The sequence below is a fragment of the Treponema sp. TIM-1 genome (assembly GCF_046533115.1).
GTDB lineage: Bacteria > Spirochaetota > Spirochaetia > Treponematales > Breznakiellaceae > JAIRMO01.
This window is the reverse complement of record NZ_JAJQRC010000022.1, coordinates 1-42,417: the sequence shown is the minus strand read 5'-3', so window position 1 is coordinate 42,417 and position 42,417 is coordinate 1. Positions and strand designations below refer to the sequence as shown.

The window sequence follows — 42,417 nt, the reverse complement described above, 5'->3', positions numbered from 1 at the left end:
GGGAAGGAGTAAAAAAAAAAAAAAGGGGGGGGGGGGGGGGGGGGGGGGGGGGGGGCGGGTAAGCAGACGTTTTTTGCCGGAGCCAATAGAGCAACCGTATTAGAGAACGCCATAGCCTCCCTCCTTAATTATACAATATAGTAAAAATACCACAATTTATAGAATAACACAAGGGTAATTCTCCGGCAGATCGCCCGGGGGAAATTATCGGTACGGTGGGGAAAAGTCAGGGCGGGGTGGCGGTGTAAACCCATAGGGGGGACCCTCTGGGGGGCCCCTATGGGTTTACACCGCCAGGACCCCCGAAAAATTTCTCCGTACCGGTGAGGATGATTTGGTGTATCCCGGATAAGAGGTAAATGCTTTTGCCCTGTTTGGGGCGTTGATCTCATGGCGAAAATCTGTAATAACTACAGATAGCGCCGGTTTTAAAACCGGTTTTGGAAAAAAAGGCTGCCCTAAAAATGAGCCGGCCCGTTTTTTCTTTTAACTTAGGAGGAAAATGTATGAAAAAAGCAGCTGTCTGTATTATGGGGGTCTTGCTCCTGGTTTTAGGCTTCAGCGCCTGTGGTAACCGGACCGCCGAGACCGGTTCCGCCGCCCAACCCCAGGAAAAAGCCCAGAAGATCGTCTTTGCCCTGCAAAATGTGCCGGACGGGCTTGATCCGGGGATCACCAACAATTCCTTTGCCGCCCCGTTCCTTTTTAACCTCTTTGAAGGGCTTATTACCTATGATAAAGAGAATAATATCATCCCCGCCCTGGCTGAGCGCTGGACCATCAGCGATGACGGTACGGTATACACCTTCCATCTGCGTCAGGGCCTCAAGTGGTCCGACGGCAGTCCCCTTACCGCCCAGGATTTTGTGTATTCCTATTTTAGGGTATTGGATCCCCAAATTGCCGCCCAATATTCGGTGATGTTTACCGACTTTATCAAAGGGGCGGAGGAATATTACCGCGGCGCCGGTTCCCGGGACCAGGTGGGGATCAGCGCCCCCGATGACAATACCCTGATCCTTACGTTAAAAGGGCCTACGCCCTTCTTTCTGGGAATCCTGGGGATGTGGACCTTCTCCCCGGTAAAACAGGCGGTGGTAGACCAGGAGCCTGAACGGTGGACCCTGTCCGCGGATACCTTTGTTTCCAACGGCCCCTTTAAGGTTTCGGATATCAAACTGGGGGAAAGCGTGACGGCGGTTAAAAACGAGCACTACTGGGATGCCGCCAATGTACGGCTTGAGGAGATTGTGTTCCGGTATATCCTGGAACCCGCCACCGCCCTGATCGCCCTGGAATCCGGGGAAATTGACGGCCTGCGGTTCCCCCCCGCATCGGAGACGGCCCGCTTGAAATCCCAAAGCGACGCCTTCCAGTCGGTGCCCTCCTTTGCCACCACCTATTACCTCATAAACCGGAATGTGAGACCCTTTAACGATGTCCGGGTCCGCAAGGCCCTGTCCATGGCCATTGACCGGGAAGATATTATCAGTAATGTCCTGCAAAGCTCCGACACCCCGGCTTTTGGCCTGGTATCCCCCGGGTATGTGCTTAACGGAACGGATTTCCGGGACGGCCGCTCCAATTACGGGTTATCCGCCACCGCGGATGTGGAAGGCGCCCGGAAGCTCCTGGCGGAGGCGGGGTATCTTGACGGCCAGGGCTTCCCCACCATACAGTTGAGTTATTACACCGACCGTACCGTGCGGAGCATCGTGGAGGCCCTGCAGCAGATGTGGAAAAAGAACCTCAACATCAATACCGAAATTTCCACCCAGGAATGGGCGGTGTATTACGATGCGGTTCAGCGCATGGACTATCAAATCGGAGCCATGGGCTGGGGCGGGGATTACCTTCACCCCATGACCTTCTTAACCACCATGACCTCCAACAATCCTACCAACGTGACGAGTTATAACAACGCCCAGTATGACGCCCTGGTGGCGGCGGCCCAAATGGAGGTTGATCCGGTCAAGGCAGTGGCGATCATGCAGGAGGCGGAGGATATGGCCATGGAAGATGCGGCGATCCTTCCCTTATATCACCGGTCCATCGTATTTATGATGGCCCCCCATGTAAAAGATTTCTACATGACGCCCCTGGCCAATCTGTATTTCAGAAGCGCCTATGTAGAGTAGGGCTCATTCGTATGAACCCGGTGGCGGAGATCATCATGGAGTCGGGGGGCCGTATGTCTTTTGAGCTTTTTATACGGCAGGCTCCCCTGACGGTTAACCATTTTATCGATCTTGCGGCATCGGGTTTTTACGACGGCCTTACCTTTCACCGGGTGGTACAAGGTTATGTGATCCAGGGGGGCTCCGCGGATAATACCTGCGGCTGCCCCACGGAGCTTACCATAACGGGCGAATTCACTCAGAATGGCTTTGACACGGGGCTGACCCATGAACGGGGAGCCATTTCCATGGCCCGGGATGAGGACTTTGACAGCGCGGGAACCCAGTTTTTTATTGTCCACCAAGATGCCCATAAACTGGACGGTAGATACGCCGCCTTTGGAAAGATGCGGGAGGGTTTTGAAACCCTGGACGCCATTGCCGCGGTTCCCACCGCCGGGGCGGACCGGGAAAACAGGCCCCTGGAACCGGTGGTGATCAAAAAAATCCGGATATACGGCGAAAAAAAATAAATTTCCCCCTTTTAATTCAATAAAAATTTCACTATAATGGATAAGTTATGCCAATAGATCCCGCGAATCCATTGATCGTACAAAGCGACCGGACCTTGCTTTTGGATGTCCATGCCCCCAGGGCCGAGGATGCCCGGATCGCGATTTTACCCTTTGCGGAACTGGAGAAATCCCCGGAACATATCCACACCTATCGCATAACCCCCCTGTCCCTCTGGAATGCCGCCAGCGCGGGGTTTTCCCCGGGGGACATTGTTTCCGCCCTGGAAACCTACAGCCGCTACCCGGTGCCGCCGGGGATCTCCCAGGGTTTTGCCGACACCATGGCCCGGTACGGCAAGATACGGCTCATCTCGGCGGAACAGCTTGCCCCGTCCAAAAACACACCGGCGCCTTCCGCACTGCCGGAGGAGCTTCTTTTGGTCGCCGGGGAAGAGGCCATCCTGGCGGAAATTGGGGCGGCCCGGTCCCTGCAAAAGTACCTGGAGAAAACCGCCCTGGGGTTCCGGCTGCGCCTGACCGATCGGGGGAGCGTCAAACGGGAACTCATCAAGCTGGGCTGGCCCGTCCAGGACGAAGCCCCCCTGGTAAGCGGGGAAAATCTCACGATCGCCCTCAGGGAACAAAGCGCCGCGGGCCGGCCCTTTGCCCCCCGGGATTATCAGGTGGAGGCGGCCAAGTCGGTATTGGGGGGCGGCGGAAAAGGTACGGGGTATGGGGTGGTGGTACTCCCCTGCGGTTCCGGAAAAACCGTGGTGGGGATGACCTTTATGTCGTACCTCAAAACCAATACCCTGGTGCTCACCACCAATGTGGCGGCGGTCCACCAGTGGATCGCGGAACTGCTGGATAAAACCACCCTTGCCCCGGAGGACATCGCCGAATATACCGGTGATGCCAAGGCGGTAGCGCCGGTGACCATTGCCACCTATCAGATCATCACCTGGCGGCCCCGCAAGAACGGGGATTTTCCCCATTTTAAACTCTTCCGGGAGCGACCCTGGGGGCTCATTATCTACGACGAGGTCCACCTCCTCCCGGCGCCGGTGTTCCGGGTTACCGCGGAATTGCAGGCGGTACGGCGGCTGGGGCTGACCGCGACCCTGGTCCGGGAGGACGGGGCCGAGGACGCGGTCTTTAGCCTGGTGGGACCCAAACGATACGACGTTCCCTGGAAGGATCTGGAGAACAAGGGCTGGATAGCGGAAGCCCTCTGCACGGAGATCCGGCTGGATATGCCCGAAAACCTCAAGATCCCCTATGCGGTGGCCTCCCAGCGGGAGAAGTACCGTATCGCCAGCGAAAACCCCTTTAAGGAACTCATCGTCCAACAGCTGGTGGAAAACCATGGGGATGATCACATCCTGGTGATTGGCCAGTATATTACCCAGCTTGAATCCCTGGCAAGACTCCTCAAGACCCCCCTGATCACGGGAAAGACCCCCAACGCCGAACGGGAACAGATCTATGACTCCTTTAAAAAGGGAGAGGTCCGGGTGATCGTCGTATCCAAGGTCGCCAATTTTGCCATCGATCTGCCGGACGCGTCCATGGCGGTCCAGGTTTCGGGGTCCTTTGGATCCCGGCAGGAGGAGGCCCAGCGCCTGGGCAGGATCCTCCGTCCCAAGGGACGGAATTCCTACTTTTACACCCTGGTGTCCCGGTATACCCTGGAGGAGGATTTTGCCTCGAACCGTCAAAAATTCCTGGCTGAGCAGGGGTACAAGTATTCCATCCAGCATTGGACAGGAGAGGATCTGCTTGCCGTCGGAGAAGGCGGCGGTAAGGATGCCGGCCCATGATGGAAACCACCTTTCGTTCCCCCGAAGATTGGAAATCCGCCCTCATGACCCTTCCGGATAGCTCCTATTTTGAACTTTTTAGAAGCATCTTTGGCAATGTCAAAACCCCCTTTAATAAACAGCGGCTCCTGGAGGATCTGGCGGTTTTCCTTTCCCGGGGAGAGATTCAGGAGGTCATAGCCGCCTATATTGATGAAACGGATCACCGGATCATCACCGCCATTGCGGTTCTGGAAAATCCCGTGCCGGGAGAACTGGAGTCGTTTTTTGCCGGGGAGCTTACCTATGCCGAACTGCACTCCAAACTCCTCAACCTGGAGGAGCGCCTTATTGTATACCGCTTCCGGGAAGAGGGGGCCTATCGTCTCGCCCTGAACCCCATACTGAAATCGGTCCTCGCCCCCCTGGTGGCGGATACCGGCGTCTTATTCCCCTCCCTGCCCCCGGACCGTCCCGGGAACAAAAAACCTGCCGGACCCACGGCGCCCGTCCTCGCCGCCTTTTTAGCCTTTGTCCTGGAACGGCCGGAATTTTTTAAAGCCGGGGGGGGCATACGGAAAAAGGTCTTTGAGGAGGGACAGCTGATCTTTCCCGGAATAAACCTGGAAGCCCTGGCAGGGGCCTGGCTGCATATCGGCCTCCTCCGGGACGAGGGGGACCGCCTCACGGCGGATGTATCCAGGTTCCGGGCTTTTTCGGAATTGTCCCCCCGGGACCGCCGGGAATACCATGCCGCGGGGCTGCTCTTATACCTCCGGGGGGATAACTCAGGGTATTTTCACCGGGGCCGGCTGCAATTCACGGTACGGTTTATCCATGGTTTTCTTGAAGCCCTGGAAGCGGGACGGCGGTACCCCGAAGCTACTTTGAAGCGGATCACCGAAGTTCTGTTCCGGCAGGAAACAAAATCCCCGAACAGGTCGGTGATTGACACCGATTTGATTCTCGATGCCCTGGAAAAAACCGGTCTTATGGAACGGGGGGAAGGGGATTGGTGGATCCCCTGTTCCGCCGTGCCCGCAGAGCCTGATCTAACCCGGCCGGTAATCGTGCCGGATACGGCTTCTTCCTTCCTCCTCTACCCCGAGATCGGTTTTGCCGATGCCCTTAAACTGGCCTTTTTCTGTTCTGTCCGGGAAACCGGGACGGCCGTGCGCTTTGAACTGACCCGGGAATCGGCGGTCCGGGGATTTGACCGGAATATCAGTTCCCCGGAGATGCTGGATCTGCTGGAACGGCTTTCCGGAAAAAAACCGGATTCCAGCCTGGCCTGGAATCTTAAGGAATGGGAATCCCGGTATTCCGGGGTCACCCTCCACCGGGGGGTGGTGCTTACCCTTTCCGAAGACCGGCGTTACCTGGCGGAAGCCAAACCAGTGGCGGCCTTGATCAGCCGGACCCTGGCGCCGGGGGTGTACCTTCTTGCGGCGGAGGAAAAGGCCGAAGCTGCCGAGGCTTTGCAAAAGGCCGGGGTCGATATCATAGCCCAGCAGGAGGGGAATGCCCCGCCGGAGGAGGCAAAGCCCCCGGGCTTCCGGCATTTCCCCTATCCTGCCCTGGAAGGGGCGAATCAGTCCCTATGCTCCTATAACCGGCCCGGGATGCATAAAAAGGAAAACGCCGTTCCGCTTCAAGAAAAAACCGGCGGGGGGGAGCAGCCCCTGCTGCCGGATCCGGAAAAGGCGGAAACCTACAAGAAGCGTTTCCGGTCGGTACTGGTCAAAATGCAGATCCCCAAACCCGAATGGGATGAACTATCCGCCCGGATAGACCGGCGGCTTATTTTAAGCGAATCCCAGCTGGTGGGGGTTTCCGTCCGCTTTGAAAAATTGGAAGCCCGGGGGCTCGACTATGTGGGAAAAAGCACCGTGGCCAGAGAGGCCTTAGCATCCAAGTCTCTTTTAGAGATCCTCGTGCCCGGTCCCGGGGAAGAACCAAACCGGGTCATGGGGATACCCCTGGCCCTGGACAAGCGGGAGGGAGAAACCCTCCTCGTTCTCAAATCCATGCCCCAGGGAGAAGAGATTCGTCTGCCCCTGGGAAAGATCAGTCTTCTGAGGAGGATTAAACATTCAATTTTTGGAGATTGAGCCAGTTTCAAATTTAACATGAGGAGTGTTTATGCCATTATTACCATTTTCCAATCCCCAAGTTGAAACCTATCAGGCTAAACTTGCTGTCCTTATCGACGCGGACAATACCCAGCCCGCTATTATTGAAGGTCTTTTGGACGAGGTCGCCAAATACGGGGTGGCCAGCGTCAAACGGATCTACGGCGATTGGACCAGTACCAATCTCCGTTCCTGGAAAGACCGGCTTTTGGAATTCGCTATCCAGCCCATCCAGCAGTTTTCCTACACCAGCGGTAAAAACGCTACCGACTCGGCAATGATCATAGACGCCATGGACCTGCTCTATAGCGAAAAGCTCAACGGTTTTTGCATTGTTTCCAGTGATTCTGATTTTACCCGCCTTGCGGCGCGGCTTAGGGAAAGCGGCCTTACCGTTTACGGTTTTGGAGAAAAGAAAACCCCCCGGGCCTTTGTTACGGTTTGTGATAAATTCATCTTTACAGAAATACTCCGGGATATCCAGGAGGAAAACGATGAAGATGAAAGCAAACCGGCCTCCCGAACCCGCCGGGACTTTAAGGTGGACCGCCGCCTGCTGAAACTGCTTCGGGACGCGGTGGACGATCTGGCCGACGAATCGGGCTGGGCCTACCTGGGCAGCGTAGGACAAAAGATCACCAACCGATCCAGTGAATTTGATCCCCGGAACTACGGGTTTAAAAAATTGGCGGACCTTTTCCGGGCTATTTCCCAGTTTGAAACTGAGGAGCGGCCCCAGGAAAACGGTACCGGCCGGCAGGTGTATATCCGCTGGAAAAAAAGAAAATAAACGGAACCGCTTAAACCACGGTTTCCAAATGCCGCGCCTTGCCCGGTGCAACACGGACAAGATCGACGCAGGCCTTACTGTGCCGGATTATCACGATGCAGGTACTTGCGGGGGAACAACTGGTATCGCCGGTGACCATTCCGCCTAAGGAAATATTTGTACGGTTTCACCACGGTGCCTGTCACCGATTCCTACATTATCGTAGGAATCGGTTGGATAACTACATTTTTGTATCTTTTGGGGGATCGGCTTTGCCGCCGGTGTTTTTCGATATAGCTAATTCTTTGTATTATATATAATTATTTTTTTCCAAAAACAGGGACGCTTGGCATGGATATTGCTACTAATATAGAAACCAATATCATTATTTTATTTACGGAGGATGTATGAGCATTGTTGATTTTTCCAAGACCCCGGTAGCCGAATTGTACGGTACCAATAGTTTTTCCAACGCCCTGATGCGGGAGCGGCTGCCAAAAAATATTTATAAAGAGATCACCGCAGTCCAGGCCGGCGAAAAGGAGCTGACCCTGGAGGTGGCGGAAGTGGTGGCCGCGGTGATGCGGGACTGGGCCATTTCCAAAGGGGCCAGCCATTATACCCACTGGTTCCAGCCCCTCACGGGACTTACCGCGGAAAAACACGATTCCTTTATTGCCCCCACCGGGGATGGAAAGGTGATCATGGAATTTTCCGGGAAGGAGCTGGTTAAAGGCGAGCCTGACGCGTCGAGTTTCCCCAGTGGGGGGCTGCGGGCGACCTTTGAGGCCCGGGGCTACACCGCCTGGGACGTAACGAGCCCGGCCTTCCTCAAACAGGACCCCACCGGTACCACCCTCTGCATCCCCACCGCCTTTATCAGCTATTACGGTCAGGCCCTGGACAAAAAGGTTCCCCTCCTCAAATCCATCGACGCCCTGAGCAAACAGGCCATCCGGGTCCTGCGGGCCCTGGGGAACGAGGTTTCCAAACGGGTCTTTACCACGGTGGGCCCCGAACAGGAGTATTTCCTGGTGGACAAGACCTTTTACGATCAGCGGCCGGACCTGATCCTCACGGGCCGGACCGTATTCGGCGCCCTGCCCGCCAAGGGCCAGGAGATGGAGGACCACTACTTCGGCGCCATCAAGGAACGGGTGGCCGGGTTTATGCGGGAACTCAACACCGAGCTGTGGAAGGTGGGGATCCCCGCCAAAACCCAGCATAACGAGGTGGCCCCCAATCAGTTCGAGATTGCCCCGGTCTTTGCCAACAGTTCCGCGGCGGTGGACGCCAACCAGATGGTGATGGAGACCATCCGGACCGTGGCCCGCCGCTACGGCCTGGAGGGCCTGCTCCACGAAAAACCCTTTGCCGGGGTGAACGGTTCCGGGAAACACAACAACTGGTCCATGGCCACCGACGACGGGCTGAACCTCTTTGACCCCGGGGAAAACCCCGAATCCAATGCCCGGTTCCTCCTCTTTGCCGCGGCAGTGGTGGAAGCGGTGGACCGTTACTCCCTGCTGATCCGTTCTTCCGTGGCGACCTCCGCCAACGACCACCGTCTGGGGGCCAACGAGGCGCCCCCAGCCATTGTCTCCGTGTTTTTCGGCGGACCCTTAACCGAAATCTTCGATAACATTGCCGAAGGGAAAAGCAGCGGCAAGAGCAATCCCGGCCAGCAGATCAAGATCGGCGTCAGCAGTCTCCCCAGCCTTCCCAAGGACGTTTCCGACCGGAACCGGACCAGCCCCTTTGCCTTTACGGGGAACAAGTTTGAGTTCCGCATGGTGGGCTCCTCCCAGTCCATCGCCACCCCCAATACCTTCCTCAACGTGGCGGTGGCCCAGGTGCTTTCCGAATTCGCCGATAAGCTGGAAAAGGCCGCCAATAAAAATGAAGCCATCCAGGCCATCATCAAAGAATCCTATTCCAAACACCGGCGGGTGGTCTTTAACGGGAATAACTATGCCGATGAGTGGGTCCGGGAAGCGGAACGCCGGGGGCTTCCCAATGTTAAAAACGCCGTGGATGCCCTGTCGGTTTTGATCCAGAGTGAGACCGTCACCCTCTTTGAGAACCACAAGGTATTTACCAAGGAGGAACTGGAGAGCCGTTATCATATTTATCTTGAAAAATACTCAAAACAGATAAATATCGAAGCGGGGGTTACCATAGACATGGCCCGCCGCTACCTGTTCCCCGCGGCGTCCGGTTATGCGGCGTCCCTGGCCCGGGATGCCGCGGCCCTGGCCGCCATCGGTGCCGTAAGCGTACCCCAGGAAAAACGGGCCAAACGGATCTCCGAACTCGCGGGGGAACTCTACGACGAAACCTCCAAGCTGGAAAGCGCCCTGACCGAAGCCCAGGAAACCGGGGAAGCCTTCGCCCAGGCCAAGGCCTATTACGAAAAAGTCCGGCCCGGCATGGACGCGGTCCGTTCCAAGGCAGACACCCTGGAAAAACTCGTCTCCAAAGAGGCCTGGCCCTTCCCCGGCTATGAGGATCTGCTGTTTAAACTGTAAGAAAACTCAGGAACCCCTGAGATTCTGAAACCGGGGAAGGAGCTTGCCTCCTTCCCCGGTTTTTTCTTTATAACCCCTTATTACCAATTACCCGTGGTATTCCCCAAGCCGCCGGGAGAAGGATCGGGGTCGGTGTAGGTCCAGGAGTCGGAGAGGTCCGACCGGCTGGCGTAGAGGGTGAGCCCCGGACCCGCATCGGCGTTACGCGTCTTGCCTGTGCCTGAACTTGAAGGTAGATAAACCGCATGGCCGGATAATGTTGTGGCGGTGTTTTCGGTACTGCCCGGAGTGTGGGTAGCATTACTATCGCCATAAATGATCCCCCCTGTTTTTCTGAAGGTCCCATCGGGTTGATACACACCACCGCCTCTGGCGGCAGTGTTGCCGGATATTTTCCCGCCCTTCATCGTGAAGTTGCCCCCCATATGGTTATACACGCCGCCACCAACATAGCTGGTGATATTACCGGATATTTCCCCAGCCTCCATTATGACGGTCCCGCTATTATACACGCCGCCGCCACTGGTACCGCCGTCTGCACGGTTGTTTTTAATTGCCGCGTTTGCGCCCACAATATACAGGGATCCGCCGTTGATTACCTGTATTCCCCCGGCACTGTATTCGACGGTATTGGTATTGGTATTTCCCTCGACCACCGCCCCATGCTCAAGAACCAGGGTTCCCCCGTTTACCGTGATAAGGGCCGCGGTGTTGTTCCCTATGCCCACCAGGGTGATGTCCCGCAGGTAAAGGGTTACCCCCTTCTTAACGGTGATCACCGCCTTCCCTCCGTTCCCGGTAAGCCGTATTTTCCGGCCGCGGCCGTCGATTCGGACGAAGTCGGGACTATTCGATGAATCCAATACCGCCCCCTCCGTCCCAAGACTATTGGCGGTGAAACTTACCGCTTCTTCCCCCGGCGATAGGTCTATGTAGAGGGGCGCGGCCGCAATCGTAAACTCATTCTTTGCCGCCTGTATCCGCTCCAGGGCGTTACTTTCCCGTGGGTTTGCCGGTGGTTTCTGCGCAAAATACCCGATAAGCTCCTCGTACACCACCGTAATGCTCCGGATCTCCGTCCCACTCCGGTCCTCAACGGATGTCCCATCACTATAGGCGAAGGGCGTTGAGTTAAACTTATACCCGTTCTTTGCCTGGAGGCTTATCGTTGCCCGGTACACCCCATTATGGAAGACCTCCAGGGGGCTCACCGCCCGGTACCCCTGAGGGGTGTAATAATCCCAACTGATAGTCCCGGTTACACCAGTCTTGTCAACCGTCCAGGTAGGCATTTCTCCCACCACCGGCAGGGGTATGTAGTCCTCTAATTTGTAATTGCTCACTATGGTCCAGTTGTCGGCCGGCCCGAAGCTTACCCTTACGCCCACTCCCCCCCCATCGGGAATATAAGAAACAGGACTCAGGCCATCGTACCGGAAATCCGTGTCCGTCAGACCTGCGGGAAACACAAACCCAGGCGCCGCAGTCAGAACCGCCTTCGCTTGGTAGATCACCCCATATTGGAAAACTTCCCCGCTCGTCATAGGCGTACCGCTGCCGTCGGTCCAGCTTACCTTTCCGCTATACTCCAGCCCGGGGCTGACAAAGGTCCTTATGGGCGTCCCCCCCGTATAGGGCGCGGGGATGAGGCCCGTTAAGTCTATTGGGGGGGTTATGCTGGTCCCCGTCAGGGTTGGGGGGAACTCGATACTGAGGCTTCCCCCGGAATTACCGGGATGTATCGTACATGCCAGGGCCGCCGGGTCCGGGCTCAGGGTGTCCCCAGTATGGTAAAACCCGGGGTCGGCCCCAAAAACATAGCCCGGCCTTGCCGCCAGACTTACCGTCGCCATGTATCTCACTCCACCCTGGAACAGGTCAATGGGGTTCGGCCCGGAATCCCCGGCCCACTCCACCGTCCCCGTATACTGGACCCCTGCAAAGGATATAACCGGCGTCCCCCCCAGGGCCGGCACAGGGATATACGCCGATAGGTCTATCTGGTCTATGGTTTTCGCCGCCTCTGCCGCCCGGTAGCTTATGGTGGTCAATGTACGGCGGGAAGGGTCCGAATTCGGTCCCGGCTGGGTGGTTACCGAACCTGCCGGATACTGAAAATTGAGCCCCGGGTCAAAGCTCCAGCCGTTTTTCGCGCTGATGGTGATATCCGCCTGGTACACCTCCCCGGCGGTAAAAGTAGTCAGACTCCCGCTTATATCGTTACCCCCCGCGTCCTTCCAGACCGCCTGAAGGTCCAGGTCTCCCCGGCTCAACGCCGTGACAGGTACCGCCCCTGCCACGGGCACGGGAACATACACCTGGAGGTCGTAATTCCCTATCACCAGACCGGTATCGTTGTCGCTCCGCTCTATCGTGTAATCTTCCCCCAATGGCAGGGCGCAGCCGCCCATAAGGACCACGGCAACCCATAGGATCACCAAGAAAGCGGGAAAAAGACAAACCCTTGGGTTATGGTTCCGCATAGTATACACTCCTTATTACCAATTACTTGTAGTGTTTCCCAAGCCGCCGGAGGAAGTGTCGTTGTAGATCCAGGAGCCCGACCATTTGGCGTAGAGTCTGACCCCCGGACCCGCATCGGCGTCACGTATCTTGCCTTTATCCAGATAAACCGCATGGCCGTTGAGGGCGGTGTTGTTTTCGGTTCTGCCCGGGGTGGTATTGCCGTAAATGATCCCCCCCGTTTTGATGAAGGTCCCATAGAGTTGAAACACGCCGCCGCCTCTACTGGTAGTAGTTTTGTTGCCGGATATTTCCCCGCCCTCCATCTTGAAAGTCCCGCTGTAGATATGCACGCCGCCGCCTGGTAGAGTAACGGCTTCGTTGCCGGATATTTCCCCGCCCTTCATCGTGAAGGTCCCCTGGTCTTGATACACGCCGCCGCCCCAGTCGTTGGCGGTGTTGCCGGTTATTTTCCCCGCCTCCAGGATGAAGATCGCTTCCGTGGTATACACACCGCTGCCGTTGCCGGCTTTGTTGCCGGATATTTCCCCGCCCTTCATTATAAAGGTCCCTTTGTTATATATGCCGCCGCCTTTGCCGTTGGTATTGGTATTTCCCTCGATCACTGCCCCATGCTCAAGCACCAGGATTCCCCCCCGCTCTACATTGATAAGGGGCGCATCGTTGCTCCCTATGCCCGCCAGGGTGATGTTCCGCAGGTAAAGGGTTACCCCGCTCCCAACGGTGATCACCCCCTGCCCCGTCGGGGCCCCGGTAAGCCACACCCTCCGGCCGCGGCCGTCGATTCGGACGTAGGCGGGACTGTTCGATGCGGTCAATACCGCCCCCGCCGGCTCAAGACGATCGGCATCGGAAGTGAAAGTTACATATTCTTCCCCCGGCGATAGGTCTATATAGAGGGGCGCGGCCGCGCTCGTAAACTCATTCTTCGTCTTTGCCGCCTGTATCCGATCCAGGGCGTTGCTTTCCCAGGTGTTTATCGTTTTCTGCGCGAAGGACCCGGTGAGTTCCTTGTACACCACCGTAATGCTCCGGCTCTCCTCCCCGCTCTGGTCCCCACCGGGACCCCAGTTTACCAGGCCGGGGCCGTAATCGAAGTCCTCCGCCGGGTTAAACTTATACCCGTTCTTCGCCTGGAGGCTTATCGTCGCCCGGTATATCCCACAATGGAAGACCTCCAGGGGGCTCACCGCCTGGTACCCCCCCGCAGGGGTATAGTAATCCCAGCTTATGGTCCCGATTACCCCCCCACGGTCAAATGCCCATACCGGCTTCCCATCTACCACCGGCAGGGGGATGTAGTTCTGCAAAACGTAATCGCTCACCATGTTCCAGTTTTTAGCCGGCCCGAAGCTTATCGTTATGGTCCCCGTTCCCCCCCCGCCGGGAATATAAACCGGGGGAATCCCATCGTCATCGTATAGGTGCGTAAAATCCGTACCCACTAGACCGGCGGGGAACACAAACCCGGATGCCGCGGTCAGAACCGCCTCCGCTATATAGGTCACCCCATATTGGAAAACTGCCCCGCTCACCATAGGCGCGCCGTTGCTGTCCTTCCAGCGCACCGTCCCGCTATACTCCAGCCCGGGGCTGACAAACGTAGTTGTTGGCGCCCCTCCCGCATACGGCGCAGGGATAAGGTCCGTCAAGTCTATCGGAGTGTCTATGCCGATCCCTGTCCGGGTTTGGGGGAACACGATACTGAGGGTTCCCCCTGAGTTGCCGGGATGTATCGTAAATGTCAGGGCCGCCGGGTCCGGGCTCAGGGTGTCCCCGGTATGGTAAAAACCAGGGTTGGACACAAAGACATAGCCCGGCCCTGCCGCCAGACTTACCGTCGCCGTGTATATCACTCCCCCCTTAAACAGATCAACGGAGTTCGGCCCGGAACCACCATTCCACTCTACGGTGCCCGTATACTGGATCCCTGCAAAGGATATAACCGGCGTCCCTCCCAGGACCGGCGCAGGGATATATGCCGATAGATCTACCAGATCTATGGTTTTCGCCGCCGCTGCCGCATGGTAGCTTATGGTGGTCAAAGTGCGGCGGGATGGGTCCGAATTCGGTCCCGGCTGCGTGGTTACCGAACCCGCCGGATACTGAAAATTGATCCCCGGATCAAAACTCCAGCCGTTTTTCGCGCTGATGGTGATATCCGCCTGGTACACTTCCCCGCCGGTAAAAGCACTCAGACTCCCGCTTATATCGTTACCCGCCGCGTCCTTCCAGACCACCTGAAGGTCCAGATCTCCCCGGCTCAATGCCGTGACAGGTACCGCCCCTGCCACGGGCACAGGAACATACACTTGCAGGTCGTAATTCCCTATCACCAGACTGGCGCTGTTGTCGCGCCGTTCGATCGTATAATCTTCCCCCAATGGCAGGGCGCAGCCTCCCATAAGGACCACGGTAACGCATGAGATCAAAAAGAAAACGGGAAAAAAATAGACCAGGGGGGCACGATTCCGCATAACATCTCCTTAGTATACTAAAATAGTATACTAAAAATATAAGAAAATCCGGGATAAAAATCAATAGATAATACCAATTTTCAGTTTAAAATACCAATTAACCACGAACTTTCACTTCGCTATTCCGGAATTTATACCTGAATTCTCTCCATTGTTCGTGCGGTTCGTGCGGTTTGTGAGGTTCGTGCGGTTCGTGGTTAAATTCTCCGCTTAAATTAACCATAGATAAAGGAACCGCCTCACCTGCTACTTAACTATTTCCTCAAATAGCATATAATAGGGATGGTTTCATTTGAAATAACCAACCAGGTCCACCGCCATCGGGCGGTGAGATATTAGAATCAAACGAAAAAGGAGCGGAATATGCAGAATTTTGTTTATGGAAATCGGACTAAAATTATCTTTGGTAAAGGCACGGAAAAGACCGTGGGGGTGGAAACCGCGGCGTATGCCAAGCGGATCCTGCTGCACCATTCCGGGGGGCACGCGGTTAAATCGGGGCTCCTGGACACGATCAAGGGGAGCCTGAAACAGGCCTCCGTGGAATGGGTGGAATTATCCGGGGTAAAACCCAATCCCCGGCTTTCCCTGGTGTATCAGGGGGTGGAAATCTGCAAGAAGGAAAAACTCGCCTTTATCCTGGCCGTGGGGGGCGGGTCGGTTATTGACTCCGCCAAGGCCATTGCCCTGGGGGCCCTCTACGACGGGGATGTCTGGGATTTTTATATCCGAAAAGCGACCGCCGCCCAGGCCCTGCCGGTGGCCGCGGTGGTTACCATCCCCGCAGCGGGGAGCGAGTCCAGTATCAGCTCGGTGATCACCGATGAACGGGGCCCCTGGAAACAGGGGGTTAACGAGGAGTGTATACGCCCGGTTTTTTCGATCCTGAACCCGGAACTAACCTACAGCCTGCCCCCCTATCAAACCGCCTGCGGCGTCGCGGATATGCTGGCCCATATCATGGAGCGGTATTTTACCAGGGAACCCCACGTGGAGCTTACCGACGAGCTTTGCGAGGGGGCCATGCGGGCCATCATCAGAAACGCCCGGAAGATCTTTAACGGTAACGGCGAAAACTACGACGCCCGGGCAGAAATAATGTGGGCCGGGAGCCTGGCCCATAACAACCTCCTCAGCACCGGCCGGATAGGGGATTGGGCGAGCCACGCCATTGAGCATGAGTTATCGGCCCTATACGACATAGCCCACGGCGCGGGGCTTTCCGTAATCTTTCCCGCATGGATCAAATACAACATCAAGGAGGACACCCCCCGGTTGGCCCGCTTTGCCGCCAAGGTATGGGGCGTGGACGGGGCCTATTACGATTACGAGCAGGCGGCCCTGGAAGGGATATTCAGGATGAAAAATTTCTTCCGTTCCATTGGGCTACCGGTCTCCTTTGCCGACTTGAAACTGCCCACCGACCGGATCCCCGAAATGGCGCAGCGGACCGTCAAATTCGGCCCGGTGGGGACGTACAAAATCCTTGACGCCAAGGACGTGGAGGCTATTTACCGTATCGCGGCAGAAGAAGCATAGCAGCCTAAAGATACTGATAACCACGAACGACACGAACATCACGAACTTTTGCTTCGATGTTCCGGAATTTATACCTGAATTCTCTTCTTTGTTCGGGGGAAAGCAGGAAAGAACTATCGGTGAAAACGCCAATTTTTCTTTGTTTCTGTTCGTGTGGTTCGTGTGGTTCGTGGTTAAACTCCATTATTTGTCAGTTTTTCAGTCCAAAGAGGGCAAAGGTGTTTTGGGCGGTCAGGGCCTTGAGTTTTTCCAGGCTTATTCCCCGCAGTTCCGCGGCTAAACGGTAGCCTGCTCCCACCATAGCCGGGTCGGCGGGACTTCCCCGGTAGGGGACCGGGGCCAGGAAGGGGGAATCGGTTTCCAAGAGCAGGCGGTCTTCGGGAACAAATTGCAGGGCTTCCCGAAGGGGCCCGGTATGCTTATAGGTGAGGTTTCCGGCAAAGGAAAGGTAATACCCCCGGTCCAAAAAAAGCCTGGCCTGGGGGGTGCCATAGGAAAAGCAGTGGATCACCCCCCGGACCTCCGGATACCGGGCAAGGATTGCCGCGGTTTCCTCGGCGGCGTCCCGGGAATGAATGATAATGGGGAGGCGGTATTGTTTTGCCAAGTCCAACTGGGCCTCCAGGAGTTCCCCCTCGCCGGCTATATCCGCCCCGGCTTCCGCCTGGTTCCAATGGCGGTCCAGGCCGCATTCCCCCACCGCCGCGAGGAGCCCGGCGGGCGCTTTTTGGATCTGCTGTTCCAGTACCGCCGTCAGTTCCCGCCGTCCGGCGATTGCCTCCGGATACGGCCAGATCCCCGCGGCAAACCGGATCCGGTCAAAGCGGGAAAAGGCAGCCACCCGGTCCGCCAGGTCATGGGCCGCGGTCCCGATATCAATAATCCCCCCAAATCCCCCGCTAAAAAGCTCCTCCAGCCTCTTTTCCGGGGAAATCCCCCGATCTGAAAGCAGGGACAGGTGGGCATGGGTATCAATAAGTCCGGCGATATCGCCCATGGTGTCTTGCGGCATACTTCTTGACCTTACCGGATCCCCCTGTTATTATGCAAGTATGGTGAGGTAGCGCGTTGGCCGGGGTGGTGGAATGGTAGACACCGGAGACTTAAAATCTCCTCTCCGCAAGGGGGTACGGGTTCAACTCCCGTTCCCGGCAGTTGAAAATAGTTGCAGCCATGAGTCGGTAGAACAGGGCGGCTCAAGTAAAAAGCGGTCTAAGTAGAGCCCATGCATGATAATTACTGATAAATATAGCGTATCCGCCCTTTTTTTACGATCCCTGGCGCTTTTTCCCATTTTGTATCAGGTCCGGCTCCTGGCCCAGGACCTGGCGGATACGCCGGTCTTTGTGGTTACCCTGCTTTTTGGCTTTGTTGCGGCTTGGATCCTGGCAAAACGGGGCATGCCCCCCCTTCCGGCCCTGATCATCCTGATCCTGGTGCCTTGGGCGGCCCGGGCCGGGGTAGCCATGCTCAGGCTTTTTTTTCCCGCCTCCGCAATAACCCCCGATGCCCTGCTCCTCAACCTGGATCGTAACAACTTTGTGGTCCTCCTGCCCTTTTATTGGGCCGCCCTCTCAACCTACTTTTCCAGCCGGTCCCTCCGTTTTTTGCGGGCCGACATCATTGCCGCGGATGTCCTGATCCTGGGGCTTTTTTGTATAACCCGTACCGGGGAAATGGACGCCTACCGCTGGCCGGTTTTGATGATCGCCCTTTTTACGGGGATCCTCTTTCTGCAGATCCTGGCCTTTATGTTTTCCCTCCCCCCGGAATACCGGCTGGGGAAAAAAGAAGGGCTTGCCGCGGTGCTTACCGTGTTTATCCTGGCTTTTTTGGGGGGCGTCCTCTTTATCAGACCCTCCCAGGAAGGGGCCGTTACCCAGGGCGGCGGACTGCTGGAGCCCAACCTCTTCCGGTTTGATTTTACCCAGTACCTCAAACTGGAAAGTGAAATCAGCATGAAGGACGATCTGGTCCTGATAGTCAGAAAAGATTCCGAAGATACCCATATTTTGCTCCGCCGCTTTGTGCTTTCCGGGTATGACCCCAAGCAGGGATTTTTCCGGTATGATACGATAGATGAAAAGGCCCACCCCCAACGGCTGCCCGAAGGATACACCTCCTTTGATGACGAGGGGATAAGCACCTACCGGATTACCGAGCAGGAATATTTTTTCGTCAACCTGGACCCCCAGGTCTTTGTCGCCATGAACAAGCCCGTCCTGGTTACCCCCTTTGACCAGTGGGACGCTTCTTCCTTCAGTTCCGCTTACGGAGTACGGAGTTACGTCAGCGAGGTCCTGCCCTTTGAGTTGATAGAAGCGGTAACCGGTCCCCCGGGGCCGGAAACCCTGGGGTTAAGCGTTGCGGACTATGCCTATTACACCGAATACGGCGGGGACGGGATCATCGCGGCCTATGCCCGGGAAATAACCGAAGGAATTACCAATTACCGGGAAAAGGTAAGAACCATTTATGAATGGTTAAAATACGGGGAGTACCGGTACAGCCTCAAGCCCGGGATAGCCCCCGACGGGGACCAGTTGAAATTTTTTCTCTTTCAATCAAAAAAAGGGTACTGTTCCTATTATGCCTTCTCCATGGCCTTGCTCCTCCGTTCCCTGGGCATACCCGCCCGGGTGGCGGTGGGTTTTTTTCTTGATCCCGAAACCAATACCTTTAACTATTACCCGGTGCGATCCAGCATGGCCCATGCCTGGGTAGAGGTTTACTATCCCGGATACGGCTGGATTGAGTACGATCCCACCTCCGGGATCCTGGCCGAAGGGGAGGAATTCACCCTTTCCACCGGGACGCCCCCGGATGTCTTTGAACGGCTGATGAAGGAAATCCTGGACAACCGGTCCCGGCTTAGCCCCCGGATACGGGCTGAAATCGAAACCATCCCCGGAACCTGGGATAGCCTGGGACGGTCCGCCGGTCTCTTTTTGCAAAAATATTGGGGGGCCGCCCTTTTTATCATCCTCGGTTTGGCCTTCATGTTCATGCGGACCGGCCTCCTCTGGATCGTGCCCCTTATCAGGGCGCCGCGAAAAAAGGCGGACCGCCTTTGGACCCATATAGTGCGGCGGCTGCGCCTGGGGGGATTCAGAAGAGGCCCCCAAGGCGAGGCTGATTGGGCCCATGACCTGGACCGGGAATTTGCCCTGGGGGTTTACCCCCTCTACCAAAGCCTGGCCGCCGCCCGGTACGCCCCGGAATTTACCCTGGAGGAACTTTCCCTCCTGAAAAGCCGGTACGTTTTTTTCCAGGGCCAATACAAAAAAGTTATCCCCTTCTTCCGGCGTATCCTGGCGTGGATCCTTCCGCCCCTGGCCCTGGCCCTAGGCCCCTCCAGGGGACGGTCCGGGGGAAGGAAGGGCCGGGGGCTCACCCTCCTGGCGATCCCCATCCTGTTGGCGGCCCTGGCCGGGGACGCGGCCCGGGCCCAAACGCCGGGGGGGGAACCGGGGGCGGAGGAGCTTTTTGCCGAAGCCCTGGAGGCCCAGGGCGCGGAACTATGGGAACGGGCCATTGAACGGTATGCCCAGGGTTCCCGGCTTTACCCCCAGGATCCCCGGTTCGCCCTGGCCTTGGGGAACCTCTATTCCGGCCATCGCCTCTTCAGCCTTGCCTGGGATGAATACCGCAAGGTAGAAAAGCTGATCCCGGAAAACATCGAAATTTTATACCTCCTCGCCCGAACCGCGGGTTATCTGAACCAGACCGTAACTGCGGTGGAGTACCTGGAGCGCTTATTGTCCCTGGATCCCCTCAACTATGAGGCGGTCAGTAATTTAGGGTGGATGTACTATAAACTCCACCGCCTGGAGGAAGGGGAGCGGCTTCTTTTGGAGGCCCGGTCCCAAACCGGGGGGGACGCTGATTTCGCCATGACCCTGGGAACCATCTATTTGGCCATGTTTCGTTACGAGGATTCCAAACGATGGTACCTGGAAGCCATTGCCGGCGGGGAGGAAGTGGGAGACCGGCAATTTACCGCGGTGGCCTACTACAATCTCTCCATTTTAGAGAGCCGCTTCTATAAATTCGGCGCCGCCTTTGACTGCGCCAACGCGTCTTTGGCCGCCCAGGACCGGTCCTCGGGACGGCTTGCCCGGGGGGAACTGTTCCTCCGGCGCCTGGAGCTGTCCCGGGTCCTTACCGAATATCAGGGGGCCTATGAGCTGGATACCTCCCCCCTGGCCAAGGTGAATCTGGCCCAGGCCTACCAGATTGGGGGCCGGCTTGAGGAGGCCCGGCTCTACGCCGAAGACTGCCTGAACCAGGGGGACCTTTCCTGGATGCTTAATTACGGTATCGATCCGGTACAGTACAAACGGGACCTCCACGAGATCCTCTATAGAACCTACGGCGGCCTTAAAAAAACCCAGGGGGCGCTGGTTTACGGCTCGTTACCGGAAAAGGCCCACAGCCTTTTACAGACCCTTTTCTATGGTTTTAAGGAATCGGTCCACCGCCGCCTCTACGAAAAATATTGTTTCCTCAATGCCGAGGCCTATGAGGCGGAACTCTCAAGTCCCGGGGCGCCCCATCTGGACGCCCTGATCCAGTACTACCATGCCTTTCAATCGTACCCCTCCCGGGCCCGGACCTACCTCAACCAGGCCATGGAATTTGAGACGGCCCTGATACCCCAGGCCCAGGCTTCCTATGATTTGGAAGAAGGGACCCTTCGGGGGGACAAGGCCCTTATCCGCCGGAGCCTGGAACAATTTGATCCGGTATGGGAGCGGGACATGATTGCCGAAGGATATGCCGAATTGGCCCGGGCGGCCCGGGGCAGGGAAAGACAGGAAGCGGCGGAGCGGCTTTACGCCCTTAATCCGGGGGGACTCCGCCAACAGGGGATACGCCTGCCCGCGGAACTCCGTTTGGAAACCGGCGGGAGGCCGAACAACGCCGCAAAACTCGAAAAAGCCCTGAGGCGGGCCCTGGCCCAGGCGGGGATTGACGAGATCCCGGAAGGCCAGGGCCGCTTCCGGCTCAGGATAACCCTTGCGCCGGGGGACAGCGCCCTCTGCCAACTCTACGACGCCGGCAGGGGAACCACCCTCTTCACCCGCAGCTTCCCCCTCAACTCCTCCTCCCCGGAGGATATCAGCGCCTTTACCCGCGCCCTGGGGGATGAGCTTTTCACCGCGCCCTAGTAAAATTTAACCACAAACCTCACGAACCATCACGAACAAGAAGACGCTTTGAACAAAAAGTTCGTGTTTTTCGTGTGGTTCGTGGTTAACCCTCTTCTTTCTGCCTAACATGGGTTAATCGGTAACGCCTATGGTGACTGACACCCAAAACGCAACTTTTTTTATACCCAGGGGTCAAAATTCATAGATCATACCGGTGTTTTTGGATATAGTTGAAGCAGCATTATTATCCAGCATGAGGAGTTACCGGTTATGGAAGAAATAAGGTCTTCGGAAGCAGCCCAGATCATCATCGCGATAATCCCCATTGTGGGAATCGTTATGGGATCGGCGGTGGTGTTTTTTTATCTTCTGTGGAACTACAAACGCAGGACCCTGTTAATCCAGGAAGGGCATTATGAACAGCCCAAGTTTGATCTTCTTTCTTTCAGCCTGCTGGCAGGGCTGTTGTTGGGCAGTGTGGGGATAACCTTAACCGTATTCTTGGCCATAGCGCAGGGAACCAGGTATGGTCTTTTGGGAGGGCTTATTCCCCTTTCAATCGGTATTGGTTTGTTGACCTATTATGGAATAAAACGCCTCGATAAACGGGCATGATGACGGACCGCGAGGCAGACGATCAACGGATCGTCACTGGGATCGTCTCGGGACAGAAGGAGTTGTTCCGGGTTCTGGTACACCGGCATGAACAGGCGGTACATGGAATGGGATTGAGTTTTTTTCGGAATGCCGAAGATGCCGCGGATTTTACCCAGGAGGTATTTCTTAAAGCCTATCATAGTTTATCCAAATTTGAGGGACGGTCGCGGTTTTCAACCTGGCTGTACAAAATTGCCTATAATACCGCCCTAAACGGGATAAGCAGGCGGAAAGAGTACCAGAGCCTGGCGGAGGGGGAAGTGATTCCAGACCGGTACACCCCGGAAGAGGCCCTGCTCCAGTCCGCCGCAAAGGAAGCGGTCATCGAGGCGGTAAAGGAGCTTCCCGATAAATACCGGATCTGCGTGGATCTCTTCTTTTTTTACGACCGGTCCTACCAGGAAATAGAGCTTATCACCGGACATCCGATAAATACGATAAAATCCCATGTATTCCGGGCAAAAAAGCTGCTTCGTCAAAAACTTGCGGCCTATGCGGAGGGAGAGTAAGATGTCTTGTCATGAGATTATGGAAAAAATGCTGGAATTCGACGGCGATAAAATACCCCTCTTACTCCGTTTCAAAATAGCCCTGCATCTTCTGGGCTGCGGCCGTTGTTCCGGGGAAATGATCCGGTACGAAGCGGCCCGGAATCTTCTGAAAAGGGATTTTTTCCCCCCCTCCCCGGGGCTTGCGGGGATTATCATGGAAAAAATCTACCGGGAGGAGCCCCTGACGGACACCGCCGGCGCAATTTCCTTCCGGAGTTGGGTGATCATTGGGATCATCGTGGTTTTTTCCCTGTCCAGCTCGTTTGTGGGCATTAATTTCGGAAAAATCGCCGCCCGGGAAGGCTCCTCCTTTTTGCTGCCCCTGGGGCTCACCATCGGTACCATCGTAAGCGCCTACGGTGCCCTGTTTATCGGCAGCCACCTGGAGGAACTCTCCGAACGCTTCCGCCTCCATTAGTACCTAGGATTAACCACGAACGACACGAACCTCACGAACAATAGTAAGAAATTAACCACGAAGGCGCATAAGGCGAAGAAGGAAGGAAGAAAAGGATTAACCACGAACGACACGAACCTCACGAACTTTCATTTGAAATTCTTGTATTTGTTCGTGGTTTTTTTCTGTCCTTTGTTGAAACTGAGAATTGCTGCTTTAAGCGTTGACAATACCGCTCCGGAGGCATAAGCTGTTTATATGAATATTTCCACATATACGGTAAAACCGAAACTCCCTCCCCCGTTAAAGCCTTTGGAAGAAATTGCCCGAAATCTTTGGCTTTCATGGAATTTTGACGCAGTCCAGCTCTTTATCCGCTTGGATTATGATGTTTGGCTTCAATCCTCCCAAAGCCCGGTCCGCACCTTGGGGATGGTAAGCCAGGAACGGCTCGCGGAAATGGCAAAGGATGATTCCTACCTGGCCGCGTTAAATGAGGTTTACAACCGTTTTCTCCGGTATAAAAAGGGTGAAACCTGGTATCGGGGCACCCGGCGGGACGTGGTGGCATATTTTTCCATGGAATACGGCATGGATGTTTCCTTTCCCATCTATTCCGGGGGCCTGGGAATGCTTTCCGGGGATCACATGAAGACCTCCTCCGATATGGGCCTGCCCCTGGTGGGGATCGGGCTCCTCTACCGGCAGGGATACTTCCGGCAGTACCTGAACGCCGACGGGTTCCAGCAGGAGACCTACCCGGAAAATGACTGGTACAATATGCCGGTGGAACGGAAAACCAGCAAAGGCGGGGAACCCATCAAGATCACCGTGGATCTGGCGGGCAGACAGGCCACGGCCCAGATATGGGAAGTGAAGGTAGGCCGGTCTTCCCTCTACCTGCTGGATACCAATATCGATGAAAATCCCCCGGATATCCGGAACGTTACCGCCACCCTCTACGGCGGGGACAAGGAAACCCGGATTCAGCAGGAGATCCTCCTGGGTATCGGTGGAATCCGGGCCCTGCGGGCCCTGGGGATCAACCCCGCGGCAACCCACATGAACGAGGGTCATTCGGCCTTTTTGGGGCTTGAACGGATCCGGGAGATCATGGACGAGAAGAAATTCAACTTTGAAGAGGCCAAAGAAGCGTTATGGCCCACCAATATTTTCACCACCCATACCCCGGTTCCCGCGGGGAACGAGCGCTTTGATGTGGCCCTGATGGAGAAGTATTTCAGCGCCTGGCCCCAGATCCTGGGAATAAACTGGAAGGACTTCCTCGGTTTGGGCAGGGAACGGCCCTTCGATGACAGTGAACCCTACTGTATGACCATCCTGGCCCTGAAACTCGCCGCCTATGCCAACGGGGTTTCCCGGCTCCATGGGGAGGTTTCCCGGGATATGTGGAAGGGCCTCTGGCCGGGCCTCCCCCTGAACGAGATCCCCATCGGCCACGTTACCAACGGGGTACATCCCCGGACCTGGGTTTCCAACAACATGGCCGACCTCCTGGACCGGTATTTCGGCCCCCATTTTGAGGAGGAACCCACGGATCTGGCCATCTGGAACCGCATGGACCGGATCTCCGATGAGGAGTTGTGGCGCACCCATGAACGCCGCCGGGAGCGGCTGGTGGCCTTTGCCCGGGACCGGATCCGGCAGAACCTCAAGCGGAACGGAGCGGTGGAGCGCCGGATTCAGCAGGCCGAAGACGCCCTTTCCCCCTATGCCCTTACCCTGGCCTTTGCCCGCCGTTTTGCCACCTATAAACGGGGCAACCTCCTCCTGCGGGACCCGGAACGGCTCCTCAAGCTATTAAAGGACACCGAGCGGCCCATCCAGCTCATATTTGCCGGTAAAGCCCATCCCATGGACATGCCCGGCAAGGAGCTTATCCGCAGCATCGTCCACTTTGCCGAACAGCACGATGTGGAAAGCCGGATCATATTTTTGGAAAACTACGACATGGCCATGGCCCATTACCTTACCGCCGGGGCGGATCTGTGGCTTAACACCCCCCGGCGTCCCCTGGAAGCGTCCGGCACCAGCGGCATGAAGGCCGCCATGAACGGGGTCCTCAACTGTTCCATCCTGGATGGCTGGTGGGACGAGGCCTATAACCCGGAAGTCGGCTGGGCCATAGGCCGGGGAGAGGAATACGAGGATACCAACCTCCAGGACGAAGTGGAGAGTAAGGCCCTCTACGACCTTTTGGAACGGGAAATCATCCCCCTCTTCTATCAGCGGGGCCGGGACGGTCTGCCCCGGGAATGGATCAAGCGGATGAAGACCTGTATGCGGGAAATCGGCCAATCCATGTCCAGCCACCGGATGCTCATGGATTATTCGAACAAATTCTATTTCCCCGCGTTAAAAAATTACCGCCGGATCGTCAAGGACGATTATACCGAGTCCAAATCCCTGGCGGCGTACCTGGATAAACTCCGCCGATCCTGGGATACCATCAAGATCCTCCGGCTGAATTCCAATGCCAAGCCGGTGATGCAGCGGGGGGATTCTTTGACGGTTACCGCCGCCATAGAACTGGGGGCCCTGCTCCCGGAGGAACTTACGGTGGAACTCTACTACGGGGCGGTGTCCAACCAAAGCAGGACTATCGAACAGGCCCGGCGGGCGGAAATGCGCCCCACCGGACGGGATGGTTCGGCTTACATCTTCCAGGTGAAGGTCGAATGTACCGATACCGGCTGGCAGGGGCACACCGTGCGGATCCTGCCGAAACATCAGGCCCTGATCCATCCCTACCGGACCGGCCTTATCAAATGGGCCTAGTATAGCGGCGGGGAGACCCGCCCGGCGGTAGCCTAGCAACCCGCCTTAACAAAACAAGGATGGTTTTTATGGTTTCTTCATCTTCGCAGCTTTCGGCGCCGGGGCGTTCTTTTAAGTATTTGGATCTGATCATGGCCGTTTTTGTGACGGTCCTCATCGTCAGTAATATCGCCTCCTCGGCCAAAATCGTTGATTTGGGGTTTTCCCTTTTCGGCGTGCCCCTGGCGTTTGACGGGGGGACCCTCCTCTTTCCCATTTCCTATGTCTTTGGGGACATCCTCACCGAGGTATACGGCTTTCGGGCGTCCCGGCGGGTCATTTGGACCGGATTCGCCGCCCTGGCCCTGGCATCGGCGGTGCTTTTCCTGCTCCGGCTCCTGCCCGGGGAGGCGCTTTGGGAGGATTACGCGGGCAGCGCCGCCTACGACGCCATCCTGGGGGGGATGAGCAGCGGGGGCATTGCCCTGGCAAGCCTCGCCGGGTATTGGGTAGGGGAATTTTCCAATTCCGCGGTCCTGTCCCGGCTCAAGGTCCTGATGCGGGGCAAACTCCTCTGGGTCAGGACCATAGGCAGCACCCTGGTGGGGGAATTGCTGGACAGCCTGATCTTTGTGCTTATCGCCAGTATCGCCGGGGTTTTCGGCTGGGAGCTTTTTGCTTCCCTGGTAGTAACCAACTATCTCTTTAAGTGCTCCATCGAAGCCCTGATGACCCCCGTCACCTACCTGACGGTGGGCAGGCTTAAGAAAGCCGAGGGGATCGATACCTATGACCGGGGGGTAAAACTCTCGCCTTTTGGGGCCGGATGCGTTTTTTTTTAAATTTTTTCACTTTTTTTTCAAAAAAACAAGATTTTTGGACCAAAGTGTGATATAATTATTAGTGTACGTTTTTAAGAAAATAATAGTATGCGGCTGCCGGGTACTTATCCGGCAACCAATCCATATATCGGGGTTCTAGTAAAGAGGGACCCCGGGGCAGCGCCTCCCGTAGCAAAGTTGACGCTGCCACCGGGGTTGCACTTATGCAGGGTAAATATAGCCCAACCGGGTAATAATTACAATGCATAGGTCCTCTTTTAAATCCCCCGGTGTCGTATGACGCCGGGGACACCCAAGATCTAATCCTGGGTGCATATTTTTTAAGGAGGGCTTTATGTTAAAACGAAGCCTTTTAGTGAGCTTGGCGGTTGTCGTAACCGCGGTACTGATTCTTGTGGGGTGCAGCCAGACTACCGACCCGGAAAGTTCAGGAGGAGGCGGCGGACAGATCGGCGGGGGCACGGTTATTAACTTAAAAAACAAGGTAACCGCCCAGGAGCTTGCAAACGCGCTGGCCGATAACGCCGAGGTAATCTTAATTGGGGACTATTCGGAAGCAATTACCCTCGTCGATACGAAAGACGAAACGGTAACCGCAACAACCCTGCATATCCCCGAGGGCAGAACCCTGACGATTGGTAAAAATGTCATTTTTATACTGGATGATGATCATCTTTCCATCGACGGGACCCTTAAAGTGGATAAGGGCGGGACAGTCATGCTGCAAAATGATGGTAGTAGCAACCCGGATGCAACCGGTAACCTTATCGGTGAGATCATTATCGAAGACGGCGGTATCTGGATAGACGCGAGCGGCAGCGGCACGGTTTGGGGTGAAACCGCGCAGGAAGGGACCGGCAGGATAGTCTACAAAGCGGGCAGCGTGGCCTACTGGGGCGGTACTAACACCGCTTACACAAACGGCTTGGCTCATGATGACGCTAAAGCGCGAAAACGCATCGGCCCTGAAGACGATTCGGATGCGAAGTATCAGCTGCTAAACGGCGAGATCATCCTCAAGAAGAATTACTTTGAGTTTAACGGCGACGCCTATTTACCCAAGGGACACGGAGTTTCCGAGGACGCCGTTGTACAGATCAACGCGGGCAAGACCGTTACGCTCACCGGCTATACCGATGCCGATGGTTTTGTCATAATCTCCGGGCCGGGCATCGACGACGATCCCGGGGGCAAGCTCATTGGGCAGGGTAAGCTGGTTGCCGGTAACACCGAGTTTGTCGGCGGCGACGGGGGCCTGCGGGCGCACTATACCGACAACACCAAGTCTATTACGATATGGGCCAAAAGCAAAACCACCAGTTGGCTCGTGGGGGGCGACGCGGTCCTCACGGGCGGCGCCGGCGCAACCATCACCCAGAAAGCGGGCCTGGGCAATTCCTTTGCCATAGGCGATACCGGTAAAGATACGGTGATAAACCTCGGCGGCACCACCACCCTGGCGGCAGCCCAGCTTATTCTGGAGGGAGACGCCGACGGAGAAGATGCAGACCTATTTGCCGACAATCCGGGTAGGGTTGTATTTAAAACAACGCTCTCGGCCGTGCAGATTGGCGCCGCGTTTACGGCTAACGGAGCCTTCACCGGTGCGGCGAAAATCGGTGACAAGACCTTTGATAAAATTGGTACTCCGACGATCTATACCAATATTACCACTGCGGCAGGCAAGTTCCTGGGCCTCAAGGCAACAGTGGATGGCGGTATTGCAGGCGGCATTGATGGTATTACCATCGACAGTACCCAAAACGTAGCGGCCCAATAATTAAGGGCGCGGCGTAACCATCCCGGGGCTTCCCCAACGGAAGCCCCGGTTTTTTGCTGCTCCGGGCGGCGGGTCAAAAGCTCGTGGTTTTTTCCACGGCGCTAGGGCTAAAAAACCACGCATACCGGCGTGGGGACCGGGTATTCGCCCCAAGGGGTGAGTTTTCCCGTCTCCGAATCCACCCGGAAAACTACCAGGTTATCCGAGTGCTGGTTGCAGACCACCAGAAAATCATTGCCGGGGCTGAAGCAAAAGTCCCGGGGGGTCCTGCCCTGGGAAGAAACCCAGTCCTCGGGGGTGAGGAGGCCCCGCGGGCCTACCCTGAACCAGGCGATGCTGTTATGGCCCCGGTTGGAGACGTAGAGGAATTTTCCCCCGGGCCCCAGCCGGACCGCGGCGGCGGTATCATCTTCCCCCTTTTGGGGAAGGGTCGAAAGGGTCTGCTCCGGTTCAAAGCCCCCGCTCGCGGGGATGTACCGGAGCACATCCAGGGAAGCGTCAAGTTCGTTTGCCAGGTAGAGGACCTCCCCGGAGGGGTCAAACACCCCGTGCCGGGGGCCGGCTCCGGGTTTTACCGAAAACCAGGGTACGGCGGCGGGAACCAGGGGTTTTGAGGCGCCCCAATGAACATCATAGGCCATGATCCGGTCGGTACCCAAATCAAGGCAAAACCCCCGGCGCTGTTCCCGGTCAAAGATAAAGGAATGGGCGTGGGGCCCTTCCTGACGGCGGGGATTAGGGCCGCGGCCGGAAAACCGGATGACCTGGAGGGCCTCCCCCAGGTTTTTCTCCAGGGGAAACACCCCCAGGGTTCCGCCGGTATAGTTGGACACCACCCCATAGGCTCCGCGGGCATCGATGGCTATATGGCAGGGATCCCGGCCGCCGCTTTTCTGCTGATTAAGAAAGCGCAGGCCCCCTTCCACGGCAAAGGCGGATAGGGCCCCGGTGGGGGTCCCCTCGAATTCGGCTAATTCATTTACCGCATAGAGGGTCTTTTTTGACGGCCCCAGGGCGAGGTATGAGGGGTTACGGGCCTCCGCGGCCAGGACCGGGCCCTCCAGGGTTTTACCATCCAGGGTAAAGGAATAAATCCCCCGGCCCCGGCCGCCATAGGCCCCTTCGGTATAGGTTCCGATAAAGCCGGTTGCTTGTTTACTCACCCCTTACTCCGTAAGACGTTTTTCTTTCCCCTGCTCCAGCATCCGGTAAACCACGGGGATGAAAAACAGGGTGATAAAGGTGGAGCTGAAAAGGCCGCCGAAGATACTCTGCCCCAGGGGGGCGTAGATCTCCGAACCCTCCCCCATGCCGATGGCCAGGGGGCCCACCCCCAGGAGGGTGGTCAGGGTGGTCATCAAAATGGGCTTAAGCCGGGATACGGCCCCGGCAACGATGGCCTCGTCCAGGGGCATCTTATCCCGGTCCCGGAGCAGGTTCGTATAATCGATGAGGACGATGGCGTTATTCACCACCACCCCTGCCAGGGCGATGATCCCCAAAAGGGATACGATATTCAGGGAGGAACCGAAAACCAAAAGCCCGCCGCTGACCCCTATCATCGTAAAAGGGATAGAAGACATGATCAACAAAGGCTGGGAAAAACGCTCAAACTGGATCACCATCACCGTATACACCAGGAAGACGGCGACGGCCAAAACCAGTACCAGGGACCGGAAGGAAGACAAAAGCTCCTCGGTGGTACCCCCGATCTCCCAGCTTACCCCGGGAACCAGGCCCCGGTCGGTGATGAGCCCCGTCACCCGCCGGGAGGTTTCCCGGACATTGGGGTCCCGGAGGGCCGCCTGCACGGTGATGGCCCGGGCCTGGTTGCGGTGGACAATTTGGGAGACCCGCTCTTCGGTTTTCAGCTCCGCAAAATTCGCCAGGGAAACCGCCCGGCCGTCCACGGTGTTGACCTGCAGGCCGTAGAGGACGTCCAGGGGTATGCGCCCGCCGCTCAGGTTGGTTTTTAACTCTATGGAAATGTTTTCATCCGTCCCATAATAGGTTCCCAGGGTAAGGCCGTTAAACACGATGCGGTTCATCGTGGCGGTTTCAGAGGAGGAAAGGCCCAGAACCCCCAGATACCGGTGGATCAGGGCCATGGACATCTCCCGCTGATCCAGGCGGATGTTGTTATCCGTACTTGCCACATTGGGGTCCAGGGCCATATACTGCCGGACCTGGTCCGCCCCGGCGATCACCGAATCCAGGTTATTACCGGAGACAATCACCACAAAACCTTCACCCCCGGTCGCCAGGGAAAGGAGCTTGGACACCCCGCCGTTGCTCACCGTGGCCTTGAGATCCGGGATGCGCCGGTTTATCTCATCCTGCAGTTCGTTGATGATGCGCTTAACGTGCCGCTTCCGGGACTTTGCCGGGGAGAGTTTGAGGCTTCCGTAGGCCCGGTTGGCTTCCCGCTGGGAACCAAAGAGGTCCGCCTGGCCCACCACAAAGTAGGAGGATTCAAGCTCGGGAACCAGGGTCCGGATCTCTTCTTCCAGCAGGGCCGTCTTTTCCCTGGTCATCTCCAGGGTATAGGCCCCGGGGGTTTCCAGGGTCAATTCAAGCTCCGCCATGTCGGTCTGGGCAAGAAATTCAAAGCCCAAAATCCTAAAGGATAAAACGCTCAATACCAGGAGGATCACGGTCCCGGTCAGAAAGGATTTTTTTGAAGCCAGGGCACCCCGGAGCAGCTTCGCATAGGCCTGGGAGAGCCGGTCCATGCTCCGTTCCACCGGCACCGCGATCCAGCGGCCAAAGGTTTTGGGTTTTTCCCGTTTCAGAAAGAGGGCGCAGAGAAAGGGAACCACGATGATCGCCACAAACAGGGAGCTAAAAAGGGCGAAGATGATGGTCCAGGCCACGTCCCGCAGGATGATCCCCGCCAGGCCGGATAAAAAGAGGATGGGGAAAAAGGCCGCCAGGGTGGTAGCGGTGGAAGCTATCACCGCCCCGCCCACCTCGTCCGAACCCAGGGACGCCGCTTCCCGCCGGTCCATCCCTGCGTCAAAATGACGCTGGATGTTTTCCAGGACCACAATGGAGGCGTCCACCACCATGCCGATGGCCGCGGTAAGGCCCCCCAGGGTTATCAGGTCCAGGCTTGAACCCTTGGCCCAGAGACCGATAAAGGTAAAGAGGATCGACAGGGGGATGGCCAAGCCCACGATCAGGGTGGTGTTCCGGTTGTGGAGGAAGATAAAAAGGATGATCACCGCCAGGGCCGCCCCCATGACGGCGGACTGGAACACCGCGTTCATGGACAGGGAAATATGATCCTGGTCGTCCTTGAGGTATACAAAGGAAATCCCCCCGGCATATTCCTGTTCCAGCTTCCCCAGGATACGCCGGACCTCCCGGCTTATGGCGATACTGTCCCCGTCCCGCTGTTTGGACACAAAAAGCACCAGGGAATCCCTGCCGCCGCTGATAACATAGTTGTCCCGGCGATTTTCCCGGATATTCACCTCCGCCACATCCCGTATATGGATGTAGCGCCCCTCCCGGATGGCAAGGACCTGATCCTCAATTTCCCCGATGGACTGGTAGCGGCCTTCGGTCCTGATCCCCAGATGGTAGCCCTGGTAAATGCCGTCCCCCCCGGGGAGGGAAACATTGGAGGCGGGAAGAATTTTTGCGATATCCAGCACCGAAAGCCCCGCGCCCCGGAGCAGATCGATGTCGGCGGTAATTTCCACCACCTCCCGGCTGTCGCCGTTCATGCTCACCTGGGCAACCCCCAAGATCCGGGATAAGGAGGGGACGATTTCATCCCGGCAGAGGGTGGATAATTCGCTCCGGCTGCCCTGTCCTTCCACCAGGATGGTCATAATGGGGAGCTGGGAGGTGCTGTACAAAAAAATCTCCGGGGGGGCGCTGATATCGTCGGGAAGTTCGTCCATGACCCCGTTGATCTTTTCCCGGATGTCGGGAATTTTGCCGTCGGCGTCTTCGTTATAGTCCAATTCCAGGGTGATAAGGGAGGCCGAATTCTGGGAAATGGAACTCATCCGGGTAAGCCCTTCCAGGGTTCCCAGGGCGTCCTCCAGGGGATTGGTGATCTCCCGTTCAATGTCCTCGGGACCGACCCCCGGCCAGGTGGTAAGTATCGCCAGGGTGGGGAGGCTCATGTCGGCGATAAGGTTACGCCTCAGACGCAAGGCCGCAATCACGCCGAAGACCAAAAGCACGATGAGGCTCATCAGGATAACCTTGGGGTGCTTAATGGCGTAATCGGCGATTTTCATGGGCCGGAAACTCCCCCACCCTCCGGCGGGTCAGTCAACGTTTCCCTGAGGATAGTAAGGCGCTGGCCCGGGGTAATAAAATGCTGGCCCTCCAGAATAAATTCATCGGATCCCCATTCTTCGGGGATGCGGAAAAAATCCTCGTTAAAAAAATCCGGAATATACTCCCGGTATTGGGCCCGCCGCACTTCGTCCACGTACCACAGGCGGTTTTGGGAACCCAAAGCCCTCACGGGAAGGTAATACACACCCTCCCGGCTCTCCAGGACAAAAAGCACCTTGACGAACATCCCCGGCCGCAGGCCGCGGTCGGCGGCGCCGGGAATGGTATATTCCACCAGGAAACTCCGGGTCTCCGGGGAGACGTAGGGGGCAAGGCTCAAGGGTGCGGGGAGGAATTCCTCATCCCCCAGGGCCGGGACCCGGAGCCGCACGGGGATATCCTCCCAATGTTCCGCAAAAAAATGGTAGTGTAGTTCCGGAACCGAGGCCCGGATCCGGAGGTCCTCCAGATCTCCCAGGGTCAGCAGGGGGGTTCCGGCATTGACCAGGCCGCCCTGGGTACTATGGCGGATCAGGACCACCCCATCCAGGGGAGAGCGGATCAGGGTATAATCCCGGTTAAGCTGGGCCAGCTCGTATTGGGCCTTGGAGGATTCATAGGCGGTCCGGGCCTCTTCGTATCGCTGGCGGGTAACGGCCTTACTGGCATATAAGGCGCTGATCCGCTGCCAGGTTGATTGGGCGGTTAAAAAGGCGGTCCGGGCCTGGAGATAGGTCAGGTCGTAGGGGGCGGAATCAACCTGGGCTACCACCTGATCTTTGGTCACGGGCATGCCCGGCTCCGCGTCCAGGGACAACAGGGTTCCCGAAACCCGGGATACCAGGGTAAGGAGGCGGCCGGTTTCCACTTGACCGCTCAGGGAGATGGTTTTTTCTATCCGCCCCCGGCGGGGACGGATCGTAATCACCGGGGCCAGAAATTCAGCCGGCTCCTCGGCGGTTTTTCGCAGAATAGTCCAGCATACCAAACCCAGCAGGAGGATCAAAACAAAAAAAATCCCGAATTTAACCGGGGAAAATCGCCGCCCCCTGCCGGAACTCATCTATGAAAAAACCTCCATATGGATTACATTTTTATTATGATAGAAAGCATAGCTAAAAAGCAAGAGAACCACAAGTCCGCGACGGAACGGCCATGAAACCGCGGTTTTCCCCATGGGTTTTATGGCTGCTGGTCTTTTCCCATCCCCTCTGGGGCCAAACTGCCTCGGCGCAGGATGAAGTCTGGGACCGGGACCGGCTCGTATCCGCGGCCATGACGGGAAACAGCGGCTACCTCTTGTCGGAAAGCCGGGGCCGGGAAGCCCGCTCGGTCCTCTCCGCCGCCAAGGCCGCCCGGCTGCCGGTGATACGGTTCGGTTCCAACCTCAGCTATATACTCAACCCTCCGGAGCTTACCATCAAAGCCGGTTCCTTCTTTCCCGGGGGCAGTATACCCGTGGTTACCAATGTACCCCCCATGACTACCAATATGCCCTTTCCGGCCCTCCCCCAGGAGGATACCACCCTGCGATTAAGTGAAAGCACCCAATACGAATTCAGTCTCAGCCTGGAGCAGCCGGTTTTTACCTGGGGGCGGATCCACAATTCCGTGAAAGCCGCGGATCTGGGGAGCCGGGCCGCGGTGCTGGAGATGGAACAGGAAAAACGGAATATCCGGACCACCCTGGACGGGCACCTCTATACCCTGAGCTTTCTAACGGAAATTCGGGGGCTTCGGGCGGAACAACGCCGCTGCGCGGAACGGCTCTCCGCCATCTCCGAAGAGAGTTACACCGAGGGCTTCCTCCTCCAGGGGGACCTCCTTTCGATCCGGCTCCTGTCCTCGGAACTTGCCCTGGGGGATTACCAGATTATGGAGGCCTGGGAGTCGAGTTTTCAGGCGATTAAGACCCTTACGGGCCTGTCCGGCCTTACCCCGTCCCAGATCAAGCCGCCCTTCCGGGAGGGCCTTGTCCGGGACAGCCTTGCCTTTTCCCGGGAGGATACCGGGGGGCTCCTCGCCAAGGCCCGGGCGGAGAATGTGGGGCTCAAACTCCTGGCCCTCCGCACCCAGGCCGCGGACCGGCTCCTCGCCGCGTCCAAGGGCCAATACTACGGCAAGCCGGAACTGGGCCTCTTCCTCCAAGTGACCTATGCCGGCCCGAATTTTCCTTTTATCCAGCGGGGCTGGAAAACGGCCAATAACCTCAGCCTGACCACCACCGTGGGGATCCGCAGCCTCCTCTTTGACGGGGGCAATGTCCACCATACCATACGGCAAAAGGAAGAAACCCTGGTCCAGGCCCGGCTTGCCGAGGAACAGAGCCGCCGGGAACTGGAAGCATATCTGGAAAAAGCCCTCCTCAGCCTGGAAGTGTCCGCCCACCGGCGGGAATATCTTTCCCTTAAAATAGAAGCGTCCCAGGTCCAGCGGGATACGGCGGAAGCCGCCTGGAAAAGCGGCTACGGGGAAGAGCGGGACTATCTGACGCAGGAGATTTCCTGGCGGGAGGATAGAATTTCCCTGCTCCAGGAAGAACTCAACGCCCTGATTACCGCCCTCCAGTTGGAAAACGTGACGGGTTTTTGAGATAAGCGGACGCTAGTACCTTGTAAACAATATGCCTAATATATGGGAGAAAGAGAATTCGACCACGAAGGCGAATAAGGAAGAATTAAGAGAGCATGAGGAAGCCCCCTCCTCTTCTCTTTTTCCTCGTCATTCTTAATATTCCAATGGTGACTGACCCCATAAGAAAATCACCCAAAGGCAAATAGACACAAAAGGACGGAATTACTTCATTTTTTTCCATTTTCGACTTCCTTCTGCGCCTTCTTCGCCTTTGTGGTCATTTTCTCTAGTACAGTTTAGATGTTACAAGGTACTAGTCAGACCCTAAAAGTTCCGGGCTGCGCTATTTTTGCGCCGCGAGGTCCAGTTCGGCAAGGACGGAAAGTTCCGTTTCCTTGTCAAAATACCGGGCCTTATCCATGTGGGGCACAAAATTGGCGATTTCACCCACCTTGAAATCATGGTGCGGTTCGGTACGGGCCACCAGAGACTGGGTCGTATTCGTAGTAGTGAGCCAGAGGTGAATGTCCGCGCCCAAGGGTTCAACCACGGTGATCTTGACCGCCATATTGTTCTCCGAGCCGGATTTTTCCGTAAAGGAAAGATCCTCGGGCCTGATGCCGAAATAGACCTCTTTCCCCAGGTATTTTTTAAGATACTCCACATGCTCCGGAGCGGGTTTTATATTGAAAGAACCTTCTTCCAGGATAACACCGCCGCCCTTTTCCGTTACCTTGACGGTAAGGAAGTTCATCGGCGGGGAACCGATAAAGCCGGCCACAAATTTGTTAATCGGATGATTGTACAGGTACAGGGGGGAACCGATCTGCTGGATCTTCCCGTCCTTCATAACCACGATCTTGTTGGCCATGGTCATGGCTTCAACCTGGTCATGGGTAACATAGATCATGGTCGCGTTCAGCCGCAGGTGGAGATCGGAAAGTTCCGCCCGCATCTGCACCCGGAGTTTGGCGTCCAGGTTGGAGAGGGGCTCATCAAAGAGGAACACCTTGGGGTTACGGACTATGGCCCGTCCTACCGCGACCCGCTGGCGTTGACCGCCCGACAGGGCCTTGGGTTTGCGGTCCAAAAATTTCTCGATATCCAAAATGCGGGCGGCTTCATGTACCCGGCGGTCAATTTCGGATTTCTCCACCTTCTTGATCCGCAGCCCAAAGGCCATGTTTTCATACACCGTCATGTGGGGATACAGGGCATAATTCTGGAATACCATGGCGATATTTCTGTCCTTGGGGGGGACATCGTTCATCAACTCGCCGTCGATGAACAATTCGCCTTCAGTGATATCTTCAAGCCCGGCAACCATGCGAAGGGTCGTCGATTTACCACACCCGGAGGGACCGACGAGGACCACAAATTCCTTGTCCTCGACCACGATGTTCGCATTATCCACGGCCCGAACATTCCCGTCATACACCTTACTAATTGCCTTTAATTCTACTTTAGCCATACTACCTCCCTAAAATTTGGGTTATTTTATACTTTCAGTTTAAACCCTTATTGGGTATTTGTCAATGAAAATGCGGAGTCGGCAGGGCAAAAGTCTTACCATTTATCCGGGATACACCCTGAGGAAATTCCGGTATGGAGGAAAAAGCGGCTGGGGACGGGCCGGGGGCATACCCCGCCCCGTTTCATTATAGCGACCTACCTAACGGTTTAAACGGCTAAGCCGATATTGGTTTAGTTAAGTACAAAAAGGCGTAGATCCCAATAAATTTGTCGTCTATCTGAAACGGGGCGGGGTATGCCCCCGGCCCGTCCCCCGATAATTCCTCCATACCAGTAAAAACAATGGGGTGTATCCCGGGCAAAGCACATACTTTTGCCCGGGCGCTTCCTATAGAACCTGCTCGGTCCGCTCGATAATGTCATCCTGGGTTTCCCGGGAGAGGACATTAAAGAAGGCGCTGTAGCCCGCCACCCGGACGATGAGATCCCGGTGGGCCTCGGGGTGGATCTGGGCGTCCCGCAGGATTTCCCGGGAAACCACGTTAAACTGGACGTGGAAGCCCAGCAGCCGGTTGAAAAAGGCCCGGAGCAGCAGGATGAGTTTGAGCCGGTCCGCTTCTTTTTCCAGCATCTGGGGGGTAAGCTTCTGGTTGAGGAGGACCCCGCCGGTGATCTCCTGGGTGGGGAGTTTGGACACCGTCTTAAACACCGCGGTAGGTCCCCGGCGATCCATGGCGTGGGAGGGGGAACAGCCTTCGGCCAGGGGTTCCCCGGCTTTGCGGCCGTCCGGGGTGGCCCCGGTACCCGCCCCCTGGGGAACGTTGGCGGAGATGGAGGAGGTTCCCGCATAGTAGATCCCGCCGATGGGACCCCGGCCATACCGGGTATTGTGATACTTCTTCATCTCGTCGATATATACGTCATAGGCCTCCCTAATGAGGGAATCCACATAATCGTCGTCATTACCGTATTTGGGGGCCGAAAGGAGGATCTGGCGGACCCGGGTGTTTTCCGGTCCCTCAAAATTTGCCTCCAGGGCCGCCCAGACCTGGGCCGCGGTCAGGGTTTTCTCCTCAAAGACGGTTTTTTTGATCGCCGCCAGGGAATCGGCCAGGTTGGCGATCCCCACCTGGAGATCGCTGATAAAGTCGTAGACCGCCCCCCCCTCTTTCAGGTTGAGCCCCCGCTCCAGACAGTCATCGCAGAGGGCGGAACAGAGGATGTCCGCGGTGTCCCGTTCCAGCACCGTATCCGCCACGGAATCGATGATCACGCATTGGCGGGTGAATTCCCGGATGATCCGGTCCCAGGCGGCCATCACCTGGTCAAAGGAGCTCATGTCCCGGAAGTGACCGACCCCCTGACAGAGCCGGGTCCCCGAAGCGGGATCCACCCCGTCGTTCAGGGCGATGAGCAGGGATTTGGGGAAGTTGAGGAAGCTCATCCCGGTACAGCGGTACCCCCACTTGCCGGGGACCGCCACTTCCACACATCCAATGGCGCTGTAGTCATAGGCGTCCTCGGGCTTTACCCCCTTGGCGATAAAGGAGGGGATAATCACCTCGTCGCTGTTGAAGGCGGGCATCCCGAAACCCAGACGCACCACCTCGATACATTCCGCCATAAACCGGTCGTCCAGGCCCTGGTGATAGCGCACGGTCAGATTCGGCTGGGGGAGCCGGGTCTGGGCCACGCTGCGGAGGATGAGGTAGCTCAGGGGGTTCACCGCATCCTTGCCCTCCACGGTCTGGCCCCCCACGGTTACGTTCTGATAGAGGGGGCTTCCCGCGGAAAACCGGGTATGGGACCAACTGCGGATCTTGTTGATGGTGAAGGTCTTGAGCCAGAGGTTGGTGAGGAGTTCAACGGCGGCGGCCTCGGTGATATGGCCCGCGGCCAGATCCTGTTCATAATAGGGGTAGAGGTACTGATCCATCCGGCCGTAGGAAAGGGAATGGCCGTTGCTTTCTATTTGCAGGCAGAGATGTACCAGCCACAGGGCCTGGACCGCCTCGTAAAAGGTTTCCGCCCGTTCATAGGGTACCTTGTCCAGGATCCGGCCCATCTCCAAAAGTTCCGCCTTGCGCCGGGGGTCGGATTCCGCCTGGGCCGTGCGGCGGGCCAGATCCGCATAGCGCCGGGCAAATGCCCGGGTGGCGTCCACCACGATGATCACCGCCCGGTAAAAATAGGACTTGGCCAGGTTTTGGTAATCGGTAAGGTCCAGGTTTTGGAGCTTTTCTTCCGCCCGTTCCTTGTATTCCTTAAGCCCCTTTTGCAGCATCCGGCGGTAGTTTACCGCCACATGGGCGTCTCCGGAGGTGATGTTTCCCTCGGCCTTGATGATCCCCAAATCGTAGAAGAGGCGGGCGGAGGCGGGCATGGCGGCCAGGCCCCGGTCTTTGACGGTGTTATGTTCCCAGAAGGGGGCGATTTCCCGGAGGACTTCTTTGTTCTTTTCGGTGATGTAAAACCGGTCCCCGTCCCGTTTATCAAATTCGTCCAGCTCCGCGATGACCCAGTCCATGGCATATTCGGGGAAGATCGGCGCGAACCGGTTTCCCGAGGCCTGATTCCCGGCCAGCAGGGTCTGGGGCTCGATAAAAATACTCATCCCCCCAAGGACATTTTGGTACATCAACGCCCGGCGCAGGGCCAGGGGCTGATCCAGGTTCATCCGATAGGTGTCGGTGGTGATCTTTGCCCGCTCGGTACAAACCCAGGGGCTTACCGTAAGCAATTCTTCCCGAAAATCATGCATCCGGGGGGTGAGCTCGCCAAAATAATTCATGCCATACTCCCATATTCATCAAAAATCAGCTCCGCCGCCCCAATCATACCAAAACGATCCGCAAGTTCAGCGGGCTTAAAATAAACCGGCATATCATTCCGGTTGTATACGTCAAAATTCCTCCGGACCGGACCGAGCAGTTTGTCCCCCATTTTAAGGAGGCCCCCTCCCAGGACAAAACAGTCGATGTTAAAGGTCATATAGAGGTTGAAAAACCACTGCCCCAGGTACCGGGCCATTTGATCCAGGGCCCGTATTGCCAGGGGATCGCCCCGGTCATAGGCGGCTTCCAAATGGGTACAGTCAATATGCTCCACATCGCCGGCAAGGCCGGTCATGAGGGTTTTTTCTCCCTGGGCTATCCAGTTCCGGATATGTTTAATGATCATGGAGCCTGAACACCAGGACATAAAACACCCCTGATTGCCGCAGCCGCAGACCAGGCCCTCCCCGGGGGTGGCAATCATGTGTCCGGTTTCCCCGGCCCAGCCGTAGGTGCCCCGGAAGAGTTTACCGTTGATGATAATTCCCGTGGCGATGCCGGTACTAATCGGGCAATAAAGCATATTCTTAAAGCCCCTGCCTGCGCCAAAACGGTTTTCTGCCAGGGCCGCCACGTGGGCGTCATTATCCAAAACAATGGGGATGGCGGGGAATTTTTCCATTAAATAGGCCTTGGCGGGAAAATTCCGAAGCTTCACCAGGTTACTGGTTTTTACGATATAGCCCTGGTCAAAGAGGATGAACGAGGGCAGCCCCAGTCCGATTCCCCGCAGTTCCTCCGGGGCCAGGCCCTGTGCTTCCAGCAGGGACCGCAGTTCCCGGATAAGGCCGTCAAAAAAGGCTTCCGGCTCCAGGGCGGGGTCCGAGGGACAGCGGCGCTGGGCGACAAGATTTTTCTTGTCATCAAAAAGTCCGCAGGCTATCTTGGTTCCCCCCACATCAATCCCCATCACATAGGCGCCCATACACTCCCCCTTTCCCGAGCAAACCCCATCGATACATTCCCGCCGGATTTGAAACCGGCCCAACTATATTTAATATAATACCAATCATTTCGTTTGTAAATAAAATATATTTCAAAAATAAGAAAAAAACTTTCTTAACAAGAAACAAGAAATCCACGGGTAGGTCAACATACCCTGGGGCGGTTTCCCGCCAGGTACGGACCTTCATACGCCGATCCGAAGATCGGGGTATGAAAGTCCGCCTTTCAATTACGATTGCACTTTGCGGATCTCGACATTCTGTTGCGTTAAATGGGCCTCCACATCGGGCGGAATCCTGTCGTCGGTAAAGACCATCGCCACCTCCTCGGTCCGTATCAGCCCTTCGGAGCCCTGGCGCGAAAATTTCTCCGATTCGGTGAGGACGATTATCTGCTGGGCCTGTTCCACCAGGTCCCGGACGGTTTGCGCCCGCAGGTGATCCTTGCCGGTAAAGCCGTACCGCGGCATAAACCCGTCGGCGCCGATGAAGAACTTGTCGGAGAAAAAGACCTCCGCGGAGCGCCGGGTGATGGAGCCGACCAGCACCTGGGCGGCCGGCTGGTATTGCCCCCCCAGGAGGATCACCTTGCCGTAGGGGGAATGACGGATATGGCTGGCGATAAAGGCGGAATTGGTAACGATGGTTACATCCCGCCGGGTATTGGCCAACTCCTCCGCCAGGAGGGCGCAGCAGGACCCGGATTCGATCATCACGGTCTCCCCTTCCTCCACCAGGGCCGCCGCTTCCCGGGCTATCCGGCGCTTCACCTCATAGTGCAGGGCCATCCGCTTTCCCACATCATCAATGGAGCCAAAAAGCGCAAATCCGTGCTCGCGGCGTAAAAGTCCCAACGCCTCAAGCTGGTCCAGATCTTTCCGTACGGTAACCTGGGAAACCGCCAGGAATTCCGCCAAAGCGGTTACTTCCATTCGCTGCTTAGTTGCCAGGATCTCTAAAATTCGAACGTGTCTTTCCGTCATGAGTATCTCTCCCTTTTTTGTAGGTTTTAGCGGCGCCGCCTGCAAGAAGGTTTTTATTTCCTTCTTACTTAAAACATACTAAATTTTCATAAAAAGTCAAGGAAAAAGTTTCATTTGGAATAAAAAAATTTACGAATATATCATTAAAATGGTTAAATCGCTTTTGAATTCACTATATTAGTATTATGAATCTCATTATCCGGCTAACAGTGGACTTACGAAAGGGTATATAAAACCTTCGAAAATTACTTATGAATAGAAGAGAATTCGACCACGAAGACACCATCCAATACAGAATATTAAGAAATTCACCACAGGGTAGACCGCTGCGCGGTCAATTAAATAAGCAGAAGGCGAAGAAGGAAGGAAGAAAAAAAGAAATGAATAGAAAAAATGGGCCTCCTCCTCCCTTAATTCCTCTCTCCCCTCTTCGTTCGTGTCGTTCGTGTTGGTTCGTGGTTAACCCTCTTCATTCTTCCCTTTTTCGCCTTCTGCGCCTTCGTGGTCAAATTCTTTTAAGGCCTGGTGCCAGGCACTGTTTTTGGACGGAATTTTCTCTTGGAAAATAATTTTCCCCGGTGTATACTAAGAACAGGAGACGCTATGCACATCATTCATCTGGACGAAACCGACGATCCCGTCAATATCTGCTACGACAACGTGTTCAAGGCCGTCTTTACCCAGAAAACCCCCGAATCCCGGACCGCCCTGTCCCGGCTCGTCTCCGCCATGACCGGACGGACCCTCACGGTCGTTTCCATCACCGCCAACGAGCCCCCGCCCCAGAGCCTG

The 42,417-nt window shown here is 56.5% G+C and carries 25 protein-coding genes, 1 tRNA gene and 1 pseudogene; 17 read left to right on the top strand and 10 right to left on the bottom strand.

Translation table 11 applies throughout. The features are described 5' to 3' along the window. Positions 1–506: 506 nt before the first annotated feature. The 6 genes from LQZ21_RS09475 to LQZ21_RS09450 all read left to right on the top strand — a co-directional run bounded on the left by LQZ21_RS09475 (position 507) and on the right by LQZ21_RS09450 (position 9,860). The gene (locus LQZ21_RS09475; RefSeq protein WP_411044086.1) at positions 507–2,138 is read left to right on the top strand and encodes a peptide ABC transporter substrate-binding protein; all 1,632 of its coding nucleotides are present in this window, start codon (positions 507–509) and stop codon (positions 2,136–2,138) included. 11 nt (positions 2,139–2,149) lie between these two features. After that, entirely contained in the window at positions 2,150–2,650 is a 501-nt protein-coding gene (locus LQZ21_RS09470; protein ID WP_411044085.1) for a peptidylprolyl isomerase, read from the top strand. Positions 2,651–2,697: 47 nt separating this feature from the next. Further along, a complete protein-coding gene (locus LQZ21_RS09465) occupies positions 2,698–4,452 on the top strand; it encodes a DNA repair helicase XPB (RefSeq protein ID WP_411044084.1) in 1,755 nt (584 codons plus the stop codon). Then, positions 4,449–6,542 (top strand): hypothetical protein, encoded by a 2,094-nt coding sequence (locus tag LQZ21_RS09460; RefSeq protein ID WP_411044083.1) that lies wholly within the window; start codon positions 4,449–4,451, stop codon positions 6,540–6,542. Before LQZ21_RS09465 ends, LQZ21_RS09460 begins: the two co-directional genes overlap by 4 nt. Positions 6,543–6,573: 31 nt before the next feature. Continuing rightward, the gene (locus tag LQZ21_RS09455; protein WP_411044082.1) at positions 6,574–7,353 is read left to right on the top strand and encodes an NYN domain-containing protein; all 780 of its coding nucleotides are present in this window, start codon (positions 6,574–6,576) and stop codon (positions 7,351–7,353) included. A gap of 386 nt (positions 7,354–7,739) precedes the next feature. Next, on the top strand, positions 7,740–9,860 hold the full coding sequence (locus LQZ21_RS09450; protein WP_411044081.1) for a glutamine synthetase III family protein: 2,121 nt from the start codon (positions 7,740–7,742) through the stop codon (positions 9,858–9,860). Positions 9,861–9,940: 80 nt separating this feature from the next. Here the strand turns inward: LQZ21_RS09450 and LQZ21_RS09445 are convergent, their stop codons facing one another. Both LQZ21_RS09445 and LQZ21_RS09440 read right to left on the bottom strand, forming a co-directional pair. Beyond that, on the bottom strand, positions 9,941–12,343 hold the full coding sequence (locus tag LQZ21_RS09445; protein ID WP_411044080.1) for a hypothetical protein: 2,403 nt from the start codon (positions 12,341–12,343) through the stop codon (positions 9,941–9,943). Positions 12,344–12,358: 15 nt separating this feature from the next. Next, positions 12,359–14,821 carry a hypothetical protein gene (locus LQZ21_RS09440; protein ID WP_411044079.1) on the bottom strand — a complete coding sequence of 821 codons (2,463 nt, stop codon included), beginning with the start codon at positions 14,819–14,821 and terminating at the stop codon, positions 12,359–12,361. 363 nt (positions 14,822–15,184) lie between these two features. On the opposite strand from LQZ21_RS09440, the gene LQZ21_RS09435 reads away from it, so the two are divergent. Then, positions 15,185–16,360: an iron-containing alcohol dehydrogenase gene (locus tag LQZ21_RS09435; protein ID WP_411044078.1), complete on the top strand. Its 1,176-nt coding sequence runs from the start codon at positions 15,185–15,187 to the stop codon at positions 16,358–16,360. Positions 16,361–16,550: 190 nt separating this feature from the next. Here LQZ21_RS09435 and LQZ21_RS09430 read toward each other — a convergent pair whose 3' ends face one another. Next, positions 16,551–17,372, bottom strand: a complete 822-nt coding sequence (locus LQZ21_RS09430; RefSeq protein WP_411044077.1) for a TatD family hydrolase — start codon at positions 17,370–17,372, stop codon at positions 16,551–16,553. Between the two features lie 59 nt (positions 17,373–17,431). Here LQZ21_RS09430 and LQZ21_RS09425 point away from each other — a divergent pair. From LQZ21_RS09425 to LQZ21_RS09390, 8 genes are all read left to right on the top strand, one after another. Further along, a tRNA-Leu gene (locus LQZ21_RS09425) sits at positions 17,432–17,514 on the top strand. Between the two features lie 75 nt (positions 17,515–17,589). Next, positions 17,590–21,531: a transglutaminase domain-containing protein gene (locus tag LQZ21_RS09420; RefSeq protein ID WP_411044076.1), complete on the top strand. Its 3,942-nt coding sequence runs from the start codon at positions 17,590–17,592 to the stop codon at positions 21,529–21,531. A 252-nt stretch (positions 21,532–21,783) separates the two neighbouring features. Continuing rightward, complete coding sequence (locus LQZ21_RS09415) at positions 21,784–22,128, top strand: hypothetical protein (RefSeq protein ID WP_411044075.1); 345 nt, start codon at positions 21,784–21,786, stop codon at positions 22,126–22,128. Then, positions 22,125–22,679 (top strand): RNA polymerase sigma factor, encoded by a 555-nt coding sequence (locus LQZ21_RS09410; RefSeq protein WP_411044074.1) that lies wholly within the window; start codon positions 22,125–22,127, stop codon positions 22,677–22,679. Before LQZ21_RS09415 ends, LQZ21_RS09410 begins: the two co-directional genes overlap by 4 nt. Position 22,680: 1 nt before the next feature. Beyond that, on the top strand, positions 22,681–23,139 hold the full coding sequence (locus tag LQZ21_RS09405; RefSeq protein WP_411044073.1) for a peptidoglycan-binding protein: 459 nt from the start codon (positions 22,681–22,683) through the stop codon (positions 23,137–23,139). Positions 23,140–23,376: 237 nt separating this feature from the next. After that, a complete protein-coding gene (glgP, locus tag LQZ21_RS09400) occupies positions 23,377–25,917 on the top strand; it encodes an alpha-glucan family phosphorylase (protein ID WP_411044072.1) in 2,541 nt (846 codons plus the stop codon). Between the two features lie 68 nt (positions 25,918–25,985). Continuing rightward, the gene (locus LQZ21_RS09395; RefSeq protein WP_411044071.1) at positions 25,986–26,738 is read left to right on the top strand and encodes a queuosine precursor transporter; all 753 of its coding nucleotides are present in this window, start codon (positions 25,986–25,988) and stop codon (positions 26,736–26,738) included. Positions 26,739–27,072: 334 nt separating this feature from the next. After that, complete coding sequence (locus LQZ21_RS09390) at positions 27,073–28,518, top strand: hypothetical protein (RefSeq protein ID WP_411044070.1); 1,446 nt, start codon at positions 27,073–27,075, stop codon at positions 28,516–28,518. 107 nt (positions 28,519–28,625) lie between these two features. Here LQZ21_RS09390 and LQZ21_RS09385 read toward each other — a convergent pair whose 3' ends face one another. From LQZ21_RS09385 to LQZ21_RS09375, 3 genes are read right to left on the bottom strand one after another with little or no spacing between them, the layout of a single operon-like run. Continuing rightward, positions 28,626–29,681 carry a lactonase family protein gene (locus LQZ21_RS09385; protein ID WP_411044069.1) on the bottom strand — a complete coding sequence of 352 codons (1,056 nt, stop codon included), beginning with the start codon at positions 29,679–29,681 and terminating at the stop codon, positions 28,626–28,628. 3 nt (positions 29,682–29,684) lie between these two features. Next, on the bottom strand, positions 29,685–32,774 hold the full coding sequence (locus LQZ21_RS09380; protein WP_411044068.1) for an efflux RND transporter permease subunit: 3,090 nt from the start codon (positions 32,772–32,774) through the stop codon (positions 29,685–29,687). Continuing rightward, a complete protein-coding gene (locus LQZ21_RS09375) occupies positions 32,771–33,880 on the bottom strand; it encodes an efflux RND transporter periplasmic adaptor subunit (protein WP_411044067.1) in 1,110 nt (369 codons plus the stop codon). Before LQZ21_RS09375 ends, LQZ21_RS09380 begins: the two co-directional genes overlap by 4 nt. A 92-nt stretch (positions 33,881–33,972) precedes the next feature. Between LQZ21_RS09375 and LQZ21_RS09370 the strand changes: the two genes are divergently transcribed. Beyond that, positions 33,973–35,409 carry a TolC family protein gene (locus LQZ21_RS09370; protein WP_411044066.1) on the top strand — a complete coding sequence of 479 codons (1,437 nt, stop codon included), beginning with the start codon at positions 33,973–33,975 and terminating at the stop codon, positions 35,407–35,409. 325 nt (positions 35,410–35,734) lie between these two features. Here the strand turns inward: LQZ21_RS09370 and LQZ21_RS09365 are convergent, their stop codons facing one another. The 4 genes from LQZ21_RS09365 to LQZ21_RS09350 form a co-directional block, all read right to left on the bottom strand. Further along, positions 35,735–36,862, bottom strand: coding sequence for an ABC transporter ATP-binding protein (locus LQZ21_RS09365; protein ID WP_411044065.1), 1,128 nt, complete (start codon positions 36,860–36,862; stop codon positions 35,735–35,737). A 390-nt stretch (positions 36,863–37,252) separates the two neighbouring features. After that, the gene (locus LQZ21_RS09360) at positions 37,253–39,655 is read right to left on the bottom strand and encodes a glycyl radical protein (protein ID WP_411044064.1); all 2,403 of its coding nucleotides are present in this window, start codon (positions 39,653–39,655) and stop codon (positions 37,253–37,255) included. Next, complete coding sequence (locus LQZ21_RS09355) at positions 39,652–40,686, bottom strand: ROK family protein (RefSeq protein WP_411044063.1); 1,035 nt, start codon at positions 40,684–40,686, stop codon at positions 39,652–39,654. Before LQZ21_RS09355 ends, LQZ21_RS09360 begins: the two co-directional genes overlap by 4 nt. 186 nt (positions 40,687–40,872) lie before the next feature. Further along, complete coding sequence (locus tag LQZ21_RS09350) at positions 40,873–41,625, bottom strand: DeoR family transcriptional regulator (RefSeq protein WP_411044062.1); 753 nt, start codon at positions 41,623–41,625, stop codon at positions 40,873–40,875. 603 nt (positions 41,626–42,228) lie between these two features. Here LQZ21_RS09350 and LQZ21_RS09345 point away from each other — a divergent pair. Further along, positions 42,229–42,417, top strand: a pseudogene (locus LQZ21_RS09345) (PD-(D/E)XK nuclease family transposase); the annotation flags it as partial.

Excerpts from the sequence above, each read along its gene's own strand:
- LQZ21_RS09405 (WP_411044073.1), top strand. The coding sequence starts at position 22,681 with ATGTCTTGTCATGAGATTATGGAAAAAATGCTGGAATTCGACGGCGAT.
- LQZ21_RS09465 (WP_411044084.1), top strand. The coding sequence starts at position 2,698 with ATGCCAATAGATCCCGCGAATCCATTGATCGTACAAAGCGACCGGACC.
- LQZ21_RS09390 (WP_411044070.1), top strand. The coding sequence starts at position 27,073 with ATGTTAAAACGAAGCCTTTTAGTGAGCTTGGCGGTTGTCGTAACCGCG.
- LQZ21_RS09375 (WP_411044067.1), bottom strand. The coding sequence starts at position 33,880 with ATGAGTTCCGGCAGGGGGCGGCGATTTTCCCCGGTTAAATTCGGGATT.
- LQZ21_RS09365 (WP_411044065.1), bottom strand. The coding sequence starts at position 36,862 with ATGGCTAAAGTAGAATTAAAGGCAATTAGTAAGGTGTATGACGGGAAT.
- LQZ21_RS09430 (WP_411044077.1), bottom strand. The coding sequence starts at position 17,372 with ATGCCGCAAGACACCATGGGCGATATCGCCGGACTTATTGATACCCAT.
- LQZ21_RS09410 (WP_411044074.1), top strand. The coding sequence starts at position 22,125 with ATGATGACGGACCGCGAGGCAGACGATCAACGGATCGTCACTGGGATC.
- LQZ21_RS09360 (WP_411044064.1), bottom strand. The coding sequence starts at position 39,655 with ATGAATTATTTTGGCGAGCTCACCCCCCGGATGCATGATTTTCGGGAA.
- LQZ21_RS09470 (WP_411044085.1), top strand. The coding sequence starts at position 2,150 with ATGAACCCGGTGGCGGAGATCATCATGGAGTCGGGGGGCCGTATGTCT.
- glgP (WP_411044072.1), top strand. The coding sequence starts at position 23,377 with ATGAATATTTCCACATATACGGTAAAACCGAAACTCCCTCCCCCGTTA.
- LQZ21_RS09415 (WP_411044075.1), top strand. The coding sequence starts at position 21,784 with ATGGAAGAAATAAGGTCTTCGGAAGCAGCCCAGATCATCATCGCGATA.
- LQZ21_RS09445 (WP_411044080.1), bottom strand. The coding sequence starts at position 12,343 with ATGCGGAACCATAACCCAAGGGTTTGTCTTTTTCCCGCTTTCTTGGTG.
- LQZ21_RS09440 (WP_411044079.1), bottom strand. The coding sequence starts at position 14,821 with ATGCGGAATCGTGCCCCCCTGGTCTATTTTTTTCCCGTTTTCTTTTTG.
- LQZ21_RS09435 (WP_411044078.1), top strand. The coding sequence starts at position 15,185 with ATGCAGAATTTTGTTTATGGAAATCGGACTAAAATTATCTTTGGTAAA.
- LQZ21_RS09460 (WP_411044083.1), top strand. The coding sequence starts at position 4,449 with ATGATGGAAACCACCTTTCGTTCCCCCGAAGATTGGAAATCCGCCCTC.
- LQZ21_RS09420 (WP_411044076.1), top strand. The coding sequence starts at position 17,590 with ATGATAATTACTGATAAATATAGCGTATCCGCCCTTTTTTTACGATCC.
- LQZ21_RS09380 (WP_411044068.1), bottom strand. The coding sequence starts at position 32,774 with ATGAAAATCGCCGATTACGCCATTAAGCACCCCAAGGTTATCCTGATG.
- LQZ21_RS09475 (WP_411044086.1), top strand. The coding sequence starts at position 507 with ATGAAAAAAGCAGCTGTCTGTATTATGGGGGTCTTGCTCCTGGTTTTA.
- LQZ21_RS09395 (WP_411044071.1), top strand. The coding sequence starts at position 25,986 with ATGGTTTCTTCATCTTCGCAGCTTTCGGCGCCGGGGCGTTCTTTTAAG.
- LQZ21_RS09450 (WP_411044081.1), top strand. The coding sequence starts at position 7,740 with ATGAGCATTGTTGATTTTTCCAAGACCCCGGTAGCCGAATTGTACGGT.
- LQZ21_RS09350 (WP_411044062.1), bottom strand. The coding sequence starts at position 41,625 with ATGACGGAAAGACACGTTCGAATTTTAGAGATCCTGGCAACTAAGCAG.
- LQZ21_RS09370 (WP_411044066.1), top strand. The coding sequence starts at position 33,973 with ATGAAACCGCGGTTTTCCCCATGGGTTTTATGGCTGCTGGTCTTTTCC.
- LQZ21_RS09455 (WP_411044082.1), top strand. The coding sequence starts at position 6,574 with ATGCCATTATTACCATTTTCCAATCCCCAAGTTGAAACCTATCAGGCT.